The organism is Bacillus sp. YBsi01, assembly GCF_038406745.1.
Lineage (GTDB): Bacteria > Bacillota > Bacilli > Bacillales > Bacillaceae > Bacillus > Bacillus siamensis.
Genome location: NZ_CP151679.1, coordinates 688007 through 745300 on the forward strand (window position 1 = coordinate 688007; position 57294 = coordinate 745300).

General features: G+C 46.3%; 64 protein-coding genes (2 of these 64 only partly in view). 63 read left to right on the forward strand and 1 reads right to left on the reverse strand.

Features of this window, described 5'->3' with window-relative positions; translation table 11 throughout:
- The 5 genes from pknB to spoVM form a co-directional block, all read left to right on the forward strand.
- Positions 1–1206: the 3' portion of a Stk1 family PASTA domain-containing Ser/Thr kinase gene (gene pknB, locus AADZ70_RS03835; protein WP_342007746.1), read on the forward strand. It extends 738 nt beyond the left edge of the window; only the last 1206 of its 1944 coding nucleotides appear in the window; the start codon falls outside the window, past its left edge; its stop codon occupies positions 1204–1206.
- Between the two features lie 15 nt (positions 1207–1221).
- Entirely contained in the window at positions 1222–2112 is an 891-nt protein-coding gene (gene rsgA, locus AADZ70_RS03840; RefSeq protein WP_047475063.1) for a ribosome small subunit-dependent GTPase A, read from the forward strand.
- Between the two features lies 1 nt (position 2113).
- A complete protein-coding gene (rpe, locus tag AADZ70_RS03845; RefSeq protein WP_016936156.1) occupies positions 2114–2767 on the forward strand; it encodes a ribulose-phosphate 3-epimerase in 654 nt (217 codons plus the stop codon).
- A gap of 67 nt (positions 2768–2834) precedes the next feature.
- Complete coding sequence (locus tag AADZ70_RS03850) at positions 2835–3479, forward strand: thiamine diphosphokinase (RefSeq protein ID WP_342007747.1); 645 nt, start codon at positions 2835–2837, stop codon at positions 3477–3479.
- Positions 3480–3565: 86 nt separating this feature from the next.
- Positions 3566–3646 carry a stage V sporulation protein SpoVM gene (gene spoVM / locus AADZ70_RS03855; protein ID WP_003154329.1) on the forward strand — a complete coding sequence of 27 codons (81 nt, stop codon included), beginning with the start codon at positions 3566–3568 and terminating at the stop codon, positions 3644–3646.
- Between the two features lie 77 nt (positions 3647–3723).
- Here the strand turns inward: spoVM and rpmB are convergent, their stop codons facing one another.
- Positions 3724–3912: a 50S ribosomal protein L28 gene (gene rpmB / locus AADZ70_RS03860; protein ID WP_003154328.1), complete on the reverse strand. Its 189-nt coding sequence runs from the start codon at positions 3910–3912 to the stop codon at positions 3724–3726.
- Between the two features lie 259 nt (positions 3913–4171).
- On the opposite strand from rpmB, the gene AADZ70_RS03865 reads away from it, so the two are divergent.
- The 58 genes from AADZ70_RS03865 to flhA form a co-directional block, all read left to right on the forward strand.
- Positions 4172–4534 (forward strand): Asp23/Gls24 family envelope stress response protein, encoded by a 363-nt coding sequence (locus AADZ70_RS03865; RefSeq protein ID WP_016936154.1) that lies wholly within the window; start codon positions 4172–4174, stop codon positions 4532–4534.
- A 15-nt stretch (positions 4535–4549) separates the two neighbouring features.
- The gene (locus AADZ70_RS03870; protein WP_045926109.1) at positions 4550–6217 is read left to right on the forward strand and encodes a DAK2 domain-containing protein; all 1668 of its coding nucleotides are present in this window, start codon (positions 4550–4552) and stop codon (positions 6215–6217) included.
- A 142-nt stretch (positions 6218–6359) separates the two neighbouring features.
- Positions 6360–7022 (forward strand): L-serine ammonia-lyase, iron-sulfur-dependent subunit beta, encoded by a 663-nt coding sequence (sdaAB, locus tag AADZ70_RS03875; protein ID WP_016936152.1) that lies wholly within the window; start codon positions 6360–6362, stop codon positions 7020–7022.
- A 20-nt stretch (positions 7023–7042) separates the two neighbouring features.
- Positions 7043–7945 (forward strand): L-serine ammonia-lyase, iron-sulfur-dependent, subunit alpha, encoded by a 903-nt coding sequence (gene sdaAA, locus AADZ70_RS03880; protein WP_342007748.1) that lies wholly within the window; start codon positions 7043–7045, stop codon positions 7943–7945.
- Positions 7923–9971 carry an ATP-dependent DNA helicase RecG gene (gene recG / locus AADZ70_RS03885; protein WP_342007749.1) on the forward strand — a complete coding sequence of 683 codons (2049 nt, stop codon included), beginning with the start codon at positions 7923–7925 and terminating at the stop codon, positions 9969–9971. Before sdaAA ends, recG begins: the two co-directional genes overlap by 23 nt.
- A 106-nt stretch (positions 9972–10077) precedes the next feature.
- Positions 10078–10644, forward strand: a complete 567-nt coding sequence (fapR, locus tag AADZ70_RS03890) for a transcription factor FapR (RefSeq protein ID WP_016936149.1) — start codon at positions 10078–10080, stop codon at positions 10642–10644.
- Between the two features lie 13 nt (positions 10645–10657).
- A complete protein-coding gene (gene plsX / locus AADZ70_RS03895) occupies positions 10658–11656 on the forward strand; it encodes a phosphate acyltransferase PlsX (protein WP_045926113.1) in 999 nt (332 codons plus the stop codon).
- Positions 11657–11674: 18 nt separating this feature from the next.
- Positions 11675–12628, forward strand: a complete 954-nt coding sequence (gene fabD / locus AADZ70_RS03900) for an ACP S-malonyltransferase (RefSeq protein WP_016936147.1) — start codon at positions 11675–11677, stop codon at positions 12626–12628.
- A complete protein-coding gene (gene fabG, locus AADZ70_RS03905; RefSeq protein WP_016936146.1) occupies positions 12621–13361 on the forward strand; it encodes a 3-oxoacyl-[acyl-carrier-protein] reductase in 741 nt (246 codons plus the stop codon). Before fabD ends, fabG begins: the two co-directional genes overlap by 8 nt.
- A gap of 84 nt (positions 13362–13445) precedes the next feature.
- Positions 13446–13679, forward strand: a complete 234-nt coding sequence (acpP, locus tag AADZ70_RS03910) for an acyl carrier protein (protein WP_003154310.1) — start codon at positions 13446–13448, stop codon at positions 13677–13679.
- A 138-nt stretch (positions 13680–13817) separates the two neighbouring features.
- Complete coding sequence (rncS, locus tag AADZ70_RS03915) at positions 13818–14567, forward strand: ribonuclease III (protein WP_003154303.1); 750 nt, start codon at positions 13818–13820, stop codon at positions 14565–14567.
- A 101-nt stretch (positions 14568–14668) separates the two neighbouring features.
- Positions 14669–18229, forward strand: a complete 3561-nt coding sequence (smc, locus tag AADZ70_RS03920; protein WP_342007750.1) for a chromosome segregation protein SMC — start codon at positions 14669–14671, stop codon at positions 18227–18229.
- Positions 18230–18248: 19 nt separating this feature from the next.
- Positions 18249–19238 (forward strand): signal recognition particle-docking protein FtsY, encoded by a 990-nt coding sequence (gene ftsY / locus AADZ70_RS03925; RefSeq protein ID WP_047475039.1) that lies wholly within the window; start codon positions 18249–18251, stop codon positions 19236–19238.
- An 83-nt stretch (positions 19239–19321) separates the two neighbouring features.
- Positions 19322–20092: an aminoglycoside phosphotransferase family protein gene (locus AADZ70_RS03930; protein WP_342007751.1), complete on the forward strand. Its 771-nt coding sequence runs from the start codon at positions 19322–19324 to the stop codon at positions 20090–20092.
- A 119-nt stretch (positions 20093–20211) separates the two neighbouring features.
- Positions 20212–20544: a putative DNA-binding protein gene (locus AADZ70_RS03935; RefSeq protein ID WP_003154299.1), complete on the forward strand. Its 333-nt coding sequence runs from the start codon at positions 20212–20214 to the stop codon at positions 20542–20544.
- Between the two features lie 13 nt (positions 20545–20557).
- Positions 20558–21898, forward strand: coding sequence for a signal recognition particle protein (gene ffh / locus AADZ70_RS03940; RefSeq protein ID WP_016936142.1), 1341 nt, complete (start codon positions 20558–20560; stop codon positions 21896–21898).
- A gap of 105 nt (positions 21899–22003) precedes the next feature.
- On the forward strand, positions 22004–22276 hold the full coding sequence (rpsP, locus tag AADZ70_RS03945; RefSeq protein ID WP_003154296.1) for a 30S ribosomal protein S16: 273 nt from the start codon (positions 22004–22006) through the stop codon (positions 22274–22276).
- Positions 22276–22521: a KH domain-containing protein gene (locus tag AADZ70_RS03950; protein ID WP_007611392.1), complete on the forward strand. Its 246-nt coding sequence runs from the start codon at positions 22276–22278 to the stop codon at positions 22519–22521. The genes rpsP and AADZ70_RS03950 overlap by 1 nt, the downstream gene beginning before the upstream one ends.
- An 88-nt stretch (positions 22522–22609) precedes the next feature.
- The gene (locus tag AADZ70_RS03955; RefSeq protein WP_060962806.1) at positions 22610–22996 is read left to right on the forward strand and encodes a YlqD family protein; all 387 of its coding nucleotides are present in this window, start codon (positions 22610–22612) and stop codon (positions 22994–22996) included.
- A 4-nt stretch (positions 22997–23000) separates the two neighbouring features.
- Complete coding sequence (gene rimM, locus AADZ70_RS03960; RefSeq protein ID WP_016936140.1) at positions 23001–23525, forward strand: ribosome maturation factor RimM; 525 nt, start codon at positions 23001–23003, stop codon at positions 23523–23525.
- The gene (trmD, locus tag AADZ70_RS03965) at positions 23522–24253 is read left to right on the forward strand and encodes a tRNA (guanosine(37)-N1)-methyltransferase TrmD (RefSeq protein WP_047475031.1); all 732 of its coding nucleotides are present in this window, start codon (positions 23522–23524) and stop codon (positions 24251–24253) included. The genes rimM and trmD overlap by 4 nt, the downstream gene beginning before the upstream one ends.
- A gap of 140 nt (positions 24254–24393) precedes the next feature.
- The gene (gene rplS, locus AADZ70_RS03970; RefSeq protein ID WP_003154288.1) at positions 24394–24741 is read left to right on the forward strand and encodes a 50S ribosomal protein L19; all 348 of its coding nucleotides are present in this window, start codon (positions 24394–24396) and stop codon (positions 24739–24741) included.
- Positions 24742–24883: 142 nt separating this feature from the next.
- Positions 24884–25732 carry a ribosome biogenesis GTPase YlqF gene (gene ylqF / locus AADZ70_RS03975; RefSeq protein ID WP_047475028.1) on the forward strand — a complete coding sequence of 283 codons (849 nt, stop codon included), beginning with the start codon at positions 24884–24886 and terminating at the stop codon, positions 25730–25732.
- Positions 25733–25804: 72 nt separating this feature from the next.
- Complete coding sequence (locus AADZ70_RS03980; protein ID WP_342007752.1) at positions 25805–26572, forward strand: ribonuclease HII; 768 nt, start codon at positions 25805–25807, stop codon at positions 26570–26572.
- 16 nt (positions 26573–26588) lie between these two features.
- Positions 26589–28292 (forward strand): glycosyl transferase, encoded by a 1704-nt coding sequence (locus AADZ70_RS03985; RefSeq protein ID WP_342007753.1) that lies wholly within the window; start codon positions 26589–26591, stop codon positions 28290–28292.
- Positions 28289–28570, forward strand: coding sequence for a FlhB-like flagellar biosynthesis protein (locus tag AADZ70_RS03990; RefSeq protein ID WP_016936135.1), 282 nt, complete (start codon positions 28289–28291; stop codon positions 28568–28570). The genes AADZ70_RS03985 and AADZ70_RS03990 overlap by 4 nt, the downstream gene beginning before the upstream one ends.
- 174 nt (positions 28571–28744) lie before the next feature.
- Entirely contained in the window at positions 28745–29902 is a 1158-nt protein-coding gene (sucC, locus tag AADZ70_RS03995; protein WP_016936134.1) for an ADP-forming succinate--CoA ligase subunit beta, read from the forward strand.
- Between the two features lie 28 nt (positions 29903–29930).
- Positions 29931–30833 (forward strand): succinate--CoA ligase subunit alpha, encoded by a 903-nt coding sequence (gene sucD / locus AADZ70_RS04000; RefSeq protein WP_003154281.1) that lies wholly within the window; start codon positions 29931–29933, stop codon positions 30831–30833.
- A 67-nt stretch (positions 30834–30900) separates the two neighbouring features.
- Positions 30901–31800, forward strand: a complete 900-nt coding sequence (gene dprA, locus AADZ70_RS04005; protein ID WP_342007754.1) for a DNA-processing protein DprA — start codon at positions 30901–30903, stop codon at positions 31798–31800.
- A 181-nt stretch (positions 31801–31981) separates the two neighbouring features.
- Complete coding sequence (gene topA, locus AADZ70_RS04010) at positions 31982–34057, forward strand: type I DNA topoisomerase (protein WP_045926121.1); 2076 nt, start codon at positions 31982–31984, stop codon at positions 34055–34057.
- Positions 34058–34121: 64 nt separating this feature from the next.
- Positions 34122–35429: an FADH(2)-oxidizing methylenetetrahydrofolate--tRNA-(uracil(54)-C(5))-methyltransferase TrmFO gene (gene trmFO / locus AADZ70_RS04015; protein ID WP_016936130.1), complete on the forward strand. Its 1308-nt coding sequence runs from the start codon at positions 34122–34124 to the stop codon at positions 35427–35429.
- A 69-nt stretch (positions 35430–35498) separates the two neighbouring features.
- Positions 35499–36416: a tyrosine recombinase XerC gene (gene xerC / locus AADZ70_RS04020; RefSeq protein WP_016936129.1), complete on the forward strand. Its 918-nt coding sequence runs from the start codon at positions 35499–35501 to the stop codon at positions 36414–36416.
- 15 nt (positions 36417–36431) lie between these two features.
- On the forward strand, positions 36432–36977 hold the full coding sequence (gene hslV / locus AADZ70_RS04025) for an ATP-dependent protease subunit HslV (protein WP_016936128.1): 546 nt from the start codon (positions 36432–36434) through the stop codon (positions 36975–36977).
- 16 nt (positions 36978–36993) lie between these two features.
- Positions 36994–38397 (forward strand): HslU--HslV peptidase ATPase subunit, encoded by a 1404-nt coding sequence (gene hslU, locus AADZ70_RS04030; protein ID WP_342007755.1) that lies wholly within the window; start codon positions 36994–36996, stop codon positions 38395–38397.
- Between the two features lie 37 nt (positions 38398–38434).
- Positions 38435–39214, forward strand: coding sequence for a GTP-sensing pleiotropic transcriptional regulator CodY (gene codY, locus AADZ70_RS04035; RefSeq protein ID WP_013352252.1), 780 nt, complete (start codon positions 38435–38437; stop codon positions 39212–39214).
- 353 nt (positions 39215–39567) lie between these two features.
- A complete protein-coding gene (gene flgB, locus AADZ70_RS04040) occupies positions 39568–39957 on the forward strand; it encodes a flagellar basal body rod protein FlgB (RefSeq protein ID WP_016936126.1) in 390 nt (129 codons plus the stop codon).
- On the forward strand, positions 39957–40409 hold the full coding sequence (gene flgC / locus AADZ70_RS04045; RefSeq protein ID WP_016936125.1) for a flagellar basal body rod protein FlgC: 453 nt from the start codon (positions 39957–39959) through the stop codon (positions 40407–40409). The genes flgB and flgC overlap by 1 nt, the downstream gene beginning before the upstream one ends.
- 10 nt (positions 40410–40419) lie before the next feature.
- Entirely contained in the window at positions 40420–40740 is a 321-nt protein-coding gene (fliE, locus tag AADZ70_RS04050) for a flagellar hook-basal body complex protein FliE (protein ID WP_060962795.1), read from the forward strand.
- A gap of 42 nt (positions 40741–40782) precedes the next feature.
- Positions 40783–42399 carry a flagellar basal-body MS-ring/collar protein FliF gene (gene fliF, locus AADZ70_RS04055; protein WP_342007756.1) on the forward strand — a complete coding sequence of 539 codons (1617 nt, stop codon included), beginning with the start codon at positions 40783–40785 and terminating at the stop codon, positions 42397–42399.
- 12 nt (positions 42400–42411) lie between these two features.
- Complete coding sequence (gene fliG / locus AADZ70_RS04060) at positions 42412–43428, forward strand: flagellar motor switch protein FliG (RefSeq protein ID WP_003154256.1); 1017 nt, start codon at positions 42412–42414, stop codon at positions 43426–43428.
- Positions 43421–44173: a flagellar assembly protein FliH gene (fliH, locus tag AADZ70_RS04065; RefSeq protein WP_342007757.1), complete on the forward strand. Its 753-nt coding sequence runs from the start codon at positions 43421–43423 to the stop codon at positions 44171–44173. The genes fliG and fliH overlap by 8 nt, the downstream gene beginning before the upstream one ends.
- Positions 44170–45486: a flagellar protein export ATPase FliI gene (gene fliI / locus AADZ70_RS04070; protein ID WP_016936121.1), complete on the forward strand. Its 1317-nt coding sequence runs from the start codon at positions 44170–44172 to the stop codon at positions 45484–45486. Before fliH ends, fliI begins: the two co-directional genes overlap by 4 nt.
- Positions 45487–45491: 5 nt before the next feature.
- A complete protein-coding gene (gene fliJ, locus AADZ70_RS04075; RefSeq protein WP_016936120.1) occupies positions 45492–45935 on the forward strand; it encodes a flagellar export protein FliJ in 444 nt (147 codons plus the stop codon).
- 11 nt (positions 45936–45946) lie between these two features.
- Positions 45947–46573, forward strand: coding sequence for a MotE family protein (locus AADZ70_RS04080; RefSeq protein WP_342007758.1), 627 nt, complete (start codon positions 45947–45949; stop codon positions 46571–46573).
- Between the two features lie 6 nt (positions 46574–46579).
- Complete coding sequence (locus tag AADZ70_RS04085) at positions 46580–47920, forward strand: flagellar hook-length control protein FliK (RefSeq protein WP_342007759.1); 1341 nt, start codon at positions 46580–46582, stop codon at positions 47918–47920.
- Positions 47921–48352 (forward strand): flagellar hook assembly protein FlgD, encoded by a 432-nt coding sequence (gene flgD, locus AADZ70_RS04090; RefSeq protein WP_342007760.1) that lies wholly within the window; start codon positions 47921–47923, stop codon positions 48350–48352.
- Between the two features lie 24 nt (positions 48353–48376).
- Entirely contained in the window at positions 48377–49153 is a 777-nt protein-coding gene (gene flgG, locus AADZ70_RS04095) for a flagellar basal body rod protein FlgG (RefSeq protein ID WP_049628471.1), read from the forward strand.
- A gap of 39 nt (positions 49154–49192) precedes the next feature.
- The gene (locus AADZ70_RS04100) at positions 49193–49408 is read left to right on the forward strand and encodes a flagellar FlbD family protein (RefSeq protein ID WP_003154243.1); all 216 of its coding nucleotides are present in this window, start codon (positions 49193–49195) and stop codon (positions 49406–49408) included.
- A complete protein-coding gene (gene fliL / locus AADZ70_RS04105; RefSeq protein WP_016936115.1) occupies positions 49405–49824 on the forward strand; it encodes a flagellar basal body-associated protein FliL in 420 nt (139 codons plus the stop codon). Before AADZ70_RS04100 ends, fliL begins: the two co-directional genes overlap by 4 nt.
- Positions 49825–49857: 33 nt before the next feature.
- Entirely contained in the window at positions 49858–50856 is a 999-nt protein-coding gene (gene fliM / locus AADZ70_RS04110) for a flagellar motor switch protein FliM (RefSeq protein ID WP_016936114.1), read from the forward strand.
- Positions 50846–51982 carry a flagellar motor switch phosphatase FliY gene (fliY, locus tag AADZ70_RS04115; protein ID WP_049628472.1) on the forward strand — a complete coding sequence of 379 codons (1137 nt, stop codon included), beginning with the start codon at positions 50846–50848 and terminating at the stop codon, positions 51980–51982. The genes fliM and fliY overlap by 11 nt, the downstream gene beginning before the upstream one ends.
- 26 nt (positions 51983–52008) lie before the next feature.
- A complete protein-coding gene (gene cheY / locus AADZ70_RS04120) occupies positions 52009–52371 on the forward strand; it encodes a chemotaxis protein CheY (RefSeq protein WP_003154238.1) in 363 nt (120 codons plus the stop codon).
- Positions 52372–52385: 14 nt separating this feature from the next.
- Positions 52386–53039 (forward strand): flagella biosynthesis regulatory protein FliZ, encoded by a 654-nt coding sequence (gene fliZ / locus AADZ70_RS04125; protein WP_099744940.1) that lies wholly within the window; start codon positions 52386–52388, stop codon positions 53037–53039.
- On the forward strand, positions 53032–53697 hold the full coding sequence (fliP, locus tag AADZ70_RS04130) for a flagellar type III secretion system pore protein FliP (protein WP_016936111.1): 666 nt from the start codon (positions 53032–53034) through the stop codon (positions 53695–53697). Before fliZ ends, fliP begins: the two co-directional genes overlap by 8 nt.
- Before the next feature lie 14 nt (positions 53698–53711).
- Positions 53712–53981 (forward strand): flagellar biosynthesis protein FliQ, encoded by a 270-nt coding sequence (gene fliQ, locus AADZ70_RS04135; protein WP_013352270.1) that lies wholly within the window; start codon positions 53712–53714, stop codon positions 53979–53981.
- 6 nt (positions 53982–53987) lie between these two features.
- Positions 53988–54767 carry a flagellar biosynthetic protein FliR gene (fliR, locus tag AADZ70_RS04140; protein WP_016936110.1) on the forward strand — a complete coding sequence of 260 codons (780 nt, stop codon included), beginning with the start codon at positions 53988–53990 and terminating at the stop codon, positions 54765–54767.
- Positions 54767–55846 carry a flagellar biosynthesis protein FlhB gene (gene flhB / locus AADZ70_RS04145; protein ID WP_047474991.1) on the forward strand — a complete coding sequence of 360 codons (1080 nt, stop codon included), beginning with the start codon at positions 54767–54769 and terminating at the stop codon, positions 55844–55846. Before fliR ends, flhB begins: the two co-directional genes overlap by 1 nt.
- Positions 55847–55879: 33 nt before the next feature.
- On the forward strand, positions 55880–57294 hold the 5' portion of the coding sequence (flhA, locus tag AADZ70_RS04150; protein ID WP_016936108.1) for a flagellar biosynthesis protein FlhA. 619 nt of this gene lie beyond the right edge of the window; 1415 of the gene's 2034 nt are visible here — the first part of the coding sequence; the start codon lies at positions 55880–55882; its stop codon lies off the right edge, out of view.

Genomic DNA, 57294 nt, shown 5'->3' on the forward strand with positions numbered 1-57294 from the left:
AAGGCAACCGCCAAAGATCCGTTTCACCGCTATGACAGCGCAGAGGACATGGAAGCGGATATCAGAACGGCTTTTGACGCCAGCAGGCTGAATGAACAAAAATTTTCCGTGCAGGATGATGAGGAAATGACGAAAGCAATTCCCGTTATTACTGACGGTGCAAAAACCGCGCCTCATGCGGAAACGCCGGAGGAGACGGACGATAAGGAACAGCAGCCCGCCAAAAAGAAAAAACGGAAATGGCCGTGGATTCTGCTGGCTGTCTGCTTCATTTTCATTATGGCGGCTGTTCTTGCAGTCACCGTGTTCCCGTCTCTGTTTATGCCCAAAGATGTAAGCGTCCCCGACGTACGGGGCATGAAGTATGAAAAAGCGGAAGCCCTGCTGGAAAAGAACGGTCTCGAAGCCGACCCAGATATGGCGGACATTGAAGATGAAAAAATCGAAGAGGGTTTAATGGTCAAAACTGATCCGAAAGCGGGATCTGCCGTTAAAGAAGGCTCTTCTGTAAAACTGTACAAAAGTATCGGGAAACCGAAAACCCAGCTGATCGACGTGAAGAGCCGGCAGATCGACGACGCGAAAAAAGCGCTGAAGGATAAAGGCTTCAAACATGTCAATGTAAAAGAAGAGAATGATGACAGTGCGGCAGGCACCGTAATTGATCAAAGCCCGTCAGCCGGCACCGACATGGTCGCAAGCGATGATGAAGTCAGCTTAACGGTCAGCCTCGGGCCGGCGGATGTTACGCTGAGGGACTTAAAAACTTACAGCAAAGAAGCGGCTTCGGGGTATCTTGAAGATAACGGCCTGCAGCTTGTTGAAAAAGAAGCGCATTCAGATGACGTGCCAAAAGGACAAGTCATGAAGCAAGAGCCGTCAGCCGGCACAGCGGTTAAGCCGGGAAGTAATGTTGCAGTGACATTTTCGCTCGGACCTGAAGAAAAACCGGCGAAAACGGTAAAAGAAAAAATCAGCATTCCCTACGAACCCGAACATGAAGGGGACGAGCTTGAAGTGCAAATCGCCATCGATGATAAAGACCACAGCATCTCTGATACGTATGACTCCTTTAAAATTAAAGAGCCGACTGAAAAAACGATTGAACTGAAGATTGATCAGGGACAAAAAGGGTATTATCAAGTGATGGTCGATCATAAAGTCGTCAGCTATAAGACGATTGAATACCCTGAAGATAAAGACTGACCAAGGAGGGACCGTATGCCTGAGGGCAAAATTATTAAAGCATTAAGCGGATTCTATTATGTCTTGGATGAATCACAGAACAAGATCATTCAATGCAGGGGCCGGGGCATTTTCAGAAAAAATAAAATAACGCCTCTTGTCGGCGATTATGCCGTTTATCAGGCTGAAAATGATAAAGAAGGCTACCTGCTGGAAATCAAAGAACGAACAAACGAGCTGATCAGGCCGCCGATTTCAAACGTCGATCAGGCCGTTCTCGTCTTTTCCGCCGTTCAGCCGGCGTTCAGCACGTCATTATTGGACCGTTTTCTCGTCCTTGTGGAAGCCAACGGCATTCACCCGATCATCTGCATAACCAAAATGGACTTAGCTTCAGATGCGGAAACGAAAGAGAAGATCCTTTCTTATGTGAAAGACTATCAGGCGATCGGTTATGACGTATATGTGACGTCATCAAAAGAAAACAGCGGTTTAACAGACATTGTGAAACACTTTGAGAACAAAACCACGGTGTTTGCCGGCCAGTCCGGAGTCGGAAAATCTTCGCTTTTAAATGCGATCAGCCCGGAGCTTGAACTGAAAACAAACGAGATTTCCGCACATTTAGGACGCGGGAAACATACGACGCGACATGTGGAGCTCATTCATACATCAGGCGGTCTTGTGGCGGATACTCCCGGGTTCAGTTCGCTTGAGTTTACCGATATTGAAGAAGAAGAGCTCGGCAGCACGTTCCCTGAGATCAGAGACATAAGCGCTTCGTGCAAATTCAGAGGCTGTCTGCATCTTAAGGAGCCGAAATGCGCGGTAAAGCAAGCGGTGGAAGAAGGAGACATCCGGACGTACCGCTATGAGCATTACAAAGAATTTATGCAGGAAATAAAAGAGAGAAAGCCGAGGTATTAATATGATTAAGGTTGCGCCATCAATTCTTTCCGCCGATTTTGCTTCACTGGGCGAGGAAATTAAAGACGTGGAAAAAGGAGGGGCGGACTATATCCATATTGATGTCATGGATGGCCATTTCGTCCCTAACATTACAATCGGACCGCTTATCGTTGAAGCCGTCCGTCCGGTGACTGATCTGCCGCTGGATGTCCATCTTATGATTGAAAACCCGGACCGCTACATCCCGGCATTCGCAAAAGCCGGAGCGGACATCCTTTCCGTCCACGCCGAGGCGTGTCCGCATCTTCACCGGACCATTCAATTGATAAAAGAGCAGGGGGTAAAAGCGGGAGTTGTGCTCAATCCGCATACGCCCGTTCAAATCATTGAACATGTCATCGATGAGCTGGATCTTGTGCTGTTAATGACGGTTAACCCGGGTTTTGGAGGACAGCGCTTCATTCATTCGGTCCTGCCGAAAATCCGTCAGGTCAAACAGCTGGCTGAGGAGAAAGGCCTTTCTGAACTTTTAATCGAGGTGGACGGCGGCGTTAATAAAGAAACAGCTCCTTTATGCGCTGAAGCGGGCGCCAACCTGCTTGTTGCCGGGTCTGCCGTATATAATCAGCCGGATCGGAAAAAAGCCATCGCTGACATCCGAAACGCAGAATAAACATACTGAAAAAGAGCCCGGTGAAAGCCGCCGGCTCTTTTCGTATTTAAGAGAGAAAGGATAATATATGAAGACAATCAATATTGTTGCGGGCGGCCCCCGGGAGTTTATTCCCGAGCTGTCCGCGTACACAGACGGAGATACGACGTGGGTCGGAGTGGATAAAGGGACGGTCGCTCTTTTGGAGGCCGGGTTCATTCCGCAGGAAGCTTTCGGTGATTTTGACAGCATTACGGAAGAAGAACTCCTGCAGATTCAAGAAGCTGCGCCGTCCCTCCATGTGTATCAGGCGGAAAAAGATTATACCGATCTGGAACTCGCTCTTGACTGGGCTTTACAAAAAGAACCGGAGCACATTCGGATATTCGGTGTGACGGGCGGAAGAGCCGATCATTTTTTAGGGAACATTCAGCTGCTGTATAAAGCTGTAAATAAGGACACTGATGTTAAACTGATCGACAGGCAGAATGAGATTCAGATGTTCGGACCCGGCCGTTATACAATTGAAGAAAAAAGCAGCAGACGCTATGTTTCTTTTATTCCGTTTGCGGAAGCGGCAGAGGGCCTGACGCTCGACGGTTTTAAATATCCTCTGGATAATTGTCATATTCCCATGGGTTCCACACTATGTATTAGTAACGAACTCATTCATTCACGAGGTACTTTTTCGTTTGCAAAAGGCATATTAATAATGGTAAGGAGCGCGGATTAAAAAAGCGGCTTCTGCCATATGCGGAAAAAACCATGAATCCTAAAGTGATGAACGCAGCGGATACGGAACTTATAGGAGGGGACAAAATGAAATTTTATACCATTAAATTGCCGAAGTTTTTAGGAGGAATTGTCCGGGCGATGCTGGGCTCATTTAGAAAAGAGTAGGCCCTAGGAGCTGAAATCGCCCTCTTTGAACGCATAAAAAACGCCTGCCGCATAAAAGGGCAGGCGTTCATTTTTGCTTATACACGCTCAACTTTTCCGGATTTTAAAGCCCGGGCAGATACATATACTTTTTTAGGTTTGCCGTCAACGAGGATGCGGACCTTTTGAAGGTTGGCGCCCCAAGTACGTTTAGAAGCGTTCATTGCGTGAGAACGGTTGTTTCCGGCTTTTGTTTTTTTACCTGTAATAAAACATTTACGTGCCATTTGTTTCCCTCCTAACTGCGCGAAACATCTTTTCAAACATAGTGTCTCAGATGCTTTCGTTATACAATACTTTAAATAATTTACCACAGCTAAAAACCGTTTGCAACTATTGTTTACCTTACTTTCAAGAAAAATCACTTGACATGTAAAACCAATCACATTTCCGCGCTGGAGCGCCGCTGTCTGTATCTTTTCTTTTCATAATGGGATACATATAGTAGAATAATGATAACTCTATGCACCTGAAGGAGGAACCTGTGTGTCCATTGAAATGAAGACAAAATACGGACAGATTGATATATCCAACGAAGTCATCGCAATGGTTGCCGGAGGCGCTGCCATTGACTGTTACGGAATAGTGGGGATGGCCTCTAAAAACCAGATTAAAGACGGTTTGTCTGAAATCCTCCGGAAAGAGAACTTTGCAAAAGGCGTACATGTCCGTCAGGAAGCAGAACAAATACATATCGACATGTACATTATTGTCAGCTACGGCACTAAAATATCCGAAGTAGCCCACAATGTTCAGACGAAGGTAAAATACACAGTAAATCAAACAATCGGACTTGCAGTTGATTCTGTAAATATTTATGTCCAAGGCGTACGAGTAACGAACCCGTAGTGAGGAGGATGAGTATTGTCTAGACGAAACTTAGATGGGAGAGCTTTTGCGGCAATGATTCTGGCGGGGGCTGAGACATTGTCTCAAAACGCATCCGCGGTGGATGCGCTGAACGTGTTTCCCGTGCCGGACGGCGATACCGGAACAAACATGAATTTATCGATGTCATCCGGTGCAAGAGAGGTAGAACACCTTGACTCACCTGACATCGGCAAAGTCGGCATCGCCCTGTCAAAAGGCCTGCTTATGGGAGCAAGAGGAAACTCAGGGGTGATCCTGTCCCAATTATTCAGAGGTTTCACAAAGAGCATTGAAAACAAAAAAGAAATAAACGCCCAAGAATTTGCCGCCGCACTCCAAGCGGGAGTGGATATGGCATATAAGGCAGTCATGAAACCGGTTGAAGGAACGATTTTAACCGTGGCCAAGGACGCGGCTAAAAAAGCGGTCGCCTCGGCCAAAGAAGAAACCGATATCATTGCTCTCATGGAGGCCGTTATTGAAGAAGCGGAAGCGTCGCTCAACCGCACGCCGGATCTGCTTCCTGTTTTAAAGGACGTCGGTGTCGTTGACAGCGGCGGAAAAGGTCTGCTTTGTGTATATGAAGGCTTTTTGGCTTCCTTAAAAGGAGAATCCGTACCGAAAAAAGCTGTTCTTCCGGCACTCGATGATATGGTGAATGCCGAACATCATAAAAGCGCGCAGAGCATGCTGAGTACAGAAGACATTGAATTCGGATTTTGTACGGAAGTGATGGTAAGGCTGGATCGAGATAAACAGACGTTCAAAGAAGAGACATTCAGAAATGAACTGAGCCGTTTCGGTGACTCATTGCTGGTCGTGGCTGATGATACGCTGGCGAAAGTTCACATTCATGCCGAAGAGCCAGGGAACGTGCTCAATCTCGCGCAGCGTTACGGCGATTTGATTAAAATCAAAATTGAAAACATGAGAGAGCAGCATACGTCCATCATCAGCCAAGAACATGATGAAAAAAAGCCGGCCGGTGTAATGAAAGAAGCCCGTAAACCTTTTGGGATCGTGACTGTGGCAATGGGCGAAGGCATTTCTGAACTGTTTGCGAGCATCGGCGCCTCACACGTTATCGAAGGCGGCCAAACAATGAATCCGAGCACGGAAGATATTGTTGAAGCCGTTCAGTCTGTGAATGCGGAAACGGTTTTCATTCTTCCGAACAATTCCAATATTGTGATGGCTGCCAATCAGGCGGCGAGCGTGGCTGAAGAAAATGTCATTGTCATTCCGGCAAAAACGGTGCCTCAAGGCATGACCGCCCTGCTTGCGTTTAACCCTGATCAGCCGGCTGATGTAAATGAAGCCAATATGCTTGAAGCCATCCGAAATGTGAAAAGCGGACAGGTGACATATTCAGTCAGAGACACCCATATCGACGGCAAGGATATAAAAAAAGGTGATTTTATCGGCATTTTAAACAGTTCGATTATCGGCAGTGCCGAAGACCGGATAAATGCGGCGAAATTACTGCTGGATGAGATGATCGGGGAAGAAGATGAAATCGTCACCATTCTGTACGGAGAAGACGCGCCGGAAGAAGAAGCTGAGAAACTCGCTGAGTATATTACAAGCGTCTGTGAAGATATCGAAGTTGAAATCCATAACGGCAGACAGCCTCTTTATCCATATATATTTGCGGCAGAATAGAAGGGCTTATCAGGCCCTTCTATTCTTATGCCTTAATTTACCTGCGGCAGTGCGGCAGTGTGCCTGCTTGCCAATTGATAAATGTTCAATTAGTCTAAAGAAAAGCGCTGAATGAAGTGATGTTAAGGAGGAACAAACCAGCATGAAATATAGAAGCGTTTTTGATATTATCGGCCCGGTAATGATCGGCCCGTCCAGTTCACACACCGCAGGCGCAGCCCGGATCGGCAGAGTGGCCAGAAGCTTATTCAGACGGGAGCCCCGCCGGATCGTTGTGTCTTTTTACGGATCATTTGCAGAGACGTATAAGGGCCACGGCACTGATGTCGCGATTATCGGCGGCCTGCTTGATTTTGATACATTTGATGAACGGATTAAAACAGCGATTCAAATTGCTGAAGAGAAGGGCATAGATATAGAGTTCCGCACAGAGGATGCCGTGCCCGTTCATCCGAATACGGCGCGTATCATCATTTCTGATGATGAGGGTGAGCTTGCCTTAACCGGTATTTCAATCGGCGGCGGGAAAATAGAAATCACGGAGCTTAACGGCTTTGAGCTGCGACTTTCCGGAAACCACCCGGCTATTTTAGTCGTTCATAATGATAAATTCGGCACAATTGCAGGTGTTGCCAATGTGCTTGCGAAATTTTCAATCAACGTCGGACATATGGAAGTGGCGCGTAAGGACGTCGGCCAGCTTGCGCTGATGACGATTGAGGTCGATCAGAATATTGAAGAAGAAGTGCTGGACGAACTATCAACACTTCCTAATATTATACAGGTTACTAAGATAGCTGACTAAAAAGTCAGGAGGAAAATGATATGTTTCGTAATGTGAAAGAATTAATAGAAATCACTCAAGAAAAACAAATTCCGATCTCAGAAGTGATGATCACCCAAGAGATGGAAGTGACAAAAAAAACGCGGGAAGAGATCTTTCAAGGAATGGAACGCAATCTTTCCGTCATGGAAGCGGCGGTTGAAAAAGGGCTGAACGGCGTCACGAGCCAGACCGGTTTAACAGGAGGAGATGCCGTGAAGCTGCAGGCGTACATCCAATCGGGAAAAAGCCTGTCAGGCAATCTGATTTTAGACGCCGTGTCTAAAGCTGTAGCCACAAATGAAGTCAATGCGGCGATGGGAACGATCTGCGCTACACCGACCGCCGGCTCTGCCGGGGTTGTGCCGGGAACGTTATTCGCCGTAAAGCATAAGCTGAACCCTACGACGGAACAAATGATCCGTTTTCTGTTTACAGCCGGCGCGTTCGGTTTTGTCGTAGCAAATAACGCGAGTATTTCGGGAGCGGCTGGAGGCTGTCAGGCGGAAGTCGGATCGGCATCCGGTATGGCTGCCGCTGCGATTGTGGAAATGGCGGGCGGAACGCCTCAGCAATCAGCGGAAGCAATGGCGATTACGCTGAAAAATATGCTCGGTCTCGTATGTGATCCGGTCGCCGGCTTGGTAGAAGTGCCGTGTGTCAAACGGAACGCAATGGGAGCCTCCAATGCGATGATCGCGGCGGATATGGCGCTGGCAGGGATTACGAGCCGCATTCCTTGCGATGAGGTAATAGACGCGATGTACAAAATCGGCCAGACGATGCCGACAGCACTGCGTGAAACGGGACAAGGCGGTTTAGCCGCGACACCGACGGGAAGAGAATTAGAGAAAAAAATTTTCGGAGGAGCGCTGAAATCAAGTGAAACACCATCAGCAAACTAGTATAGCGGAGATTAAGGGCATTGGGCCGGAAACAGAAAAAACATTGCACGAACTGGGTATCTATGACATTTCTGATCTTCTGAATTATTTCCCTTACCGTTATGACGACTATGAGCTGAGGGATTTAGAGGAAGTAAAACATGAAGAAAGAGTGACGGTAGAAGGGAAGGTTCATTCAGAACCTTCTCTTACCTATTACGGCAAAAAACGAAACAGGCTGACATTCAGAGTGCTTGTCGGCAATTATTTAATTACCGCGGTTTGTTTTAACCGTCCGTACTTAAAAAAGAAACTGACGCTCGGTTCTGTCGTCACGATATCCGGTAAATGGGATAAACACAAGCAGACCGTATCCGTGCAGGAACTAAAAAACGGTCCTCATCAAGAAGATAAAAGCATTGAGCCTGTTTATTCCGTTAAAGAAAACGTCACCGTTAAAATGATGAGACGATTTATTAAGGATGCGCTGCAGCATCATTTGGACAGTGCAGCCGATCCGCTTCCTGAAAAATTGAGAATCCGCTACAAGCTGCCTGATTATAAACAAGCCCTGCAGACGATGCATCAGCCGGAGACGAGGGAATCGCTGCAGCAGGCAAGACGCCGGTTTGTGTACGAAGAATTCTTATTGTTTCAGCTGAAGATGCAGGCGTTCCGTAAAGCGGAAAGAGAACAGTCAAAAGGCATCAGCCACGTGTTTCCTGCTGAAAAGCTCGCCGCTTTCACAGACAGCCTTCCGTTTTCGCTCACGAACGCACAGATGCGCGTGCTCCGTGAAATTACCGCTGATATGACATCGCCTTACAGAATGAACCGTCTGCTGCAAGGTGATGTCGGTTCAGGAAAAACGGCGGTCGCCGCCATCGCTTTGTACGCTGCGATTCTGTCGGGGTATCAGGGGGCATTAATGGTGCCGACAGAAATTCTGGCTGAACAGCATGCTGACTCTCTCGTATCGTTATTTGCAAATGAAGACGTGAATATCGCGCTTTTGACGAGTTCTGTAAAAGGAAAGCGGCGCAGGGAGCTTTTGGAGCGGCTTGCTCTCGGAGAGATTGATATTTTAGTAGGGACCCATGCTTTAATCCAAGATGAAGTGGAATTTAAAGCGCTGAGCCTTGTTATTACGGACGAGCAGCACCGGTTCGGGGTCGAACAGCGCAAAAAACTCAAGAATAAAGGCCAGGATCCGGATGTGCTGTTTATGACAGCCACTCCGATTCCGAGAACGCTGGCCATTACCGTCTTCGGAGAAATGGATGTTTCCGTGATAGATGAAATGCCCGCGGGACGAAAGCAAATCGAAACGTATTGGGTGAAACACGACATGCTGGAGCGGATTTTGGCTTTTATTGAAAAAGAGCTGAAACAGGGCAGACAAGCCTATATAATCTGTCCGCTCATTGAAGAATCGGATAAGCTGGATGTGCAGAATGCGATTGACGTATATAACATGCTGTCTGATGTGTACCGCGGCAAATGGAATGTCGGTCTGATGCACGGGAAACTCCATTCTGATGAAAAAGATCAGGTGATGAGAGAATTCAGCGCCAATCAATGTCAGGTTCTCGTGTCAACAACCGTCGTAGAAGTCGGGGTGAACGTGCCGAATGCGACAATTATGGTCATCTATGACGCCGACCGTTTCGGATTATCTCAGCTCCATCAGCTCCGCGGCCGGGTCGGACGGGGAGACCACCAATCTTTCTGCATCTTGATGGCCGATCCAAAATCCGAAACCGGGAAAGAGCGGATGAGAATCATGTCGGAGACAAATGACGGGTTTGAACTGTCTGAAAAGGATCTTGAACTGCGCGGTCCCGGCGATTTCTTCGGAAAAAAACAAAGCGGTATGCCCGAGTTCAAGGTGGCGGATATGGTTCATGACTACAGAGCTTTGGAGACGGCCCGTCAGGATGCGGCCAATCTTGTGTCTTCAGAAGCTTTTTGGAAAGATGACGAGTACAGCATGCTTCGTGCTCAATTGCTTTCAAGCGGTGTCTTAGAAGGGGAGAAATTAAGCTGATTCTGCAAAATTCGGCGGCTTTCAAAAAACAATCATTGCATTCCAATCTATGAAATTATATACTACTATTAGTACCTAGTCTTAATTGTCCGGATGGTGTTTATAGATGAGAAGAAGCAAGAAAGAACGCCAAAAATTATTGCAGCAGACGATCAAATCGACACCCTTCATCACAGATGAAGAATTAGCGGGGAAATTCGGCGTCAGCATTCAGACGATCCGTTTAGACCGCTTAGAGCTCTCAATACCGGAGCTGAGGGAAAGAATTAAAAACGTGGCAGAGCAAACGCTTGAAGATGAAGTGAAATCACTGCCTTTAGACGAAGTGATCGGTGAAATCATTGATCTGGAGCTTGACGGCCAGGCCATTTCTATATTAGAAGTAAGACGCGAACATGTTTTCAGCCGCAATCAGATTGCGCGGGGGCATCATTTGTTTGCGCAGGCGAACTCACTCGCCGTAGCCGTCATAGATGATGAGCTGGCGCTGACCGCAAGCGCAAATATCCGCTTTACAAGACAGGTGAAAGAGGGCGAGCGCGTCGTTGCGAAAGCCAAAGTGACGGCAGTCGAAAAAGAAAAAGGCAGAACGGTAGTGGAAGTAAACAGTTATGTGGGAGAAGAAGTCGTATTCTCCGGCAACTTTGACATGTACCGTTCAAAACAATCATAAAGGTGGAGCATGCATGAGAATAGCTGTAGATGCAATGGGAGGCGACAACGCACCCAAAGCTGTTATTGACGGAGTAATGAAGAGTATTGAGGCATTTGAAGATCTTCATATTACGCTGGTCGGTGACAAGACAACGATAGAATCACACTTGCCAACAACATCAGACCGCATCACCGTATTGCACGCCGATGAAGTGATTGAACCGACGGATGAACCGGTCCGCGCCGTACGCAGAAAGAAAAACTCTTCTATGGTGCTGATGGCGCAGGAAGTGGCTGAAAACAGAGCGGACGCCTGCATTTCAGCGGGGAATACGGGTGCATTGATGACAGCGGGGCTGTTTATTGTCGGCAGAATTAAAGGAATCGACCGGCCGGCCCTTGCGCCGACGCTTCCGACCGTATCAGGCGACGGTTTCCTTCTTTTAGACGTGGGTGCCAATGTCGATGCCAAGCCGGAGCACCTTGTCCAGTACGGAATAATGGGATCTGTATATGCCCGGCAGGTTCTCGGAATCAGCTCGCCGCGCGTCGGCTTGTTAAATGTCGGCACGGAAGAAAAGAAGGGAAACGACCTGACAAAAAAGACGTTTGAATTATTAAAAGAAACAAACGTGAATTTTGTCGGAAACGTAGAGGCGAGAGACTTGCTGGAAGGCGCTGCTGACGTTATCGTTACAGACGGCTTTACGGGCAACGTCACGTTGAAAACATTGGAAGGTTCAGCGTTATCAATTTTCAAAATGCTGAAAGATACACTGACTTCAAGTTTTGTTTCTAAGCTGGCAGCAGGAGTGCTGAAGCCGAAGCTGATGGAAATGAAACTGAAAATGGACTATTCTGAGTACGGCGGGGCGAGTCTTTTCGGTTTAAAGGCGCCTGTTATTAAAGCGCACGGCTCTTCTGATGCACGCGCTGTTTATCACGCGCTGCGCCAGGCGAGAGAAATGGTCAGCCAAAACGTGGCCGCATTTATAGAAGAAGAAGTAAAAGAAGAAAAAACAGATGAGTAGTCTGGAGGTTATCACACCATGAGTAAGATTGCATTTTTATTTCCCGGACAGGGATCACAATATATCGGTATGGGAAAAGACCTGTACGAACGCGAAGAAGCGTCAAAACGTATTTTTGATGAAGCGGATGAAACGCTTGAAACAAAGCTGAGCTCGCTCATTTTTGAAGGCGATGCTGAAGAATTAACCCTTACATACAATGCGCAGCCTGCGCTCTTAACAACAAGCATTGCCGTATTGGAAAAGTTTAAAGAATCCGGCATCACGCCGGATTTCACAGCCGGCCACAGCCTCGGAGAATATTCGGCGCTCGTTGCGGCGGGAGCGATGACATTTAAAGATGCCGTTTACACGGTAAGAAAACGGGGAGAATTCATGAATGAAGCCGTGCCGGCGGGAGAAGGCGCAATGGCCGCTATTCTCGGAATGGATGCGGAATCCTTGAAAAAGGTGACGGATCAAGTGACAGAAAACGGCCACCTCGTACAGCTTGCAAACCTGAACTGCCCCGGCCAGATCGTGATTTCCGGAACGGCAAAAGGCGTGGAGCTTGCTTCAGAAGAAGCGAAAAACAACGGGGCAAAACGGGCGATCCCGCTAGAAGTAAGCGGACCGTTCCATTCTGAATTAATGAAGCCAGCGGCGGAAAAACTCGAAGAAGTGCTCAGCGCATGTGAGCTGAAAAGTGCGGCTGTTCCCGTTATATCAAACGTTTCGGCTGACATCATGACAGAAAAAGACGATATCAAGAAAAAGCTGATCGAACAGCTTTATTCACCTGTACGCTTTGAAGAAACAATTAACAAACTGATTGACGAAGGCGTTACGACGTTTGTTGAAATCGGTCCCGGAAAAGTGCTTTCAGGCCTTGTGAAAAAAGTGAACCGCCGTCTGAAAACAATCGCGGTTTCTGACCATGAAACCATTGAATTGGCGATTCAAACGCTGAAGGAGGAGAATCAGGATGCTTAATGAAAAAACAGCAGTCGTAACGGGAGCGTCCCGCGGAATCGGGCGGGCGATCGCGCTTGATCTTGCGAAAAACGGATGTAACGTAGTTGTCAACTACTCCGGAAGTGAAGCGAAAGCGAACGAGGTCGTAGATGAAATCAAATCTTTGGGCCGAAATGCGATCGCGGTAAAAGCCGATGTATCAAATTCCGAAGAAGTACAAAACATGATGAAAGAGGCTGTCGCCGAATTCTCTTCAATCGACATTCTTGTGAACAATGCGGGAATCACAAAGGACAATCTCCTGATGAGAATGAAAGAAAATGAATGGGATGACGTCATCAACATTAACCTGAAAGGTGTTTTCAACTGCACGAAAGCCGTGACTAGACAGATGATGAAACAGCGCTCAGGCCGGATTATCAACGTATCATCAATCGTCGGCGTCAGCGGAAACCCGGGCCAGGCGAACTATGTGGCGGCAAAAGCCGGTGTGATCGGCTTGACAAAGTCATCTGCCAAAGAGCTTGCGAGCCGTAATATTACGGTCAACGCCATCGCTCCGGGCTTTATTTCCACGGATATGACGGACAAGCTTTCTAAAGAAGTCCAAGATGAAATGCTGAAGCAGATTCCGCTCGCGCGTTTCGGTGATCCTTCCGATATCAGCAGCGTTGTCACGTTCCTTGCTTCTGAAGGATCGCGTTATATGACGGGCCAGACCCTCCATATTGACGGCGGAATGGTGATGTAAAGATTTGTTTTTAAAATTTCATCCTAGTTTCTCTAGTTTTTTAAAAACGAATCCTCTATAATACTTGAGGGGAGGTGAATTGCTATGGCAGATACATTAGAGCGTGTAACGAAAATCATCGTAGACCGCCTTGGCGTTGATGAAGCTGACGTCAAACTTGAAGCTTCTTTCAAGGAAGACTTAGGTGCTGATTCCCTAGATGTAGTTGAGCTTGTTATGGAACTTGAAGACGAGTTTGATATGGAGATTTCTGACGAAGATGCTGAAAAGATTGCAACAGTCGGCGACGCTGTGAACTACATACAAAACCAGCAATAAGCTGATGCTAAAAGTCCCGCCTGACAGCGGGGCTTTAGCCCTTTAACCGTTCGGTTACCGGCGTCTGACGCTGTACGCGCTGCCGATTCCGTTTACGGCGGGAAGCGCGGTGAACCTGATGTGCCTATGGAGGTTACTATGTCAAAACACTCACATTTTAAAGATAAAAAAAAGTTCTATAAAAAAATAGAGCAATTTAAAGAGTTCCAAGAACGGATTTCGGTTCATTTTCAAAACGAGAAACTTTTGTATCAAGCATTTACACATTCATCTTATGTGAATGAGCATCGGAAAAAGCCGTATGAAGACAATGAAAGGCTTGAATTTTTAGGTGACGCTGTTTTGGAACTGACGATCTCCCAATTCTTATTTGCCAAATATCCGGCCATGAGTGAAGGAGATTTGACGAAGCTGAGAGCCGCTATCGTATGCGAGCCGTCACTCGTCTCCCTTGCCCACGAATTGTCATTCGGCGATCTTGTTCTTTTGGGTAAAGGAGAAGAAATGACGGGCGGCAGAAAGCGTCCTGCGCTTTTAGCGGATGTGTTTGAAGCGTTTATCGGCGCACTGTATCTGGATCAGGGCCTTGAGCCGGTTCAGCAATTCCTGAAAGAGTACGTGTTCCCTAAAATAAACGATGGTGCTTTTTCTCATGTGATGGATTTCAAAAGCCAGCTTCAAGAATTTGTGCAGCGGGACGGAAAAGGATCGCTTGAGTACAAAATTCTCAATGAAAAAGGACCTGCCCACAACCGGGAATTCGAGGCGCTTGTCTCTCTTAAAGGTGAGGCGCTCGGCATCGGGAACGGACGTTCCAAAAAAGAAGCCGAGCAGCACGCGGCACAGGAAGCTCTTGCAAAATTGCAAAAACACCATACGAAACAATAAAATCCCCCTGTATCCCTAGGGGGATTTCAATATGTCTGCGCCTGATATAAGCGGGGGATTATGATAATATTGAGATACTTATACGATAAGGAGGATCTGGGATGTTCCTCAAACGTTTAGACGTTATAGGATTTAAATCATTTGCAGAACGGATATCCGTTGACTTTGTAAAAGGCGTCACTGCCGTTGTCGGTCCGAACGGCAGCGGAAAGAGCAACATAACCGAAGCCATCCGCTGGGTGCTCGGCGAACAATCAGCCCGCTCGCTTCGGGGCGGGAAAATGGAAGATATCATTTTTGCCGGAAGTGATTCACGCAAGCGGCTTAACCTTGCGGAAGTCACGTTAACGCTTGATAATGAAGATCATTTTCTCCCGATCGATTATCACGAAGTCAGCGTGACGAGACGGGTTTACCGTTCCGGAGAAAGTGAATTTCTCATCAATAATCAGCATTGCCGCCTGAAAGACATCATTGACTTATTTATGGACTCCGGGCTCGGGAAAGAAGCGTTTTCCATTATCAGCCAGGGGAAAGTCGAAGAGATTTTAAGCAGCAAAGCGGAAGACCGCCGCAGTATTTTTGAAGAAGCTGCCGGCGTGCTGAAATATAAAACACGAAAGAAAAAAGCGGAAAACAAACTGTTTGAGACGCAGGATAACTTAAACAGGGTGGAAGATATTCTTCACGAGCTCGAAGATCAGGTCGAACCGCTGAAAATCCAGGCATCAATCGCCAAAGACTACTTAGAAAAAAAGAAAGAGCTTGAGCACGTCGAAATCGCCCTTACCGCCTTTGATATCGAAGAACTGCATGGCAAATGGTCGGGTTTAAAAGACAAGGTGCAGGCTGCTAAAGAAGAAGAATTGGCGGAATCGTCGGCGATCTCCGCTAAAGAAGCGGCGATAGAAGAGACGAGAGATAAAATCCACGCGCTCGACGAATCCGTCAACGAGCTGCAGCAGGTTCTGCTCGTGACAAGTGAAGAGCTTGAAAAGCTGGAAGGCCGGAAAGAAGTGCTGAAAGAGCGCAAAAAAAACGCCGCGCAAAACCGGGAACAGCTTGAGGAATCGGTCACACATTACACAAAGAAGGAAGCAGAACTGAAATCGGCTATTGAAAAACAGTCTGCCGTCTTTGATAAGCTGCGTGCCGAAGTGAAGCGGTTAAATGCCCAGGTGAAAGAAAAGCAGCAGGCGCTCAGCCTTCATAATGAAAACGTCGAAGAGAAAATCGAACAATTAAAAAGCGATTACTTCGAATTGTTAAACAGTCAGGCGTCGATCCGCAACGAGCTGCAGCTTTTAGATGACCAGATGTCCCAATCTGCCGTCCAGCAGGCGAGACTGACCGCAAACAATGAAAAATATCTTCAGGAACGAAATGATATTTCCGTCCGCAAAGCGGCATGCGAAGAAGAACTGGCCGCAGTTGAAGCTGATATTGACAATCAGGTCGGCCGCTTTCGCGAAGTCCAGACCGCATATGAACAGAAAAAACGCCAGTATGAAAAGAAAGAATCAGCCCTGTATCAGGCGTATCAATTTGTACAGCAGGCCAGATCCAAAAAAGATATGCTTGAAACGATGCAAGGCGATTTTTCAGGGTTTTACCAAGGCGTAAAAGAAGTACTGAAGCAGAAGGAGCAGCTTGGCGGCATCCGCGGCGCCGTTCTCGAACTGATTTCCACTGAACAAAAATATGAAACGGCGATCGAGATTGCACTCGGCGCGGCGGCGCAGCACGTTGTCACAGACGATGAGCAGGCGGCGCGGAAAGCGATTCAATATTTAAAACAGAATTCCTTCGGCCGCGCGACGTTTCTGCCGCTTACGGTCATGAAACCGCGCCAGCTCCAAACCCGTGATGAACAGACGGCTTCGAAGCATCCGTCTTTTCTCGGCGCAGCGAGCGGGCTTGTCACGTATGATGCGGCGTATCGGAATGTCATTGAAAACCTTCTCGGCACCGTGCTGATCACTGAAGATTTAAAAGGTGCGAATGAACTTGCCAAGCTTGTCGGGCACCGCTACCGCATCGTGACGCTTGAAGGCGATGTCGTCAATCCAGGCGGATCAATGACAGGCGGCGCAGTCAAAAAGAAAAACAATTCTCTGCTCGGCAGAAGCCGTGAGCTTGAGACGGTGACTGCGCGGCTCGCCGAAATGGAAGAAAAAACAGCTAGCCTCGAAAAAGAGGTCAAATCGCTGAAACAAGCCATTCAAGAGCTTGAACATACGCTGAACGGTCTCCGTGAAGACGGTGAGGCTTTCAGAACAAAGCAGCAGGATGTAAAAGGCAGGCTGTATGAACTCGAAGTCGCCGAAAAGAACATCAATACCCATCTGGAGCTTTACGATCAGGAGAAAGCATCACTGACGGAAAGCAGCCGGGAAAAAGAGGCGCGAAAATCAGCATTGGAAGAACAGCTGAGTGAGGCATCCGGCCAGCTGAAAGAGCTTGAGGAAGAGATGGACAGGCTGACAAAACAAAAGCAGACCCTATCCTCAACAAAAGAAACGCTATCTCATGAACTGACGGAATGTAAAGTGGCCGCGGCGAAAAAAGAACAGGCGTGCTCGAGTGAGGAAGACAACCTCAAAAGGCTGAAAAAAGAGCTTGAAGAAACGCAGCTCGCCCTGAAAGAAACACGGGAAGATTTAAGCCTCCTGACCTCAGAGATGACGTCCAGCACAAGCGGTGAGGAGCAGCTTGAAGAAGCAGCCCATCATAAGCTTCACGATAAAACGAGAACGATCGAATTGATCGCCAGCCGGCGCGATCAGCGTGTGAAACTTCAGAGGGCGCTTGATACGAACGAGCTTGAGCTGAAAGAGATGAAGCGTCTGTACAGGCAAAAAACAGAAATTCTGAAAGATGAAGAGGTAAAACTCGGCCGGATGGAAGTTGAGCTTGATAACCTCTTGCAATATTTACGTGAGGAGTACAGCTTATCCTTTGAAGGGGCAAAAGAACAATATCACCTCGAACTCGAGCCTGAAGAGGCGAGAAAACGGGTCAAACTGATCAAGCTTTCAATTGAAGAGCTCGGAACGGTCAATCTCGGCAGCATCGATGAATTTGAAAGAGTGAACGAACGGTATCAGTTTTTAACGGAGCAGAAAAATGATCTGACGGATGCGAAAAATACACTGTTCCAAGTCATTGAAGAAATGGATTCCGAAATGACGAAGCGGTTCCATGAAACATTTATCCAGATCCGTTCTCAATTCAACGACGTGTTCCGTTCCTTGTTCGGAGGAGGGCGCGCTGAACTGAAGCTGACCGATCCGAATGACCTTCTCAACTCAGGGGTGGACATTATCGCCCAGCCTCCGGGCAAAAAACTGCAAAACTTAAATCTTTTGTCAGGGGGAGAACGGGCGCTGACCGCCATTGCCCTTTTATTCTCCATTTTGAAAGTAAGGCCCGTTCCGTTCTGCGTGCTTGATGAAGTGGAAGCTGCGCTTGATGAAGCCAATGTATTCAGGTTTGCGCAATACTTAAAAAAATACAGCGGCGACAGCCAGTTTATCGTCATCACCCACAGAAAAGGCACCATGGAAGAAGCGGATGTCCTCTACGGTGTGACGATGCAGGAATCCGGCGTTTCCCGAATGGTTTCAGTCAAACTGGAAGAAACAAAAGAATTCGTTCAGTAACGAGGAAAGAGGTTGAAAGATGAGCTTTTTTAAAAAATTAAAAGAGAAAATCACGAAACAGACAGACTCCGTCTCTGAAAAATTTAAAGACGGTCTCGAAAAAACAAGAAATTCCTTCTCAAATAAAGTGAACGAGCTCGTCTCACGCTACCGGAAAGTCGACGAAGATTTCTTCGAAGAGCTTGAGGAAGTGCTGATTAGCGCTGACGTCGGTTTCACAACGGTCATGGAACTGATCGACGAGCTCAAAAAAGAAGTGAAGCTGAAAAACATCCAGGACCCTCAGGAAGTGCAGTCCGTCATTTCTGAAAAACTCGTCGACATTTATAACAGTGGCGACGAACAGATTTCTGAACTGAATATTCAGGACGGGCGCTTAAACGTTATTCTGCTTGTCGGCGTAAACGGCGTCGGAAAAACGACAACGATCGGAAAGCTTGCCCATAAGCTGAAGAATGAAGGCAAATCGGTTGTGCTCGCTGCCGGAGACACCTTCAGAGCCGGGGCGATTGAACAGCTTGAAGTGTGGGGGGAGCGTACAGGCGTGCCTGTCATTAAGCAGGCTGCCGGAAGCGACCCTGCGGCGGTTATTTATGATGCTGTACACGCGGCTAAAGCAAGAGGCGCGGATGTGCTGATTTGTGATACGGCCGGCCGCCTTCAGAATAAAGTAAACTTAATGAAAGAGCTTGAAAAAGTCAAACGCGTCATCGAACGCGAAGTGCCTGAGGCTCCGCATGAGGTTCTCCTTGCGCTTGACGCGACGACAGGTCAGAATGCGATGGCGCAGGCGAAAGAATTCTCCAAAGCGACGAATGTGACGGGTATCGCATTAACGAAGCTTGACGGCACCGCAAAAGGCGGTATCGTCCTGGCGATCCGCAATGAGCTTCATATCCCCGTGAAATTGGTCGGCCTCGGAGAAAAGGTTGACGATCTCCAGCGGTTTGATGCAGAATCTTACGTATACGGTCTCTTTTCTGATTTAGTTGAAAAAGCCGAGGATTAATGAATAAAAAACGAGTATAAAACTTTCCATTTTATACTCGTTTTTTTATACGCATTGATAGATCGGAATGGAGGGGGCAGTTGTTGGACAAATGGCTGAAAGCTGAATTGGAAAGGAAGATCGGCGCGATAAACCATATGTCGCTGCTGGATGAACAGGGAGGCACTTCAACCGTTCGGAAAATAGTGACCGGCCAAGACGCATTTTTGCTGAAAAGTTCTTTTCAACAGAAGTATCGGGAATGGTTAATGAGAGAAGCCTTCGTTTTACAACAACTGACGGAAACTCGTCGTCTGCCTGTTCCTATTTATTATGGGATGATACAGGAACAGCATGCCAGCCATATCGTCATGTCATTTGAGGATGGAATCACCCTCACTTCTGCTTTAAGAAAAGCAAAAGGGGATACTGAAAAGAAAAAGCTGATCAAAAGTTTCGGCCAGTTTCTGCAGCGGCTGCATGAAACCGAAATGGTCCCTGGTTTACAGCCGGAAACAGACTGGCTCGATCTGCAAATCAAACGAGCCGGGGAATATGTCAAAAAAGGACAGGCTGAAGGAAGTGCAGAGCTTTTGAAGGACTTGGACCGGTACAGACCTGTTCCTGTTCAGCAGACAATGATTCACGGTGACTGCACGACTGATAATGTGCTGGTGAAAGACGGAGAGGTCTGTCTGTTTATCGATGCTGCGGGAATATCGGCGGGAGATCCGCGATATGATGAATCATTAGCGATCCGTCATTTTGTCACAAATGAAGCATGGCTCAATGCTTTTTACGAAGGCTATTGCCGCTATCGTGTATCAAAACAAGAATTCGAGTATTTTAACGGCGGTCTATACGAATTTTTTTAAAAACTGATTATGTAAAAAGAGCCTCATGCTTTGACAAGATAAAAACTTGACACACGCTCTGAAACCATGTAAACTATGTTTTTGTAAAGGGATTTGACTTAACAAAGGGGAGAGCTCAAATGTCGCTCGAAAAAACGACGAGAATGAACTATTTGTTTGACTTCTATCAGTCGTTGCTGACGTCAAAACAAAAGAGCTATATGTCGCTTTATTATCTGGACGATTTCTCCCTTGGTGAAATAGCCGAAGAGTATGACGTTTCAAGGCAAGCCGTTTACGATAACATCAAACGGACTGAAGCGATGCTTGAACAATATGAAGAAAAACTGCTCCTTTTTAAAAAGTTTCAGGAGCGTAAAGAAATGTTTACAAAGCTGAAAGAGCTTGCTTCCGGCTTGCAGGAAGAGGAAAAAATGACGGCTCTGATTGAAGCGCTTGAGAAATTAGATTAGGAGGCGGCAAACAATGGCATTTGAAGGATTAGCCGACCGACTGCAAAAGACGATTTCAAAAATCCGCGGAAAAGGAAAAGTCAGCGAACAAGACGTAAAAGAGATGATGCGTGAAGTTCGTCTTGCGCTTCTTGAGGCTGACGTTAACTTTAAAGTCGTAAAGGATTTTGTGAAAAAAGTAAGTGAACGGGCTGTCGGACAGGACGTCATGCAGAGTCTGACACCCGGTCAGCAGGTTATTAAAGTCGTAAAAGAAGAGCTTACCGAGCTGATGGGCGGCGAAGAAAGCAAAATTGCCGTCGCCAAACGCCCGCCGACCGTTATTATGATGGTCGGGCTCCAAGGTGCCGGTAAAACGACAACCACGGGGAAGCTCGCCAACCTGCTGCGCAAAAAACATAACCGCAAACCGCTGCTCGTGGCTGCAGATATTTACCGTCCCGCTGCGATTAAGCAGCTGGAAACACTGGGGAAACAGCTTGATATGCCGGTCTTTTCGCTTGGCGATCAGGTCAGCCCGGTGGAAATTGCCAGACAGGCGATTGAAAAAGCGAAGGAAGAGCATCATGATTATGTGATTTTAGATACCGCCGGACGGCTGCACATCGATCACGAACTGATGGATGAGCTCTCCGGCGTAAAGGAAGTCGCAAACCCTGAAGAAATTTTCCTTGTCGTCGACTCAATGACCGGTCAGGATGCGGTGAACGTCGCCAAAAGCTTTAATGACCAGCTCGGTTTAACGGGCGTCGTTTTAACAAAGCTTGACGGGGATACCCGCGGAGGTGCGGCGCTTTCTATCCGTGCAGTCACTGAAACGCCGATTAAATTCGCCGGAATGGGAGAAAAACTCGACGCTTTAGAAGCGTTCCATCCCGAGCGTATGGCATCCCGGATTCTCGGAATGGGTGACGTGTTAACCCTGATTGAAAAAGCTCAGGCGACAGTTGATGAAGACAAAGCCAAAGAGCTTGAGCAGAAAATGAGAACGATGAGCTTCACATTGGATGATTTTCTTGAGCAGCTCGGCCAGGTCCGAAACATGGGGCCTCTTGACGAACTGCTGCAAATGATGCCCGGCGCAGGCAAAATGAAAGGCTTAAAAAACATCCAAGTCGATGAAAAACAGCTGAATCATGTGGAAGCGATCATTAAATCAATGACCGTTCTTGAAAAAGAACAACCGGATATCATTAACGCCAGCCGGCGGAAGCGGATTGCCAAAGGAAGCGGAACATCCGTTCAGGAAGTCAACCGTCTTTTAAAGCAGTTTGAGGAAATGAAAAAAATGATGAAGCAGATGACCAACATGTCAAAAGGGAAGAAAAAAGGCTTTAAACTACCTTTTATGTAATCGGTTATACATGATAAAACCGTTGTTAAGAAAAAACACTTTACAAACACTTTTATCATTGTTAATATACTATCTTGTTGAAATATTTTCGGAGGTGCTAGTAAAATGGCAGTAAAAATTCGTTTAAAACGTATGGGAGCAAAAAAATCTCCTTTCTATCGTATTGTTGTAGCAGATTCTCGTTCACCGCGTGACGGCCGTTTCATCGAAACAGTCGGAACATACAACCCGGTTGCAAAGCCGGCTGAAGTGAAAATCAACGAAGAGCTTGCTCTTAAATGGCTGCAAACAGGAGCTAAACCTTCTGATACAGTCCGCAACTTGTTCTCAAGCCAAGGAATTATGGAAAAATTCCACAACGCTAAACAAGGCAAGTAATGACTGATCAGAACTTGGAAGATTTGATTGTCAGCATTGTGGCTCCGCTTGTCGACCATCCGGAAGACATAACGGTCACAAAAGAAGAGACCGATCAAAAGATTGCGCTGCGCTTATCTGTCAATAAGTCAGATACCGGTAAAATTATCGGAAAGCAAGGCCGGACTGCAAGAGCGATTCGAACCGTCGTTTTTGCAGCTGGCGCACAGTCTTCTAAGAAAGTTCAATTTGAAATATTTGACTGAAAGGGAGAGGGCCGGCACCTCCCCTTTTTTTACACGTAAAAAAGGCAAATGAACAGAAATATGTTGGAAGAGTGGGGAGTCTGGTCCTATGCAGATTATTCACAGGGTAACCGTTATGCAGGTTCTGACCGAGCAAAGCAAGGAAAAGCTTTTGGCCTCTTTTGCAGAAAAAAAGCAAACGCTTGAACGAGAATGCAGCCAGCTCTATTTTCAGCTTAGAAAACATGAAAAAGATCCGCAGAATCCCGATGTGGCGGAATCTTTTAAAAAAGCCATTGAAAAAAGACAAGACAAAATCAAAATGATCGATTTCCAAATAAGCCAGACACATTCGCTCCCGCTCGGAAGCGAAGTGAAGGAAAAGGAGATCGATGCGCTGCTTTCAATCAACGTCGGTGATAACTGGCATGAAAAAACAGCGGCAAATACCATCGTCATAAAAGACGGGGTAGTAATTGAAATTCGCCCGAGGTGATAATATGACAAACAGATGGTTTAATGTAGGCAAAATTGTAAATACCCACGGCATTAAAGGCGAAGTGCGGGTCATTTCTAAAACGGACTTTGCCGAAGAACGGTACAAGCCCGGCAATACGCTCTATTTGTTTGCGGAAGGAGCTGCTGAGCCAATCAAAGTAACGGTCAGCACCCACAGGCTTCACAAGCAGTTTCATCTGCTGCAATTCAAAGAAATGCCGAGTCTCAATGAAGTCGAACACCTAAGAAACATGGTAATCAAAGTCCCTGAAGAAGACTTGGGAGAGCTTGAAGAAGATGAATTTTATTTTCATGAAATCATCGGCTGCGAAGTGGTATCAGAGGACGGAGAACTGATCGGCACAGTGAAGGAAATCTTGACGCCCGGAGCTAATGACGTATGGGTGGTTGCAAGAAAAGGGAAAAAAGATGCGCTCATTCCGTATATCGCTTCTGTGGTCAAGGATATTAATATAAATGAGAAGAAAATTAAGATTCATGTAATGGAAGGGTTAATAGACGAATGAAAATCGACTTTTTAACACTGTTTCCCGAGATGTTTCAAGGGGTTCTCGGCTCATCCATCCTGCAAAAAGCACAGGAAAAAGAGGCTGTCCGTTTTGACGTCATCAATTTCCGGGCTTTTTCGGATAATAAACACCAAACGGTTGATGATTACCCGTACGGCGGGGGAGCCGGGATGGTGTTAAAGCCGCAGCCTGTGTTTGATGCTGTTGAAAAGCTGACAGCCGGTACGGATGCCAAGCCGCGCATTATTCTCGTCTGCCCGCAAGGTGAACGTTATACGCAGAAGAAAGCCGAGGAGCTGGCGGAAGAGGAACATCTGATGTTTATTTGCGGACATTATGAAGGGTATGATGAACGAATCCGGGAACACCTTGTCACGGATGAAATCTCCATCGGGGATTTTGTGCTGACAGGTGGAGAGCTCCCTGCCATGATGATTGCCGACAGTGTTGTCAGGCTTTTGCCGGGCGTCCTCGGAAAAGAAGCATCCCACGTGGAGGATTCCTTCAGCACGGGGCTTTTAGAGCATCCGCATTATACAAGGCCTGCAGATTATAAAGGCTTAAAAGTGCCTCAGACGCTTCTGTCCGGCAACCATGCCAAAATAAAAGAATGGCGCAATAAAGAATCAATCAGAAGAACCTTTTTAAGACGTCCGGATCTTCTTGAAAACTATCCTCTCACCGATGAGCAAAGAAAATGGATTTCCGAGTGGGAAAACGAATAGATTCTATTGCGCAGGCAATGAAGATATGATAAGATACTACTTGTGGCTTAAGAAGGCTTATCCTTCAAAAGCTTGAAAACGATGTTCCGCTGTGCCTTGCAGTTGTGGCTAAGAGCATCTGTTGGAAGGAGTTGAAAACGATGCAAAAACTAATTCAAGATATCACAAAAGAACAGCTTCGCACTGATCTTCCTGCGTTCCGTCCTGGTGACACTTTACGTGTACACGTAAAAGTTGTTGAGGGTAACCGTGAGCGTATCCAGATCTTCGAAGGTGTTGTGATCAAGCGTCGTGGTGGTGGAATCAGCGAAACGTTCACAGTTCGTAAGATTTCTTACGGTGTTGGCGTTGAACGTACATTCCCTGTACACACACCAAAAATCGCGAAAATCGAAGTTGTACGTTACGGTAAAGTACGTCGCGCTAAGCTTTACTACCTGCGTGAACTTCGCGGAAAAGCGGCTCGTATTAAAGAAATCAGACGATAATGATAACGAACGAAAAGAGCTTGTTACCCGTAACAGGCTCTTTTTTTATATGACATTTGTAAAAGCGGAACAAGCAACGTAAAATACATAAGAGATCACCGGGACATACAGTTCCGGCAAATAAGGCAGGTGTCGAAGTCACATGACCATTCAATGGTTCCCGGGCCATATGGCTAAAGCGAGACGGGAAGTAACAGAAAAACTGAAGTTAATTGATATCGTCTACGAATTGGTGGATGCGAGAATACCGATGTCATCGAGAAACCCGATGATTGAGGAAATTTTAAAAAATAAGCCGCGCATTATGCTTTTAAATAAAGCCGATAAGGCCGATGCGGCTGTAACGGCCCAATGGAAGGATCACTTTCAGGGACAGGGGATTCCCTCTCTTTCAATAAACTCCGTTAACGGACAGGGGCTGCATCAAATCGTGCCGTCCTCGAAAGAACTGCTGAAAGATAAGTTCGATAAAATGAAAGCAAAAGGCATTAAGCCAAGAGCGATCCGCGCATTAATCATCGGCATTCCGAACGTCGGGAAATCTACGCTCATCAACCGTCTGGCCAAAAAAAACATTGCCAAGACGGGAGACAGGCCCGGCATTACCACTTCCCAGCAGTGGGTAAAGGTAGGCAAGGAATTAGAGCTGCTCGATACACCGGGGATTTTATGGCCTAAATTTGAAGACGAGCTTGTCGGTTTGCGCCTGGCGATCACCGGGGCGATTAAAGATTCCATTATCAACCTGCAGGATGTGGCCGTTTTCGGGCTGCGCTTTCTGGAAGAGCATTATCCAGACCGCCTAAAGGAGCGTTACGGACTTCAGGAAATCCCTGAGGATATCGCCGCTCTTTTTGACGCGATCGGTGAAAAACGCGGCTGTTTAATGGGCGGCGGACTGATTGACTACGATAAAACGACAGAAGTCATCATCCGGGACATCCGGACGGAAAAGTTCGGCAGGCTTTCATTTGAAACACCATCAGAATAAAGACGCGCAGCGATGCGGGTCTTTATTTTTTCCGCAGAATACCGATATACATAATGTAAGGGAGAAGAGAACGTGAATACATTAACCGTAAAAAGCGTAAAAGAACGCCTGCAAGAGGTCAAAGATGAAAGAGACCCCTTCCTTGCCCAATGTGAAAAAGATCCGAGAAAAAGCGTACAGACGCTTTTAGAGCAATGGCTGAAGAAACACGCGAAGGAAAAAGCCCTTAAAGAGCAGTGGCTGAACATGACGGCATACGAAAGGCTCTCATACAAAAAAGGTTTCCGCCTGATTGCAGGCGTTGACGAAGCGGGAAGAGGGCCGCTTGCCGGACCGGTTGTCGCAGGTGCTGTCATTTTGCCGGCAGAATGCGAGATTCTCGGGCTCACGGACTCGAAGAAACTGTCGGAAAAGAAGCTCGGGGAGTATTACGATCGGATTACGGAAGAAGCCACAGCGATAGGAGTAGGCATTGTCCATGCGGATGTCATTGACCGGATCAACATTTATGAGGCCGCGAGACTCGCGATGGTAAAAGCGGTCAATGCTTTAACGGAAACACCTGATTATCTGCTTGCAGATGCCATGACGCTTCCGCTTGACATTCCGCAGTCATCTGTTATAAAAGGGGATGCCAAAAGCGTGTCAATTGCCGCCGGAGCCTGCATTGCTAAAGTAACGCGGGACCGTCTCATGGCGGAATACGCCAAAACCTATCCCATGTACGGCTTTGAAAAAAATAAGGGCTACGGAACGAAAGAACATCTTGAAGCTCTTCAGGCATACGGACCGACAACTATTCACCGAAAAACATTCGCTCCCGTTCAATCTTATTGTTAGAAAAGAGGCTTAAGACATGAACATAAGCGGCGAAATCCAAGCGGCTTTCAGACAGCTGACGGCGGAAATCTCTCAGGATCGGCAAGACGGCGGTAAAGACAGCGGCGAAAAAAGACTGCTGTTAGGGAAGGTTCTCCGTTTGCTGGACGATCAAAGCGCGCTTATCCAAATCGGCGGCCGGACGATGCAGGGAAAGCTTGAAACCGCCCTCCGTCCTCAGGCATATTACTGGTTTTCTTATGACAGACAGCCGGCGGAAAAAATAGGCCGGCTTCATGTTGTTGACCAATTTGATGGAAGCCCGAAAACCGTTCAGGAAGCGGCGGGAAGACTGTTAAACGCTCTTTTCGTCAAACCGAACCCGGTATCTCTGCAGATTGCCGAAACGTTTATGCAGCAGAAGCTGCCAATGACGGAAAACAGCCTCAAAGCCTGCATCCGCTGGGCTGAATCGCTTCCGGCCGCCGAAGCGAAAAAGGCGGCAGAAACAATCGTATTTGCGCTGAAAAGGGAACTGCCCGCGCACCCTGAAGTCTTGTCAGCCATTCATGCCGTTAAATATCCGGTTCCGACCCGCCGCCTTCTTTCCGGACTGCTTCAGGCAATCAATCAGGCTCCGCAATCGGCAAAAGAGCTGTCCGCGCTTCAAGAGGCGGTTTCTGACGTGTTAGACGCGGAAACGGATCTTCATGCAGAGCGCCTCTTGAAGAAGCTTGCCGAGGCCGCACGCATGCCGATTTCAGAAACCGGGCCGATGGATAAAGGGGAACGGACGGAATTAAAACAATCACCAATTGTCCGAGAGACTCGTGAAAACGTAAAGGCAGCCACAAGCCGCCCTTCTCCTCCGCGTGCCCGGACAGATACGGAGCTGCCTGAAAAAGCGGCAAGACAGCTTATCGAAAAATTAATGACATCAGCCGAAAAGAATGAAAACCGTCCCGTAAAAGAAACGGCGGACATCATCAAGGCTTTCATTTCTCAAGATAAAACATCCAAAACAGCATCTGTTCTCCAAAACGTACATCTGACAGAACAGGAGGCGGCTGTTTTCGAAAAAGCCGTTCAGCTTACTGAACTGAAATATGCGGAAAAACATGACGTATTAAGCCTTTTGCAAAGAATCAAAAAAGGGCTGGGCACCCGTGATGAATTATCATTCATTACAGCGCTTGAAAAAGGCGCGGCTCCGCAGCCGGAGAAACAAGCGCTGAAAACGGCTCTCCAAGCCGTCCGGACGCTTCAAGACGCGCCCCAATCCGTTAAACAAGAGGCAGAACCGCTCATTCATAAATTAAACGGACAGCTGTTTATTGAGCAGCAGAATCCATCTTTTACGCAGATGGTGCTGTCATTTCCGCTGGGAGCGTCCGCGTATGAGAATGACATCACAGTTCTCTTTAAAGGACGGAAGGAGCCGGACGGAAAACTCGATCCCTCACATTGCAGGCTCCTGTTTTTGCTGCACCTTGAAACGCTGCAAGAAACCGTCGTGGACTGTATGATTCAGCAAAATGTAATGACGATTACGGTTGAGACCGATTTTGAGCTTCAGGCGGCCATCGACCCTCTCGTACCGGCTTTAAAAGAGGCTGTAAAAGAAACGGGATTCAGTCTGTCGGGCGTTACGGCTAAAAAGCGGCGACCGAAAGACCAGAGCGCTCTTGTGGAAGAGTTTATAGAAAAAGACGGCGGACGAAAAGTGGATGTGAAAATATGAAAGAGCAAACGCCGTTAAGAAGAGCTGTCGCCCTGCATTACGACCGGCAGAAAGACCAAGCCCCAAAGGTTGTCGCAACAGGCAGGGGGCATGTCGCAGAAAATATCATAAAAGAAGCTGAGAAGGCGGGGGTTCCTATTCAGGAAGACAGAACCCTTGTCGAATTAATGCGCCATTTAACGGTCGACGATCAGATACCGGAAGCGCTTTATGAGACCGTTGCTGAAATTTTTTCATTTGTTTACCGACTGGATGAAAGCCTGAAAAACGAAAAATAAGGAACATTCATTTCCCGGACTCCGTATAAATTTATATTTTCAATAAAATAAAAGTTAGAATGTTCGGAAGGATATAAAGATTTTGTTTTGAACCCTAGACAATTCTTCCAGTATTATATAGAATGAAAGCGCAGTCTATTTTTAGTTTTGCTACATAAGTTAGGAGGATGGGAAATGAATATCCATGAGTACCAGGGAAAAGAAGTCCTCAGAAAATACGGGGTGTCTGTTCCTGAAGGTAAAGTGGCTTTTACAGCAGAGGAAGCAGTTGAAAAAGCAGAGAGCCTGTCAAGCTCGGTTTATGTCGTAAAGGCGCAAATCCATGCTGGCGGCCGCGGCAAAGCTGGTGGGGTAAAGATTGCAAAAACAATAGATGAAGTGAAGGGGTATGCAGAAGAACTGTTAGGCAAGACGCTCGTCACCCATCAAACGGGTCCGGACGGACAAGTAATAAAACGCTTACTTATTGAAGAAGGCTGCGATATTAAAAAGGAATACTATGTCGGGCTTGTACTTGACCGCGCCACTTCAAGAATCGTTTTAATGGCGTCTGAAGAAGGCGGAACGGAGATTGAAGAAGTAGCGGAAAAAACACCTGAAAAAATTAAAAAAGCGGTTATTGATCCGGCTGTCGGCCTTCAAGGCTATCAGGCAAGGGAAATTGCATTCGCAATTAACATCCCGAAAGAGCTTGTCGGCAAAGCCGCTAAATTTATGCTCGGTTTATATAAAGCATTTGTTGAGAAGGACTGCTCCATCGCCGAGATCAACCCTCTCGTCGTCACGGGAGACGGAAACGTCATGGCGCTTGATGCTAAGCTGAACTTTGACAGCAATGCGTTATACAGACAAAAAGATATTATGGAATACAGAGATTTAGACGAAGAAGATCCGAAAGAAATCGAAGCGTCAAAATACGATCTGAGCTACATTTCCCTTGATGGAAATATCGGCTGTATGGTAAACGGCGCGGGTCTTGCGATGTCTACAATGGATATCATTAAACACTACGGCGGAGAACCTGCAAACTTCCTGGATGTCGGGGGCGGCGCAACCGCTGAAAAAGTAACGGAAGCTTTTAAAATCATTCTTTCCGATCAAAACGTAAAAGGAATTTTCGTAAATATTTTCGGAGGCATCATGAAGTGTGATGTCATCGCCGAGGGCGTTGTTGAAGCGACGAGACAAGTCGGATTGACATTGCCGCTGGTCGTGCGCCTTGAAGGGACAAACGTAGATTTAGGAAAGAAAATCCTGAATGAATCAGGCTTAAACATTACATCTGCGGAATCAATGGCAGACGGCGCGCAGAAAATCGTATCCTTAGTTTAGGAAAGAATGAAAGGCAGGGGACCAGATAATGAGTGTTTTTATCAATAAAGATACGAGAGTTATTGTACAGGGGATTACAGGTTCTACCGCTTTATTTCATACAAAGCAGATGCTGGAATACGGCACGAATATCGTTGGCGGTGTAACACCTGGTAAAGGCGGAACGGAGGCGGAAGGCGTACCGGTATTCAATACGGTCGCAGAAGCGGTTCATACAACGGGCGCTGATGCGTCAGTCATTTACGTGCCGGCTCCATTTGCCGCGGACGCAATTATGGAAGCGGTTGACGCGGAAATTGATCTTGTCATTTGTATCACTGAGCACATCCCGGTTTTGGACATGGTGAAAGTGAAGCGCTTTATGGAAGGCAAGAAAACGAGATTAATAGGGCCGAACTGCCCTGGTGTTATTACGCCTGAAGAATGCAAAATCGGCATTATGCCGGGATACATTCATAAGAAGGGGCATGTAGGCGTTGTATCCCGTTCGGGAACATTGACATACGAGGCCGTCCATCAGCTTTCAGAAGCCGGCGTAGGCCAATCTACCGCTGTAGGAATCGGCGGTGACCCGGTCAACGGCACGAACTTTATTGACGTGTTAAAAGCGTTCAATGAAGATCCTGAAACACATGCCGTCATCATGATCGGAGAAATCGGCGGCACAGCTGAAGAGGAAGCGGCTGAGTGGGTGAAAGCAAACATGACGAAGCCTGTTGTCGGCTTTATCGGCGGTAAAACCGCTCCTCCGGGAAAACGCATGGGCCATGCGGGCGCCATCATCTCCGGAGGAAAAGGCACGGCAGAAGAAAAAGTCAAAACGATGAACGCCTGCGGGATTGAAGTGGCGGAAACCCCTTCTGTAATGGGCGAAACGCTGATTAAGGTGTTAAAAGAAAAAGGCTTATTTGAAACGTGCAAAACGCACTGACCGAAGCAGGGGCAGCCGTAACGGCTGTTCCTGTTTTTACTGTGAAAAAAAGAGGAGGTTGCCAGATTTGGATCAAGCATCGCGCTGTTTAATGGTCTGCAGTATCAATCAAATTATTTCCCCGTCTCTTCTATTAAAATGGTGGAAAGCTGATCACTCCCTGTCTTTTTTACGGGATCCGCATCCATTAACCGTTTTATCAGAAGGGAAAACAGCACCGAAAGCCATTTTTCGAGAAATAGAGCGCAAGGATTCGGAACTCGATGAAGTTCTGTCCGATTACCGCCGCGAAGGCATTACAGTCATCCCGATTTCATCAAGCCGCTATCCTTCATGGCTTAAAACGATTTATGATCCGCCGGCTGTCTTGTTTGCAAAAGGGAACACGCAGCTTCTTGGAAAAGGCCGAAAAATTGGGATTGTAGGCACGCGGAAACCGACGGACGACGGAATAAAAGCGGTTGGGCATCTTACCGCCGAACTCTCAAAAAAAGGCTGGGTCATCGTAAGCGGGCTTGCATCCGGCATAGACGGATTGTCTCATAAGGCGAGCATCAGGGCAAAAGGGCTTACGATCGGCGTGATAGCCGGCGGATTCCATCACATTTATCCCCGGGAAAATCTCCTGTTAGCAGAATACATGGCTGAACACCACCTCCTACTCTCAGAACATCCTCCTGAAACAAAGCCGAAAAAGTGGCACTTTCCGATGAGAAACCGTATAATCAGCGGATTAAGTGAAGGAATTGTAGTCGTGCAGGGAAAAGAAAAAAGCGGTTCATTAATCACAGCTTATCAGGCCCTCGATCAAGGGAGAGAGGTATTTGCCGTTCCCGGTTCCATATTTAATCCATATTCCGGAGGACCTATAAAACTCATTCAAGAAGGGGCGAAAGCTGTATTGTGCGCAGAGGATATTGACGGAGAGCTGACCGCCCGAGGCGTTCAGTATACGGAACCCTTTTGAAATATCGTTTGACAAACGGTATTGTAATATTTAATAATAGTGAGGATTTAAAGTTGCACATTATTTTCATGTATAAAATGACGTTCATCATAAAGAATGAAATGTTGAAAGCCATAAAAAGGCAGCTCTAAAATGAATTGATACTTGAAAAGAGAGAGAACACCTCTTGAGGGGGATGAAAATGTCTGATTATCTAGTCATCGTGGAATCGCCGGCAAAGGCGAAAACGATTGAACGTTATTTAGGAAAGAAATATAAAGTTAAAGCTTCAATGGGACATGTCCGGGATCTTCCAAAAAGTCAAATGGGAGTTGACATCGAACAGAACTTTGAACCGAAATATATTACGATCCGCGGAAAAGGCCCTGTTTTAAAAGAATTAAAAACAGCGGCAAAGAAAGCAAAAAAAGTCTATCTCGCGGCCGACCCCGACAGAGAAGGGGAAGCGATTGCATGGCATCTCGCGCACAGTCTTGATCTGGATCTCAACTCTGACTGCCGGGTCGTCTTTAATGAAATAACAAAAGACGCCATTAAAGAATCATTTAAACATCCGCGCATGATTAACATGGATCTTGTGGATGCGCAGCAGGCGCGCCGCATATTAGATCGGCTCGTCGGATACAAAATCAGCCCGATTCTTTGGAAAAAAGTAAAAAAAGGCCTCAGTGCGGGCCGCGTGCAATCCGTTGCGCTCCGGATCATCATTGACCGGGAAAAGGAAATCAACGACTTTAAACCTGAAGAGTACTGGACGATTACCGGCTCATTTCTAAAAGGAAAAGAGACGTTTGAAGCCGGCTTTTTCGGAAAAAACGGCAAAAAGCTTCCTTTAAAAAGTGAAGAAGACGTAAAAGCCGTTCTTGCTGAGCTGAAAGGCAATAAGTATACAGTAGACAAGGTTACGAAAAAAGAGCGGAAACGAAATCCCGCTCTGCCGTTTACAACGTCCACCCTGCAGCAGGAGGCTGCAAGAAAGCTGAATTTCAGAGCGAAGAAAACGATGATGATCGCTCAGCAATTATATGAAGGAATTGATCTCGGTAAAGAAGGTACAGTCGGACTCATCACGTATATGAGAACGGACTCAACGAGGATTTCCAACACAGCCGTTGAAGAGGCGTCAGCTTTTATTGATCAGGCGTACGGAAAAGAGTACTTAGCGGGAAAACGGAAACCGGCAAAGAAAAATGAAAACGCTCAAGATGCTCACGAAGCGATCCGCCCGACTTCAGTACTCAGAAAACCTGCCGATTTAAAAGCGGTGCTTGGCAGAGACCAGCTCAGATTATACAAGCTGATTTGGGAGCGCTTTGTTGCAAGTCAGATGGCGCCAGCCGTTCTGGATACGATGAGTGTCGATCTCAGCAATAACGGATTGACATTCCGGGCAAACGGAAGTAAAGTCAAATTCGCCGGCTTCATGAAAGTCTATGTAGAGGGTAAAGACGATCAGCTGGAAGAAAAAGACCGCATGCTTCCGGACCTTAAAGAGGGAGACACGGTTTTGTCGAAAGATATTGAGCCCGAGCAGCACTTTACTCAGCCGCCGCCGCGTTACACAGAGGCGCGCTTGGTTAAAACGCTTGAAGAACTCGGTATCGGCCGTCCTTCCACATATGCGCCGACTCTTGACACCATCCAGCGGCGCGGTTACGTGGCATTAGACAATAAACGGTTTGTGCCGACTGAGCTCGGACAGATTGTACTGGATCTCATCATGGAGTTTTTCCCGGAAATCATTAACGTTGAATTCACGGCAAAAATGGAAAGAGACCTTGACCATGTTGAAGACGGTCAGACAGAATGGGTTCAAATCATTGACAGCTTCTATTCCGATTTCGAAAAGCGTGTGAAAAAAGCGGAAGCCGAAATGAAAGAAGTGGAAATTGAACCTGAATACGCCGACGAAGATTGCGAGTTATGCGGCTCCCGGATGGTTTATAAAATGGGCCGGTACGGCAAATTCATGGCGTGCTCCAACTTCCCTGACTGCCGGAATACAAAACCGATTGTTAAACAAATCGGCGTGAAATGTCCTAAGTGTCATGAAGGAAACATTGTCGAACGAAAATCAAAAAAGAAACGCGTCTTTTACGGCTGTGACCGTTATCCTGACTGTGACTTCGTATCTTGGGATAAACCGATTGAACGAAAATGCCCGAAATGTGAAAATATGCTCGTAGAGAAAAAGCTTAAAAAAGGCATACAAGTCCAATGCGTCGAATGCGATTATAAGGAAGAACCACAGAAGTAGCGGTGAGCAGAGCCTTGCTCACCTTCTTTGTGTGGAAGCAACAAACAACAGGAGATGAAAAGAAATGAACCAGCAAACAGTTAATGTAATCGGAGCAGGCCTTGCCGGAAGTGAAGCGGCATGGCAGCTTGCAAAACGAGGAATTCAAGTAAAACTATATGAAATGCGGCCCGTAAAGCAGACGGCAGCCCATCATACTGATAAATTTGCCGAACTGGTATGCAGCAACTCCCTCCGTTCAAATACGCTTGCCAATGCGGTAGGCGTATTAAAGGAAGAAATGCGGGCGCTTGACTCAGCAATCATTCAATCTGCTGATAAATGTTCGGTTCCGGCAGGGGGAGCGCTTGCCGTTGACCGTCATGAATTTGCGCAAAGCGTGACGGATCTCGTGAAAAACCATCCGAACGTAACGGTACTTACTGAGGAAGTAACAGAGATTCCGGAAGGCCCGACAGTTATTGCGACCGGACCGCTTACGTCAGAATCGCTTTCACAGCAGCTGAAAGAACTCACCGGAGAAGAGTACCTGTATTTTTATGACGCGGCGGCGCCGATTGTTGAAAAAGACAGCCTTGATATGGATAAAGTGTACTTAAAATCCCGTTATGACAAGGGAGAAGCGGCATACTTAAACTGCCCGATGACAGAAGAAGAGTTTGACCGTTTCTATGAAGCGCTGACGACGGCTGAGACGGTTCCGTTAAAAGAATTCGAGAAAGAAATTTTCTTTGAAGGCTGCATGCCGATTGAAGTCATGGCGAAAAGAGGCAAGAAAACGATGCTGTTCGGACCGATGAAACCGGTCGGGCTGGAAGATCCTAAAACAGGCAAGCGGCCTTATGCAGTCGTGCAGCTCAGACAGGATGACGCGGCCGGAACGCTATATAATATTGTAGGTTTTCAGACACATTTAAAATGGGGAGACCAAAAAGAAGTGCTTAAACTGATCCCCGGACTTGAAAATGTTGACATCGTCAGATACGGCGTCATGCACAGAAACACATTTATCAACTCGCCTAGCCTCTTGAATCCGACATATCAATTTAAACAGCGGAACGACCTGTTTTTCGCAGGCCAAATGACCGGCGTAGAAGGTTATGTTGAATCTGCTGCTTCAGGCCTTGTGGCGGGAATCAATGCGGCCAAACTTGTGCTCGGTCAGGACCTTGTGACATTCCCTCAGGAGACGGCGATCGGAAGCATGGCTCATTACATTACGACGACGAACCAGAAGAACTTCCAGCCGATGAATGCAAACTTTGGGCTGTTAAAAGAACTGCCTGTTAAAATTAAAAACAAAAAAGAACGAAATGAAGAATACGCTAAACGCGCAATTGAAACTATTCAAACTATTTCGAAAACGATATAGCTTTTCATTGCAACTTCAATGCATTATATGATACCATTTAAAAGCCCTTCGGAGAGGAAGGTCATAATAATGGCGGAGAATGTTAACTTTTTTTTAAAGTTATTCGTTGAATATTTACAAATTGAAAAAAATTATTCACAATATACTATTGTGAATTATGTTAATTCGATTGAAGAATTTGGGATGTTTCTGCATGCTCAAAATATAAATGGATTGAAAGAAGCTGCATATCATGATGTGAGAATATTTTTGACAGAAGCTTATGAAAAAGGCCTGTCAAGAAAAACAATCAGCAAGAAGATTTCAGCTTTGAGAAGCTTCTATAAATTTTTGATGAGGGAAAAGCTTGTTGAAGAGAATCCGTTTCAGCTTGTTCATCTGCCGAAACAAGAAAAACGGATTCCGAAGTTTCTTTATGAAAAAGAACTTGAGGAACTATTCGCTGTTTCAGACAGAAGCAAGCCGTCAGGGATGCGCGATCAGGCCTTGCTTGAGCTTCTATATGCGACCGGAATGAGGGTCAGTGAGTGCTGTACGCTCACTGTCGGCGATCTTGACTTATCTATGGATACGGTGCTCGTTCACGGGAAAGGCAGGAAGCAGCGCTACATCCCGTTCGGCTCATATGCCCGTGATGCGCTGGAGCTGTATATCAATAGCGGAAGGCAGTGCCTGCTTGAAAAAGCAAAAGAGCCTCATGATTTGCTGTTTGTCAATCAAAGAGGCGGTCCGCTTACCGCCAGAGGCATCCGGTATATTTTAAGCGGGCTTGTAAAAAAGGCATCCGGCACTTTACATATACACCCGCATATGCTTCGGCATACGTTTGCGACTCATCTGCTGAATGAAGGGGCTGACTTAAGAAGCGTCCAGGAGCTTTTGGGCCATTCTAATCTGTCTTCCACGCAGATATACACGCATGTATCGAAGGAAATGCTGAGAAACACATATATGTCCCACCATCCGAGAGCTTTTAAAGAAAATTAAAAGGAGGCCCTTCTCATGTCATCTTTTCATGCGACAACGATTTTTGCCGTCCAGCATAAAGGAAAAAGCGCTATGTCAGGAGACGGCCAGGTCACATTCGGTCAGGCTGTAGTCATGAAACATACTGCGAGAAAAGTGAGAAAGCTGTTTAACGGAAAGGTTCTGGCCGGCTTCGCGGGATCTGTTGCAGACGCTTTCACACTTTTTGAAATGTTTGAGGCGAAGCTTGAAGAATACAACGGCAATTTAAAACGTGCGTCGGTTGAGCTTGCGAAAGAATGGCGCAGCGATAAAGTGCTGCGCAAGCTGGAAGCGATGCTGATTGTCATGAACCAGGATACCTTGCTTCTCGTATCGGGAACAGGTGAAGTGATTGAGCCGGATGACGGCGTTTTGGCAATCGGCTCCGGCGGAAACTACGCCCTGTCAGCAGGAAGAGCGCTGAAAACTTATGCCGGAGAAAACCTGTCCGCCAAAGAAATTGCAAAAGCCGCTTTGAAAATCGCAGGCGAGATTTGTGTGTACACAAACGATCAGATCATTTTGGAAGAACTTGAATAGAAAGGACTTGAGGCGCATGGAAAACAAACCGTTAACACCGAGACAAATCGTAGATCGGTTGGATCAATACATTGTAGGACAGCAGGATGCAAAAAAAGCTGTCGCCGTGGCATTAAGAAACCGCTATCGCAGAAGTCTTCTTGATGAAAAACTGAGAGATGAGATCGTTCCCAAAAACATCCTGATGATGGGTCCGACAGGGGTGGGGAAAACAGAAATCGCCAGACGGATCGCCAAGCTTACCGGTGCGCCATTTATAAAAATTGAAGCGACAAAATTTACAGAAGTCGGCTATGTAGGCAGAGATGTCGAATCAATGGTCAGAGACCTTGTTGAGACATCCGTGCGGCTCATTAAAGAAGAAAAAATCAGCGAAGTGAAAGAACAGGCTGAAGAAAATGCAAACAAACGCATTGTGCGGCTTCTCGTTCCGGGAAAGAAAAAACAAGCGGGTGTGAAAAATCCGTTTGAAATGCTTTTCGGAGGAAGCCAGCCGTCAAGCGATGATGAAAGCGATCAGCAGGAAGAAGCGAGCCTAGAAGAGAAAAGAAAGCGCATGGCGCATCAGCTCACATTGGGAGAGCTCGAAGACCATTACGTCTCCGTAGAGGTGGAAGAGCAGCAGCCGTCGATGTTTGACATGCTGCAAGGCTCCGGCATGGAGCAGATGGGCATGAATATGCAGGATGCGCTGAGCAATCTGATGCCTAAAAAGAAGAAACGCCGCAAAATGACGGTCAGAGAGGCAAGAAAGGTTCTGACCAATGAAGAGGCAAGCAAATTAATCGATATGGATGAAGTCAGCCAAGAGGCCGTGTTAAGAGCTGAAGAGGGCGGCATCATCTTTATTGACGAAATAGATAAAATCGCAAAAAACGGAGGAGCTTCTTCCTCGGCCGATGTCTCGAGAGAGGGCGTCCAAAGGGATATCCTTCCGATTGTCGAAGGCTCGACCGTCGTCACGAAATATGGCTCCGTCAAAACCGACCACGTGCTGTTTATAGCCGCCGGGGCATTCCATATGGCCAAACCGTCTGATCTGATTCCGGAGCTGCAGGGGCGCTTTCCGATTCGTGTAGAACTGAGCAAGCTGACGGTGGATGATTTTGTGAAAATTCTCGTCGAACCTGATAATGCGCTGTTAAAACAATATCAGGCTTTATTGCAGACAGAAGGTATATCTCTTGAATTTTCTGACGAAGCTATTCGTAAGATCGCCGAAGTGGCTTATCATGTGAATCAGGATACGGACAACATCGGAGCAAGAAGGCTTCACACGATATTGGAACGTCTCTTGGAGGACCTGTCGTTTGAAGCGCCGGACGTGACGATGGAAAAAGTCGCCATCACGCCGCAATACGTTGAAGAAAAGCTCGGATCGATTGCAAACAACAAAGATCTAAGTCAATTTATATTGTGAAAATTTAATAACAGGAATTCTAGGAGGATTATTTAACATGGCTTTACTACAAAAAACACGAATTATTAACAGCATGCTGCAGGCTGCGGCAGGCAAACCCGTAAACTTTAAAGAAATGGCAGAAACGCTTCGCGACGTCATTGATTCTAATATTTTCGTCGTCAGCCGCAGAGGAAAGCTTTTGGGCTACTCTATTAATCAGCAGATCGAAAATGACCGCATGAAAAAAATGCTTGAAGACCGCCAGTTCCCGGAAGAGTACACGAAAAACCTTTTCAACGTTCCGGAGACATCTTCAAACCTTGATATCAACAGCGAATATACGGCTTTTCCTGTTGAAAACAGAGACCTGTTCCAAGCGGGCTTAACGACGATTGTGCCGATTATCGGCGGAGGAGAGCGTCTGGGCACATTGATTCTGTCCCGTCTGCAGGACCAATTTGAAGATGATGATCTCATTCTTGCTGAATACGGAGCAACCGTTGTAGGAATGGAGATTTTAAGAGAAAAAGCAGAAGAAATCGAAGAAGAAGCGCGAAGCAAAGCAGTTGTTCAAATGGCGATCAGTTCTTTGTCTTACAGTGAACTTGAAGCGATTGAGCATATCTTTGAAGAGCTTGACGGAAACGAAGGCTTGCTTGTGGCAAGTAAGATTGCCGACCGTGTAGGCATTACCCGTTCAGTCATCGTTAACGCGCTGAGAAAGCTCGAAAGCGCCGGCGTTATTGAATCCAGATCACTGGGAATGAAGGGGACTTACATTAAAGTTCTGAACAATAAATTCCTTATTGAATTGGAAAACCTAAAATCTCATTAATCCAAAAGCAGGATCCCTAAAAGCGGGGATCCTGCTTTTTTTATGGACAATAGGTGAAAAGTTGGAGTTTAAAGTTGATTATTGGAATCTGATCTGAGATAATCCATCTTGCTGTGTGAGAAAAAGGGGAAGATACAGAAATTCAGCTATTTTCAGTCTTATATTAACCAAATGCTTGTAGTCCAAATACTCTAGGACTTAATACCTATGCGTAAAATAGATACAAATGAGCACTTTTTTTTAGCCTAACTTCATAGACTTTAAGCCTGTTATTTCTTACAATAAGCATATGGTTTTACAATTCTCGACAAGGATTTTTAGGAGAAAAATATCTGAAATGGAGGTAAGTGGATTTGGACTTATTTTCTGGAACTATACAAAATCTTGAGAATGCCTTGGGGAGAGCGGACATTAAGCAAAAAGTCTTAACTAATAATATCGCCAATATAGATACACCGAACTATAAGGCAAAAAAAGTCTCTTTCCGAAATTTGTTAGATCAGGAAACATCCAATCTTGAGGCTGTAAAAACCGACTATCGACACGTTGACTTTACGGATTCGGGGGACGATTATTCCATCGTGTCCAGCGGTGACACATCGTACCAGCAAAACGGAAACAATGTCGATATCGACAAAGAAATGACAGATTTAGCCGAAAACCAAATTAATTATCAGGCTTTGGTTGAAAGAATGAGCGGCAAATTCAATTCCCTGAAAACAGTCTTGACAGGAGGAAAATAATGAGTGGCTTTCAAAGCTTAAACATTTCTGGGTCTGCTTTAACTGCACAGCGTGTCCGGATGGACGTCGTATCGTCCAACCTGGCCAATATGGACACAACGAGAGCGAAGCAGGTCAATGGCGAGTGGGTGCCTTACAGAAGAAAGCTGGTTTCTCTCCAATCCGGAGGCGAATCATTTTCGTCCCTTTTAAATTCCAAGATGAACGGAATCGGAAACGCCGGAAATGGCGTAAAGGTATCTTCGATTACGGAAGACCCATCCGCTTTTAATCTCGTTTACGATCCGGAAAATCCCGATGCGAATAAAGACGGATATGTACAAAAACCTAATGTAGACCCATTAAAGGAAATGGTGGATCTTGTCAGCAGCACGAGATCATATGAAGCAAACGTGACGGCATTGAACGCCTCCAAAGGCATGCTTTTAAAGGCTTTAGAAATCGGAAAGTAAGGTGATGTAAGTGGTTAACGCTATTACTCCTTTTCAGCTTCAACAAACCCAAAACACTCAAAACGTAACGAATCAATTAAATCAAGCTCAAAAAACTGATTCTTCAAATCAAACAAGCTTTTCGGAGCTTTTAAAAAACTCAATTGATTCGTTAAATGAGTCGCAAGTGCAATCTGACCAAATAACGAACGAACTGGCTGCAGGAAAGGATGTAAACCTTGACGAGGTCATGATCGCTGCCCAAAAAGCAAATATTTCTCTGACGGCCGCTACCGAATTCCGCAATAAAGCCGTGGAAGCCTATCAGGAAATCATGAGAATGCAGATGTAGTGGTCAGATGAAAGAGAATGACTGGAATGACCGGGGGTTAACATGAATCGTACTCTAACGCAAATGAAAACCAAAACGGCAGCGTTTTGGAATAACAGATCAAAAACACAGAAGATACTCATGGTAAGCGGCTTGGCCGCATTCATTATTTTACTCATCGTCGTTATTATTTTTACTTCGTCTGAAAAGATGGTGCCTCTTTATAAAGACTTGTCCGCGGAAGAAGCGGGGAAGATTAAAGAAGAGCTCGATACGAAAAAGGTGTCTTCTGAACTTGCTGACGGCGGCACGGTCATTAAGGTTCCTGAGAGCCAAGTGGATTCGCTTAAAGTCCAGCTTGCCGCGGAAGGCCTGCCGAAAACGGGTTCAATTGATTATTCGTTTTTCGGACAGAATGCGGGCTTCGGCCTGACAGATAATGAGTTTGACGTTTTAAAAGTTGAGGCGACTCAGACTGAATTGTCAAACCTGATAAATGAAATGGACGGTATTAAAAGCTCGAAGGTCATGATCAATATGCCGAAAGAAGCCGTGTTTGTCGGTGAAGATCAGCCGGAAGCATCCGCATCGATCGTTTTGCAGATTAAACCGGGCTACTCGCTTGATCAAAGCCAGATCAACGGGCTGTACCATCTCGTTTCTAAAAGCGTCCCGAACTTAAAAGAAGATAATATCGTCATAATGGATCAAAATTCTACATATTATGACAAAAGTGACAGCGGCGCAGGGTCCGTTTCTGACAGTTATGCTTCTCAGCAAGGGATTAAGTCGCAGGTCGAAAAGGATATTCAAAAACATGTCCAATCACTGCTCGGCACAATGATGGGGCAGGATAAAGTTGTGGTTTCGGTTACGGCAGATATTGACTTCACGAAAGAAAAACGCACTGAAGACATTGTCGAGCCTGTCGATAAAGATAACATGGAAGGCATAGCGGTAAGCGCCGAAAAAGTTGCGGAAACGTATAAAGGCGACGGCGCGGCCAACGGCGGAACAGCCGGAACGGGCAGCAATGACACCGCGAACACTAAATATGCAGGAGCAAATGACGGTTCAAACAGCGGAGACTACGAAAAAAGCAGCAATAAAATCAACTATGAAGTCAACCGCATTCATAAAGAAATCGCAGAAAGCCCGTATAAAGTGCGTGATTTAGGCATTCAGGTCATGGTGGAACCGCCGAATCCGAAAAATGCCGCCTCATTATCAGCGCAGAGACAGGCTGATATACAGAAGATTTTAGGAACGGTTGTCAGAACGTCCCTTGATAAAAATGAAACGCAAAATCAAAACCTGACGGCCAATGATATTAACAATAAAATCGTTGTCTCCGTACAGCCGTTTGACGGGAAAACAAGCCTGAACACAAATTCGGCACAATCTTCGGGTCTCCCGATCTGGGTATACATTACAGGCGGGGTGCTGCTTGCAGCCATTATTCTGCTTATTATTCTCCTCATCAGAAAGAAACGCTCTCAAGAGGATGAGTATGAAGAATATGAATATGAAACGGCGCCGGAGCCGGTTCGATTGCCTGATATCAACGAAGAGAAAAATGAAACGGAAGAAACAGTCAGACGAAAACAGCTTGAAAAAATGGCTAAAGAAAAACCGGAAGACTTTGCAAAATTGCTTCGAAGCTGGCTGGACGAGGATTAGGGGGAATGGAAAATGGCGAAACGTGATCAGAACAAGCTTACAGGAAAACAAAAAGCAGCCATCCTCATGATTTCCTTAGGTCTTGATGTATCAGCCTCTGTGTACAAGCATTTGTCTGAAGAAGAAATTGAAAGATTGACTCTCGAGATTTCGGGAGTCAGAAGCGTCGATCATCAGAGAAAAGATGAAATCATTGAAGAATTTCATAATATCGCAATCGCTCAGGATTATATTTCTCAAGGCGGTTTAAATTACGCCCGCCAAGTGCTTGAAAAAGCGCTCGGAGAAGACAAAGCGGTAAGCATTTTAAACAGGCTGACCTCTTCATTGCAGGTAAAGCCGTTTGACTTCGCAAGAAAAGCGGAGCCCGAACAGATTTTGAATTTCATTCAGCAGGAACATCCGCAAACGATGGCGCTGATTTTATCCTACCTTGACCCGGTGCAGGCCGGACAGATTTTGTCTGAGCTGAACCCGGACGTTCAGGCTGAGGTGGCGAGAAGGATTGCGGTTATGGACAGGACGTCTCCTGAAATCATAAATGAAGTGGAGCGGGTTCTTGAACAAAAGCTGTCCTCCTCCTTTACGCAGGATTATACGCAGACAGGCGGCATAGAAGCCGTTGTTGAAGTGTTGAACGGCGTAGACAGAGGAACGGAAAAAACGATCCTTGATTCATTAGAAATACAAGATCCTGAATTGGCGGATGAAATCAAAAAACGGATGTTTGTCTTTGAAGATATTGTCACCCTTGATAACCGTGCGATTCAGCGCGTGATCAGGGATGTTGAAAATGACGACCTCCTGCTGTCATTGAAGGTTGCGAGCGAGGAAGTCAAAGAGATCGTCTTCAGCAATATGTCACAGCGTATGGTTGAAACGTTTAAAGAAGAAATGGAAATTATGGGGCCTGTGCGTTTGCGTGATGTGGAAGAGGCGCAATCAAGAATCGTGGGCGTCGTCCGCAAGCTTGAAGAAGCCGGTGAAATTGTAATCGCGCGAGGCGGAGGAGACGATATTATTGTCTAATATCATTAAACAGCAATCATCATTTTCTCCTGAACAAAAACGGCGCAAGCTTTCCTTGCAGGAAGTCAGGAAAACGCATCCCCAGCTCGACCTGGAGGAAGAAAATCCTGAAGCTCTCATGGCTTTTGCCAAAGCAGAAGCCGACAGGGTATCTGAAGAAGCGAAAAATCAGCTGGATTACACCCTCCGGCAGATTGAGGAAGAGAAAAGCCGCTGGGCGGATGAAAAACAAAGACTGATAGAAGAGGCAAAGGCAGAAGGATATAACGAAGGCATGGCATTGGGAAAAGCCGAGGCTCAGGCCGAATACGCAGACCTCATCAGCCGGGCCAATGCCGTTATGGAAATGGCCAGACAGTCAGTCGAGGAAAAGCTGGAAAGCGCTGAGGAAGAAATCATTGAGCTTTCCGTTGCGCTCGCTAAAAAAGTTTGGCGGCAAAAAAGTGATGATAAAGAAGCTTTTCTTCTGTTAGTCAAACAGGTAATAGCCGAAGTGAAAGATTATGATGACATTTCCATTTATGTGGACCCGGAATATTATGAGACGGTTCATCAGCATATGGATGAAATTCAGCAGCTGTTATACAAAGAATGCAGGTTAAGCTTGTATGCCGATGAAAAAGCTGCAAAGGGAACGTGCTCCATAGAAACACCGTTCGGACGGGTTGATGCAGGAATAGACACCCAGCTGATGCAATTAAAGCAAAAGCTTTTAACGGCGCTTGAGGCGGGAGTGGAGCAATGAAGACACAGTATTTAATAGACTCGATTGAAACAGCGGATCCGTACAAACGCTACGGTAAGGTTAAACGTGTCATCGGGCTGATGATTGAATCAAAAGGGCCCGAAAGCTCGATCGGAGATGTTTGTCTCATTTATCCGAAAGGTCATTCAAAAAAAGCGATTAAAGCTGAGGTTGTAGGCTTCCAGGATGAAAACATACTGTTAATGCCTTATCTGGAAGCGGCAAGCATTGCGCCGGGCAGCATTGTGGAGGCTACCGGCGAGTCTCTCCGTATCAAAGTAGGCGCAGGTTTAATCGGACAGGTTGTTGATGCGTTCGGTGAGCCTCTTGACGGCAGGGCGCTTCCGAAAGGATTGTCTCCCGTTTCGACGGAACAGCCGCCGCCAAACCCGATGAAACGGCCGCCGATACGGGAAAAGATGGGTGTCGGTGTCAGGTCGATTGACAGTCTGCTGACAGTAGGAAAAGGGCAGAGAATCGGAATTTTTGCCGGAAGCGGAGTCGGAAAAAGCACTTTGATGGGAATGATCGCAAAGCAGACCGAAGCCGATCTAAACATCATCGCACTCGTCGGTGAACGGGGGCGCGAGGTGCGGGAATTCATTGAGAAGGATTTAGGCGAAGAAGGCTTGAAACGCTCGATTGTCGTAGTCGCGACTTCTGATCAGCCTGCATTAATGCGTTTGAAAGCGGCATATACAGCGACCGCCATTGCGGAATATTTCCGTGATAAAGGCCGGAATGTCATGTTCATGATGGACTCCGTCACGAGGGTTGCCATGGCTCAGCGTGAAATCGGGCTGGCAGCGGGGGAACCGCCGACAACAAAAGGATATACACCTTCCGTGTTCGCTATTCTGCCCCGTTTACTGGAAAGAACGGGTGCGAATGAACAAGGGACGATAACCGCTTTTTATACGGTTCTCGTTGACGGAGACGACATGAATGAACCGATTGCCGATACAGTGCGCGGTATATTAGACGGGCATATCGTTCTCGATCGGGCGCTTGCCAACAAAGGGCAGTTCCCGGCCGTGAATATCCTGAAGAGCATCAGCAGGGTTATGTCTAATATTTCAGACGCTGCGCATATAGAGGCGGCCAACAAATTCCGCGATCTTCTGTCAACTTATCAAAACTCTGAAGACCTCATTAATATCGGAGCTTACAAAAGAGGGTCATCGAGAGAAATTGATGAAGCGATTCAGTTTTATCCGCAGCTCATTCAATTTTTAAAACAAGGAACTGAAGAACCTGCTCAATTGGAAGACAGTATTGCGGTATTGACGAGTATGACAGGAAAAGAGGAATAAACATCGTGGCGTACCAATTCAGATTTCAAAAGCTGCTGGAATTAAAAGAGAATGAAAAAGACCAAACATTGTCTGAATACAGACAATCGGTTTCTGAATTTGAAACAGTGGCTGAAAAACTATATGAAAATATGAGCAAAAAAGAATCGCTCGAAAAAGACAAAGAATCAAAGCTGAAATGCGGGATGAGCGTTCAGGAAATGAGACATTATCAGCAATTTGTCTCCAATCTTGAGAACACCATCTATCATTATCAAAAACTTGTCATTATGAAACGAAATGAAATGAATGAGAAGCAGGAACAGCTCACCGAAAAAAACATTGAAGTAAAGAAATTTGAAAAAATGCGGGAAAAACAATTTAATATGTTTGCTCTTGAAGACAAAGCTGCAGAAATGAGGGAAATGGACGATATTTCAATCAAGCAGTTTATGATTCAGGGGCATTAGGAGCGAATAAAATGGCCGATAAAGAAAAGGGATCTGGAAAGTTCGGTTCAATCCTGCTTTTTATCATTATCCCGCTGATTTTTCTGATCATCGTTGCAAGCATCGTCCTTTGGGCTGCCGGCGTAGATGTGATGAAGCCGATTCAGGAAACAGCCGCAAAAACGCCTGTTTTAAAAGAATTGGTTCCCGAAACGAAAGAAACGAAAAGCGCAGCGGAAAAGCAGAAGGAAGACCGAACGGCTTCTCTTGAAAAGACCATAAAGGAACAAAAAAGTGAAATCAACATTTTAAATAAAGATTTGGACACAAGCAAATCCGAAATCGACAATCTGAACCAGAAAATCCGTTCATTGAAACAGGAAGCTGAACAGCAGCAGAAAACGGAACAGCAGCAGAAAACGGATGAAACGAAAAAAGACGCTGCGGGTTCAGCGGGAAAAGATAAAATGATCAACATCTATAAAAGTATGGACAGCGGTAAAGCGGCAAGCATTATCGTAAAGCTGAAAGAAAAAGAAGCCCTCGATATTTTAAACGGACTAAGTAAAAAGCAGCTTGCTGAAATCTTGACGAAAATGACTCCTGAACAAGCGGCTAAATATACAGAAAAACTATCCGCTGACGGAAATAAGGAGTGATGTAAGTTGAAGCTGCTTGAAATAACGGGGAATCGCACGCAGACTGCGCAAAACAGCAATGTGAAGATGAATGTAAACAGCTTAGGCCTATTTCAGAACCGGCTTCTGTCGGAAATCACTTCTCAACAGAAGCCCGGAGATGAGGCGAAAACAAGTGATGCAGAGCTGAATGATGCTCTCTCGAAAATCGGTGATTGGCTGAAAGCCGGCCCGGAAGATAAAGAACTTCAGCTGAAACAGCTGCTTGAGGCGGTCAAAGCCCTTGAAGGAAAGCAAACGGATGAAACGTCTCTTCCTTTATTGAAGCAGCTTGCTGAATCTGTTGAAGACATGTTAGCCGGCAAACGGCATGGGGTGAAGCCTGAAAAGATTGAGCCGGGTTCGCCCGCTAATGACGGGGATTCCGGGCGGGACGCGCTTGAAACAGGCCTCCTTTTCATTCAAGAAGCCGCAGCCCAGCTATTTGCGCATCAAGAGAATCAGCCGGACAGCGCACAGGCAAAGGCGGTTTATCAGGAAGGCGACCGTTTATTAGCAGCGTTGAAAAAACAAGGCGTACCGGACCGCGTAATTCAAGACCTGCGGCAGACGCTGTTTCCGAAAAATGAATCTGCATCTAAGCTTTATTCTATGTCGGCCGCTGAGCTGAAGAGCTTTCAAAGCGTCGCTGAGCAGCTTGCGGGCCTTTCTCAGAAAGGAACAAAGGAATGGAATATGGCTGAAACTGAGCTGAAAGCTTTTGTGTTATCTCAATCATCTGAATCATCTCAAGAGTCTGCCGGGAAAACGGAACAGCAAAACGGCGGCACGATTTCTCACGTGAAAGCATTTGACAGCAAATTGTCTGCGCATATACTGTTTTCGGGAACGAGAAGTCTTGCCGGCATTCAGCAAGCGTCCGCAGGAGCCGAACAGCCGCCGGCAGAAAATAAACCGTTAACGGACCAGGTCATCAGCGGCTGGAAACAGATGAAATACACGCCTTTCGGGAAAACGACCGGAAGCTTTACGATTCGTCTTAATCCTGAGAACCTCGGCTTTGTCACGATTAAGGTGACAAACGAAAACGGGATGTTTCAAAGCAAAATAATCGCATCAAGCCAGTCTGCGAAAGAGCTGCTGGAACAGCATCTTCCTCAGCTGAAACAGTCGCTTCCGAATATGTCGGTCCAAATCGACCGTTTTACCGTCCCGCTTCAAAGCGGGGATCAGCAGCCGGTTTACGGTCAGACAGCCGATCACAATAAACAGCAGCAGGGACAGAGAGAGCAGAAAAACCAGCAGCAGTCAGGCGATTTCGGAGATATGCTGGAGGAGCTTTCTCTCAATGAAATGGAGGAAGAATAGTTGACATCTGTAAACTCGGATTATGTTGCAGCGGGCGCTTCTAATACGAAGAGCACCGCCGCCGTAAACAGCAGCACGAATTTAGGGAAAGACGAATTTCTGAAGATCTTAATGACACAGGTTCAAAACCAGGACCCGCTCAATCCGGTTGATGACAAAGAATTCATCAGTCAGATGGCGACATTTTCTTCATTGGAGCAAATGATGAATATGAATACGACGATGACTAAATTTGTAGAAAATCAAGATCCGTTTACGATGTATGTGAACTGGATCGGCAAAAATGTCACATTCAGCGACAGCGACGGGAAGGACCAGACAAGCCCTGTCAATTCAGTCAAACACTCAAACGGCAATTACGTGCTCGTGCTTGAAAATGGCAAAGAGGTCAGCCCGTGGGATGTCACGGCAGTCAGCGATACATCTAAATAAAAAGAAACCCAGGGGGAATTTAACATGTTACGTTCATTATATTCCGGTATCAGCGGCATGAAAAACTTTCAGACAAAACTAGACGTAATCGGCAATAACATCGCCAACGTCAACACAGTGGGATTTAAGAAAAGCCGCGTTACATTTAAAGATTTGATCAGCCAGACAGTCTCCGGCGGTTCAAACGTGACCAATTCAAAACAAATCGGCTTGGGTGCTGCGACTTCTTCCATTGATGTCGTTCATTCAACCGGCGCCCCGCAGGCTACACAGAATAAAACCGACCTAGCCATTGACGGAGACGGCTACTTTCAGATTAATACAGGTGCGGGAATCGTTTACACACGTGCAGGGAATTTCGGGAAGGACAATAAAGGCAACCTTGTTACGACTGACGGCTACTACCTTGAAAAAATCGGCGGGGGCAAAATCAATATTCCGACTGACGCGAAAGATTACAGTATCGGTGCAGACGGAACCGTTACATACACTGATGCAGGGGATGCGGTTCATGATGCCGGACAAATCGGTCTGGTCACGTTCCCTAACAGCGCCGGTCTGGAAAAAATCGGAGGAAACCTTTACAGACAATCATTAAGTTCAGGAGCTGCGAGTGCTGTCACCGCTCCGGGCGAAAACGGCTCAGGTAAGCTTTTGGCAGGCTATCTTGAAATGTCAAACGTTGATCTGACAGATGAATTTACCGAAATGATCGTTGCTCAGCGAGGTTTCCAATCAAACTCAAAAATCATTACGACTTCAGATGAAATCCTTCAGGAGCTGGTTAATCTGAAACGGTAAGGAGGGAGGGGAGGCGGTAAGGCCGCTTCTCCGGATTGAATGATTCAAGTCACCCGTTTAAACGGCCAGCCTTTTACGCTGAACGCGCTGTTTATCGAACAGATTGAGTGCTTCCCCGACACGACGATTACGCTGTCCAACGGCAAAAAGTTCGTAGTGAAAGAACCGGAAGAAGCAGTTCTTAAAAAAGTCATTTCGTTTTACCATAGCATACAAATATTTTCACTGGATCAGGGAATAGAGGAAGAAGAATGAAAAAAAAATTAGTCATTATTATGCTGATTATTTTAATTGTCGTTGCCGGCCTCGGAACGGCAGCATATTTTGTCGTCAGCGGACATTCAGACAAAGACAAAAAGCCTACAATCGATGAAGTCGTTGCAGCCACTGTGTCTGTCGACGATATCACGACGAACTTAAAGTCCGACAGCATCATCCGCATCGGCATCAAGCTTGAAACCGACTCGGAAAAAGCGAAGGAAGAACTTGAAAAACGCGATTTTCAGGTGAAAGACAACATCATTTCCATTTTAGCCGATACAAGCGCCGGAGAGATTGAGGGAGATAAAGGAAGAGAAGCGTTTAAACAATCCTTAAAAGAAAAAGTAAACAGCTATCTCCAAGAAGGAAAAGTTCAGAAAGTGTACATTACCTCCTTTAATCTGCAATAAAAACAAATTTGACAGAATACGGAGGTGAAGAAAATGTCTGGAGAAGTTCTCTCTCAAAATGAAATAGACGCACTGCTTTCAGCCATTTCGACGGGTGAGGCGGATGCGGAAGAGCTGAAAAAGGAAGTTAAAGAGAAAAAAGTAAAGGTATATGATTTTAAACGGGCGCTCAGGTTTTCGAAAGATCAGATACGGAGTTTAACCCGGATACATGATAACTTTGCGAGGCTTCTCACAACACACTTTTCCGCCAAGCTCAGAACATATATCCATATATCTGTCAGCTCAGTTGACCAGGTGCCGTATGAAGAATTTATCCGTTCCATACCGAACATGACGATCCTGAATTTGTTCGATGTTCATCCGATGGAAGGCAGGATCATGATGGAGGTTAATCCCACCATCGCATACGCCATGCTCGACCGCGTCATGGGAGGCATCGGCATCACCCATAACAAAGCTGACAATCTTACGGAAATAGAAACGAACATTATTTCTAACTTATTTGAAAATGCACTGGGCAATTACAAAGAAGCTTGGCAATCCATTGCTGATATTGATCCTGAAATGACTGAATTTGAAGTGAATCCTCAGTTTGTACAGATGGTTTCGCCAAATGAAACCGTCGTGGTCATTTCTCTCAATACGCAGATCGGTGAAATCAGCGGTGTCATTAATCTTTGTATTCCCCATGTCGTACTTGAGCCGATAATCCCTAAGCTTTCCGTACATTATTGGATGCAATCAGATCGGAATGAAGCGAAGCCCGAAGAAACGAAGTCGCTTGAAAAGCGCATCATGACGGCACAAATTCCCGTAGTAGCTCTCTTGGGAGCTTCTGAACTGACAATAGAAGAATTTTTAAGTTTGGAAGCCGGGGACTGTATAACTCTGGACAAATCAGTGACTGATCCTCTTACTGTATTGGTCGGAAACAAACCGAAGTTTTTAGGGCAGGCCGGCCGGGTGAATCGAAGACAGGCAGTGCAAATTTTAGATCACGACATAAGAGGTGAACAAGATGAACAATAGATTATCTCAAGATGAAATCGATGCTCTTCTTAATGGCACAGGAAGTCAAGAGGATACAGAACAGCCTCAAAAGGCGACCTTGTCTGAACTTGAGCGCGATACGATCGGAGAAATCGGGAATATTTCATTCGGCAGCTCGGCTACGGCGCTGTCCACTCTTTTAAATCAAAAAGTGGACATCACGACACCGAGTGTGACCGTCATTTCAAAAAGCAAAATCAGTGATGAATTTCCTCATCCGTATGTTGCCATTGAAGTGAACTACACAGAAGGATTTGACGGCAGCAACTTGCTCGTCGTAGAACAAAGCGACGCAGCCATCATCGCGGATTTGATGATCGGCGGAGACGGCCAAGGCGCCGATCCGTCCCTCGGAGAAATCCACCTGAGCGCCGTGCAGGAAGCAATGAATCAAATGATGGGCTCAGCTGCTACATCAATGTCGACCGTATTCAGTAAAAAGATCGACATTTCTCCGCCGCGGGTTGAACTTCTGGATGTGACGGAAGAAAAAGGGACGGACAGAATACCGGAGGATGACCTGCTCGTAAAAGTTTCATTCCGCCTGAAAGTCGGTGAATTAATCGATTCGAGCATTATGCAGCTTTATCCGCTTACATTTGCGAAAGATCTGATCGCGGAGCTGATGAATACAGATCAGCCTGTGGCAGAAGCCGCAGAAGCCGTATCCCAGCCGCAGGAAACATACGAAACGCCGCAGCCGGAACCGGCCGTTCAGCAGGAACCTCAGGCAAAACCCGAGCTTCCGAAGAGACAGGGAACCGCTAAAAAAGCTGCTCCCGTTCAAGTCGCTCCGGTGGAATTCCAGGCGTTTGACCAAAATGCATCGGCGGCGCACGGTTCAAGAAACAACCTTGATATGCTGATGGATATCCCGCTTTCCGTTACGGTCGAGCTCGGCAGAACGAAGAGAAGCGTCAAAGAAATCCTTGAACTTTCTGCGGGAAGCATTATTGAGCTTGACAAGCTGGCGGGTGAACCCGTTGACATCCTGGTCAATCAGCGGATCGTAGCAAAGGGCGAGGTCGTTGTCATAGAAGAAAACTTCGGCGTGAGAGTTACTGACATTTTAAGTCAGGCAGACCGCCTTAACAATTTAAAATAAGCGAACATAGAGGAGAGAAACAGATTATGGCACACAGAATTTTAATTGTAGACGATGCAGCATTTATGAGAATGATGATCAAGGATATTTTGGTGAAGAACGGTTTTGACGTTGTAGCTGAAGCTTCAGACGGAGCACAGGCGGTCGAAAAATTCAAAGAGCATTCACCCGACCTTGTGACAATGGATATTACAATGCCTGAAATGGACGGAATTACCGCACTAAAGGAAATTAAACAAATCGATCCGCAGGCGAAAATCATCATGTGTTCGGCAATGGGCCAGCAGTCAATGGTCATTGACGCGATTCAAGCCGGCGCAAAAGACTTTATCGTGAAGCCGTTCCAAGCGGACCGCGTGCTTGAAGCCATTAATAAAACATTAAGCTAAAGGGTGTACGACTGTTGAAAAAGAGTCATGGTTTACTAGCTTTGATTTGTTGTTTCGTTTTACTCAATGTACATCCGTTTCCTGCATTTGCGGCGGAGTCTGATAATTCCACCGTCAACGAATGGTTTGACAAACAATCAACAAACAAAACAGAGAAAAAAAACGATACATCGAAACAAACGGCTGATCAAGAGATAGGGGATGCTTCTGCATCTTCTGTCTCCGCTTTTGATTTTGTAAAGATGATTGGGGCGTTATTATTTGTCATTCTGCTGATCTATGGATTTGTCAAACTGATGAATAAAAGAAACCGTCTGCTGAAGCCGTTTCAATATGTAGAAAATATCGGCGGAACGTCAGTCGGCCAAAACCGTTCCGTGCAGCTGATAAAAGTGGGAAACAGCGTACTTGTAGTCGGTGTCGGCGAGACGATACAGCTTTTAAAAGAAATTGAAGATGAAAAAGAGCGAGAGGCGATTCTGAGCCAATACGAAGAGGCGATGTCCTCAAAAGTGGAATGGACCAAACTCGTAAATCCGCGTAAGGATGGAGAAAAAAAGCCGCAAACGATACTTCCGTCGTTTTCAAAAGCGCTGAAAGAACAGCTGAGCGAGCTGAAACAAAGCCGTTCTGAAGGAAAAAAGAAAGGCCCGTATCATCATGAATGAATTTATTAATCTTTTTAATTCAAGCAGTCCGACCGAAGTCAGCTCTACTGTTAAGTTACTGCTGCTTTTGACCGTCTTTTCAGTGGCGCCGGGTATTTTGATTTTAATGACCTGCTTTACGAGAATCGTCATCGTCCTGTCTTTTGTGAGAACCTCACTGGCGACGCAGAACATGCCTCCGAATCAGGTATTAATCGGTCTTGCGCTGTTCTTGACGTTTTTTATTATGGCTCCGACTTTTTCAGAGATTAATAAGGATGCCTTAACGCCGCTGATGAACAACAAAATCAGTCTCGATGAAGCATATACAAAAGCCGAGAAGCCGATTAAAGAATACATGAGCAAGCATACAAGGCAAAAGGATCTGGCGCTGTTTATGAACTACGCCAAAATGAAAAAGCCCGAATCGATTCAGGATATTCCTTTGACGACGATGGTGCCCGCTTATGCGATCTCGGAACTCAAGACCGCTTTTCAAATGGGCTTTATGATTTTTATTCCGTTTTTAATTATCGATATGGTCGTGGCGAGCGTCTTGATGTCAATGGGAATGATGATGCTTCCGCCGGTCATGATCTCTCTGCCCTTTAAAATATTGCTTTTCGTTTTGGTTGATGGATGGTATTTAATCGTGAAATCTTTGCTTGACAGCTTTTAGGGTAGGTGCTAATTGTGAGTTCAGAATTTGTAATTTCCATGGCGGAAAAAGCCGTATACGTAACACTGATGATCTGCGGGCCGCTGCTGGCGATCGCGCTGATCGTCGGTTTGCTCGTCAGTATCTTTCAAGCGACAACTCAAATCCAGGAACAGACGCTTGCGTTCATTCCGAAAATCGTGGCGGTAATGCTCGGACTGATCTTTTTCGGTCCTTGGATGCTGTCGACGATTCTTTCGTTTACAACTGATCTGTTCTCTCATCTGAACCGATTTGCAGGGTAGAATCAAATGAATTCCATCATTGATTTATTTCCCGCTTTTTTATTGGTTTTTATTAGAATTTCTGCTTTTTTTGTAACGGTGCCGATATTCGGGCACCGGAACCTGCCGGCGGTTCACCGAATCGGGTTTGCTTTCTTTCTTTCGGTGATCTGCTTCAGTACGCTGAAACATGCGCCGTCAGTTGACATAGGGGAACAGTATATGCTGCTTGTCATAAAAGAGGCCGTTGTAGGCTTGAGCCTCGGGCTGATTGCTTTCATGATGCTGGCAGCCATTCAGATCGCGGGTTCCTTTATTGATTTTCAGATGGGTTTTTCTATCGCGAATGTCATTGATCCGCAATCAGGAACGCAAAGCCCGCTGATCGGCCAATTCGTTTATACGCTGGCGCTGTTATTTATGCTCAGCGTAAACGCCCATTATCTATTATTGGACGGGATTTATTACAGCTTTCAGTATATTCCGCTTGATCAGGCATTTCCGTCGTTTGGAAATGAGCACTTTGGACTTTTTATCGCAAAAAGCTTCAATGCCATGTTTATTATCGCTTTTCAAATGTCTGCGCCGGTTGTGGCCAGTCTGTTTTTAGTTGATTTGGCGCTTGGCATTGTGGCGAGAACGGTGCCGCAGCTGAACGTTTTCGTTGTCGGGCTTCCTCTGAAAATAGCCGTGAGTTTTATTATGCTGATCGTTTGTATGGCGGTGATGTTTGTCCTCGTCCGCAATATCTTCAGCCTTACCGTTGAAACAATGCGAAATTTATTGGCATTGGTCGGTGTGACGTGATGAGACTCAGACTGAATCTGCAATTCTTTGCCGGTGAAAAAACGGAGAAAGCCACCCCGAAAAAACGAAAAGATACAAGAAAGAAAGGTCAGGTCCCGAAAAGTACGGATGTGAATACAGCCGTTTCTTTACTGATTATCTTTCTTTCGTTGATCGCGCTCGGCCCTTACATGCGGGACAGGCTGCTGTCCTTTATTAAAACGTTTTATACGAAATCGATAGCATTAGATCTGTCAGCGTCTAACGTGCATGAGCTTTTTGTGGATACAGTGAAAGATATCAGCCTCATCCTTGCGCCGATTATGCTGGTCGCGCTTTTGGCAGGTGTCGTGAGCAACTACATGCAGGTGGGTTTTCTGTTTTCTGCAGAAGTTCTCAAACCTGACCTGAACAAGCTCAGCCCGCTGAAAGGATTTAAGCGGATATACAGCATGAGGGCGATTGTTGAACTGGTTAAATCGATTTTGAAGATTGCCGTAGTCGGTTTTGCCGCCTTTATGGTGCTCTGGCTGCATTATGGCGATATTCTCCGCCTTCCGCTTTTAACGCCTGCGGAAGTGCTCACATTTGTATCTAAGCTCACTCTTTGGATGGGGCTTGCGGGCTCAGGGGCTTTAATGCTGCTGGCCGGGCTCGATTACTTATATCAGCGTTTTGACTATGAGAAAAACATCAGAATGTCAAAGCAGGATATAAAAGATGAATACAAAAAATCGGAGGGCGACCCGATTATCAAGTCCAAAATTAAGCAGAAGCAGCGGGAAATGGCGATGAGGCGAATGATGCAGGAAGTGCCGAAAGCTGACGTCATCATTACCAACCCGACCCACTATGCGATCGCTCTAAAATATGATGAAAAGAAAATGGATGCCCCTTATATTGTTGCCAAAGGGGTCGATCATCTCGCATTAAAAATCAGGCAGATTGCCAAAGAACATGATGTCATGACGATTGAAAACAGGCCGCTCGCGCGTGCGTTATATGATCAGGTTGACATCGACCAGGCCGTGCCGGAAGAGTTTTTCAAAGTCATTGCGGAAATTTTGGCTTATGTCTATAAAACAAAACAAAAAGTATAGTGAATTTCAGATTCAAAAGGAGAGAAAAACAGCATGTCAACAAGAGATTTATCGGTTTTAATAAGTGTTGTCCTCATTGTGGCAATGCTGGTGATTCCATTCCCTCCATGGTTGTTAAGTATATTGATCATCATTAATATCTCTCTTGCGTTGATCGTGCTTCTCACCACAATGAATATGCAAGAACCGCTGCAATTTTCGATATTCCCGTCATTGCTGCTGTTATTGACGCTGTTTCGGCTTGCGCTCAATGTGTCGACGACTCGTTCGATTCTTTCTCATGGAGAAGGGGGAAAGGTTGTTGAGACATTCGGGAATTTCGTTGTCGGCGGAAATGTGCTGGTAGGGCTTGTTGTCTTCATTATCTTGATTATTATTCAGTTTATCGTCATTACAAAAGGCGCCGAGCGGGTATCGGAAGTGGCGGCGAGATTTACGCTCGATGCGATGCCCGGAAAACAAATGAGTATTGACGCGGATTTAAACGCCGGCATGATTACGGAGCAGGACGCGAAACACAGACGTGAAAAAGTCGCGCGGGAAGCGGATTTTTACGGCGCGATGGATGGTGCGAGCAAATTTGTCAAAGGGGATGCGATCGCGGGTATCATCATCGTGATGATCAATATTATTTTCGGGATCGTAATCGGCATGCTGCAGCAGGGGATGAGCATACAAGAAGCTGCTTCTCACTTTACAATGCTGACGGTCGGTGACGGTATCGTTTCTCAAATGCCGGCCTTGCTTATTTCAACGGCTACGGGGATTGTCGTGACGAGAGCGGCATCTGAAGGGAACCTCGGTCATGATATTACAGGCCAGCTGTTCGCTTATCCGAAGCTCTTATATGTAGCCGCGGGAACTGTTCTTTTGCTTGGTCTTCTCACGCCGATCGGCATTCTGCTGACGGGGCCGATTGCCGGTCTGCTTGCATTCGGCGCTTATAAGCTGTCCAAAACGGATAAGCCGAGCGAAGAAGAGGAAGAAATTCTTGAAGAAGAGGCTCAGGCGGATGAACTGAAAAGCCCGGAAAGCGTTGTGCAGCTTTTACATATTGATCCGATTGAATTTGAGTTCGGATACGGATTGGTGCCGCTCGCAGACGCGGGGCAGGGCGGTGATCTTCTTGACCGCATCGTCATGATCAGACGACAGCTGGCGCTTGAATTAGGGCTTGTCATTCCGGTTGTGCGCATCAGGGATAATATCGCGCTTCAGCCGAATGAATACAGATTGAAAATTAAAGGCAATGAAGTCGCTAAAGGAGAGCTCCTGCTTGATCATTACTTAGCGATGTCACCGACGCCTGAAGATGACGTGATTGAAGGAATTGAAACGATTGAACCGTCATTCGGGCTTCCCGCAAAATGGATCAGCGAAGCTGCGAAAGATGAAGCGGACATGCTGGGGTATACAGTTGTTGATCCGGCGTCAGTCGTATCTACGCA

Coding starts and splice junctions, on each gene's coding strand:
- rsgA (WP_047475063.1), top strand. CDS start 1,222: ATGCCTGAGGGCAAAATTATTAAAGCATTAAGCGGATTCTATTATGTC.
- rpe (WP_016936156.1), top strand. CDS start 2,114: ATGATTAAGGTTGCGCCATCAATTCTTTCCGCCGATTTTGCTTCACTG.
- AADZ70_RS03850 (WP_342007747.1), top strand. CDS start 2,835: ATGAAGACAATCAATATTGTTGCGGGCGGCCCCCGGGAGTTTATTCCC.
- spoVM (WP_003154329.1), top strand. CDS start 3,566: ATGAAATTTTATACCATTAAATTGCCGAAGTTTTTAGGAGGAATTGTC.
- rpmB (WP_003154328.1), bottom strand. CDS start 3,912: ATGGCACGTAAATGTTTTATTACAGGTAAAAAAACAAAAGCCGGAAAC.
- sdaAB (WP_016936152.1), top strand. CDS start 6,360: ATGAAATATAGAAGCGTTTTTGATATTATCGGCCCGGTAATGATCGGC.
- sdaAA (WP_342007748.1), top strand. CDS start 7,043: ATGTTTCGTAATGTGAAAGAATTAATAGAAATCACTCAAGAAAAACAA.
- fapR (WP_016936149.1), top strand. CDS start 10,078: ATGAGAAGAAGCAAGAAAGAACGCCAAAAATTATTGCAGCAGACGATC.
- plsX (WP_045926113.1), top strand. CDS start 10,658: ATGAGAATAGCTGTAGATGCAATGGGAGGCGACAACGCACCCAAAGCT.
- fabD (WP_016936147.1), top strand. CDS start 11,675: ATGAGTAAGATTGCATTTTTATTTCCCGGACAGGGATCACAATATATC.
- fabG (WP_016936146.1), top strand. CDS start 12,621: ATGCTTAATGAAAAAACAGCAGTCGTAACGGGAGCGTCCCGCGGAATC.
- acpP (WP_003154310.1), top strand. CDS start 13,446: ATGGCAGATACATTAGAGCGTGTAACGAAAATCATCGTAGACCGCCTT.
- rncS (WP_003154303.1), top strand. CDS start 13,818: ATGTCAAAACACTCACATTTTAAAGATAAAAAAAAGTTCTATAAAAAA.
- smc (WP_342007750.1), top strand. CDS start 14,669: ATGTTCCTCAAACGTTTAGACGTTATAGGATTTAAATCATTTGCAGAA.
- ftsY (WP_047475039.1), top strand. CDS start 18,249: ATGAGCTTTTTTAAAAAATTAAAAGAGAAAATCACGAAACAGACAGAC.
- AADZ70_RS03935 (WP_003154299.1), top strand. CDS start 20,212: ATGTCGCTCGAAAAAACGACGAGAATGAACTATTTGTTTGACTTCTAT.
- ffh (WP_016936142.1), top strand. CDS start 20,558: ATGGCATTTGAAGGATTAGCCGACCGACTGCAAAAGACGATTTCAAAA.
- rpsP (WP_003154296.1), top strand. CDS start 22,004: ATGGCAGTAAAAATTCGTTTAAAACGTATGGGAGCAAAAAAATCTCCT.
- AADZ70_RS03950 (WP_007611392.1), top strand. CDS start 22,276: ATGACTGATCAGAACTTGGAAGATTTGATTGTCAGCATTGTGGCTCCG.
- AADZ70_RS03955 (WP_060962806.1), top strand. CDS start 22,610: ATGCAGATTATTCACAGGGTAACCGTTATGCAGGTTCTGACCGAGCAA.
- rimM (WP_016936140.1), top strand. CDS start 23,001: ATGACAAACAGATGGTTTAATGTAGGCAAAATTGTAAATACCCACGGC.
- trmD (WP_047475031.1), top strand. CDS start 23,522: ATGAAAATCGACTTTTTAACACTGTTTCCCGAGATGTTTCAAGGGGTT.
- rplS (WP_003154288.1), top strand. CDS start 24,394: ATGCAAAAACTAATTCAAGATATCACAAAAGAACAGCTTCGCACTGAT.
- ylqF (WP_047475028.1), top strand. CDS start 24,884: ATGACCATTCAATGGTTCCCGGGCCATATGGCTAAAGCGAGACGGGAA.
- AADZ70_RS03985 (WP_342007753.1), top strand. CDS start 26,589: ATGAACATAAGCGGCGAAATCCAAGCGGCTTTCAGACAGCTGACGGCG.
- AADZ70_RS03990 (WP_016936135.1), top strand. CDS start 28,289: ATGAAAGAGCAAACGCCGTTAAGAAGAGCTGTCGCCCTGCATTACGAC.
- sucC (WP_016936134.1), top strand. CDS start 28,745: ATGAATATCCATGAGTACCAGGGAAAAGAAGTCCTCAGAAAATACGGG.
- sucD (WP_003154281.1), top strand. CDS start 29,931: ATGAGTGTTTTTATCAATAAAGATACGAGAGTTATTGTACAGGGGATT.
- topA (WP_045926121.1), top strand. CDS start 31,982: ATGTCTGATTATCTAGTCATCGTGGAATCGCCGGCAAAGGCGAAAACG.
- trmFO (WP_016936130.1), top strand. CDS start 34,122: ATGAACCAGCAAACAGTTAATGTAATCGGAGCAGGCCTTGCCGGAAGT.
- xerC (WP_016936129.1), top strand. CDS start 35,499: ATGGCGGAGAATGTTAACTTTTTTTTAAAGTTATTCGTTGAATATTTA.
- hslV (WP_016936128.1), top strand. CDS start 36,432: ATGTCATCTTTTCATGCGACAACGATTTTTGCCGTCCAGCATAAAGGA.
- hslU (WP_342007755.1), top strand. CDS start 36,994: ATGGAAAACAAACCGTTAACACCGAGACAAATCGTAGATCGGTTGGAT.
- codY (WP_013352252.1), top strand. CDS start 38,435: ATGGCTTTACTACAAAAAACACGAATTATTAACAGCATGCTGCAGGCT.
- flgC (WP_016936125.1), top strand. CDS start 39,957: ATGAGTGGCTTTCAAAGCTTAAACATTTCTGGGTCTGCTTTAACTGCA.
- fliF (WP_342007756.1), top strand. CDS start 40,783: ATGAATCGTACTCTAACGCAAATGAAAACCAAAACGGCAGCGTTTTGG.
- fliG (WP_003154256.1), top strand. CDS start 42,412: ATGGCGAAACGTGATCAGAACAAGCTTACAGGAAAACAAAAAGCAGCC.
- fliI (WP_016936121.1), top strand. CDS start 44,170: ATGAAGACACAGTATTTAATAGACTCGATTGAAACAGCGGATCCGTAC.
- AADZ70_RS04080 (WP_342007758.1), top strand. CDS start 45,947: ATGGCCGATAAAGAAAAGGGATCTGGAAAGTTCGGTTCAATCCTGCTT.
- flgG (WP_049628471.1), top strand. CDS start 48,377: ATGTTACGTTCATTATATTCCGGTATCAGCGGCATGAAAAACTTTCAG.
- AADZ70_RS04100 (WP_003154243.1), top strand. CDS start 49,193: ATGATTCAAGTCACCCGTTTAAACGGCCAGCCTTTTACGCTGAACGCG.
- fliL (WP_016936115.1), top strand. CDS start 49,405: ATGAAAAAAAAATTAGTCATTATTATGCTGATTATTTTAATTGTCGTT.
- fliM (WP_016936114.1), top strand. CDS start 49,858: ATGTCTGGAGAAGTTCTCTCTCAAAATGAAATAGACGCACTGCTTTCA.
- fliY (WP_049628472.1), top strand. CDS start 50,846: ATGAACAATAGATTATCTCAAGATGAAATCGATGCTCTTCTTAATGGC.
- cheY (WP_003154238.1), top strand. CDS start 52,009: ATGGCACACAGAATTTTAATTGTAGACGATGCAGCATTTATGAGAATG.
- fliP (WP_016936111.1), top strand. CDS start 53,032: ATGAATGAATTTATTAATCTTTTTAATTCAAGCAGTCCGACCGAAGTC.
- fliR (WP_016936110.1), top strand. CDS start 53,988: ATGAATTCCATCATTGATTTATTTCCCGCTTTTTTATTGGTTTTTATT.
- flhB (WP_047474991.1), top strand. CDS start 54,767: ATGAGACTCAGACTGAATCTGCAATTCTTTGCCGGTGAAAAAACGGAG.